Consider the following 48,905-nt stretch of genomic DNA (forward strand, 5'->3'; position numbering starts at 1 on the left):
TGAGGGACCCATGTCGAGCTATCCGGATCCCGCCCTCTACGTCTACCAGGTCGAGCGTCGCTTCAGCGAAGGGGCCGGCACGCTGGAGATCCTGAAGAGCGCGTCGCTGGCGGTTTGGCCGGGCCAGTCGGTCGCGCTCATCGCGCCCTCCGGCACGGGCAAGTCGACCCTGCTGCAGATCGCGGGCCTGCTCGAGAAGCCCGACGGCGGCGACGTCTATGTCGGCTCGCGGGGAACCGTGGCGCTGCCCGACAGCGAACGCACGGCGATCCGGCGGCTCGACATCGGCTTCGTCTACCAGTCGCACCACCTGCTGCCGGAGTTCTCGGCCATCGAGAACGTCATGCTGCCCCAGCTCCTGCGGGGCCTGGGCAAAAAGGACGCGGCGGAACGGGCCTCGGGCCTGCTCGGCTATCTGGGGCTCGGCGAGCGCCTCAAGCATCGCCCGGCCGAGCTCTCCGGGGGCGAGCAGCAGCGCGTGGCCATCGCCCGCGCGGTGGCCAACGCCCCGCGGATCCTGCTGGCCGACGAGCCCACGGGCAACCTCGATCCGCACACCTCGTCGCACGTGTTCGATACGCTGATCGCCCTGGTGCGCCAGACGGGCCTCGCGGCCATCGTGGCGACCCACAATCTCGACCTGGCCGCGCGCATGGACCGCCGCGTCACGCTGCGCGACGGCCAGGTTGTCGAGCTCGGCTGAGGCGCGTCCCGGCCGGAATTAACCCTCCCGTGCGGTGGCGCACAAAAGAACAAAAGCGGGCATTGTAAAGAGAACAAAACTCGAACATGATCGGGGCATAGAGGAAACACGGAGGGTTCCATGCTGCGACTGATCATCGAGGACATCGCCGAACTCACTTCCCTCGCCATGTTCGTCGGCGCCATCCTGTTCTGGGCCAAGGGTTTCGCCGCCTAGGGTGAATGCCGGGGTTCCAGGAATCCTCAATGTTTCCGCTTCACGGCTGGGCCGAACGGCGGAGACGTTTTTTCTGGGCAAACTTCGCGGTTCGTTTCCGTATCCCCATCTCCCTCTCAGCTGTCATGCCCGGGCTTGGCCCGGGCATCCACGACTTTGCCGGGGCCATCCGCAGTCGTGGATGGCCGGGCCAAGCCCGGCCAGGACGCGGAGAGGGGTGAGCACGTTGAACGAAAACAATGATTGCTGAGCTCCGAGCGGGAGCGCAGCGACCCTTGAGAATGCTGCTCTCCGTCGTGGATGAGCGCCTACACCTCTGGACCGTGCGCCCGCCCATCGCGACAATGCGCTCCCCACCCGGAGATCGCCCGTGAGTCGCATCCTGCGAGACGTCGGATTCGTGCACCTGCACGTGCATTCGTCCTTTTCCCTGCTCGAGGGCGCGCTCCGGGTCGACGAGCTGAAGAAGCTGGCGCTGAAGGACCAGATGCCGGCGCTGGCGCTGACCGACACGAACAACCTGTTCGGTGCGCTCGAATTTTCCGAGAAGCTGTCGGGCGCCGGCATCCAGCCGATCGTCGGCATCGAGCTCGCGGTCGAGACCGGCGACGAGCCGCCGCGGCGCAGCGGGCTGCCGCTGGCGCGGCCCGGCCTCGTGCTCCTGGCCGCCACGGCCCAGGGCTACGCCAACCTCATGCGGCTCGGCTCGCGCGCCTATCTCGGGCCCGCGCCCGGCGAACCGCCGCACGTGATGCTGCAAGAGATCCTCGACTCCAACGGTGGCCTGATCGCGCTCACCGGCGGACCCGACGGTCCCATCGACAGGGCCTTCGCCGGCGGGCGCCCCGATCTCGCCACCGCCAGGCTCGAGGCGCTCATGGGGGCCTTCGGCGATCGGCTCTATGTCGAGATCCAGCGCCACGGCATCGACCAGGAGCGCTCCGTCGAGCCCGAGCTCCTCGATCTCGCCTACCGCAAGTCGGTTCCCATCGTCGGCACCAACGAGCCGTTCTTCGGCAAGTCCGACGACTACGAGGCCCACGACGCGCTGCTCGCCATCGCGGAGGGCCGGCTCGTCTCGGATCCCGAGCGGCGGCGCCTGACGGCGGAGCACGACTTCAAGACGCGCGCCGAGATGGTGAAGCGTTTTGCGGATCTGCCGGAGGCCGCGGTCAACACGGTCGAGATCGCCATGCGCTGCAGCTACCGGCCGCGCACCGGCAAGCCGATCCTGCCGCGCTTCACGACCGGCGACACCGACGACGTGGCCGAAGTCATCAGGGAGGAGGCGGCCGAGCTCCGCCGGCAGGCGCACGAGGGTCTGAGGGCCCGCATCGCGGCGCACGGCATCGCCCCCGGCATGAGCGAGGAGGAGTACGTCGCCCGGCTCGACTTCGAGCTGAACGTCATCGAGAAGATGAAGTACCCCGGCTACTTCCTGATCGTGGCTGACTTCATCAAGTGGGCGAAGTCGCAGGACATTCCCGTGGGGCCGGGCCGCGGATCGGGCGCCGGATCGCTCGTCGCCTACGCCACCACCATCACTGACCTCGATCCGCTGCGCTTCGGCCTGCTGTTCGAGCGCTTCCTCAATCCCGAACGCGTGTCGATGCCGGACTTCGACGTCGACTTCTGCCAGGAGCGGCGCGACGAGGTCATCCGCTACGTCCAGCGCCGCTACGGCCAGGACCGCGTCGCGCAGATCATCACCTTCGGCACGCTGCTGGCGCGCGGCGTCATGCGCGACGTGGGCCGTGTCCTGTCGATGTCCTACGGGCAGGTCGACAAGCTCACCAAGCTGGTGCCGCAGAACCCGGCCAATCCGGTCACGCTGGCGCAGGCCATCGAGGGCGAGCCTCGCCTCCAGACGGCGGCCAAGGAAGAGCCGGTCGTCGGGCGCATGCTGGAGATCGCGCAGAAGCTGGAGGGCCTCTATCGCCACGCCTCGACGCACGCCGCCGGTATCGTCATCGGCGACCGTCCGCTCGACGAGGTGGTGCCGCTCTACCGCGACCCGAAGTCGGACATGCCGGTCACCCAGTTCAACATGAAGTGGGTGGAACCGGCCGGGCTGGTGAAGTTCGACTTCCTCGGACTGAAGACGCTGACGGTGCTCAAGACCGCGGTCGACCTGCTCAAGCAGCGCGGCATCGTCGTGGACCTGTCCGCGATCCCGCTCGACGACAGGAAGACCTACGAGATGCTGGGGCGCGGCGAGACGGTCGCGGTGTTCCAGGTGGAATCGGTGGGCATGCGCAAGGCGCTGGTCGAGATGCGCGCCGACCGCTTCGAGGACATCATCGCGCTGGTCGCGCTCTACCGGCCGGGCCCGATGGCCAACATCCCGGTCTACTGCGCCCGCAAGCACGGCGAGGAGCAGCCGGACTTCCTGCACCCCAAGCTGGAGTCGGTGCTGAAGGAGACGCAGGGCGTCATCATCTACCAGGAACAGGTGATGCAGATCGCGCAGATCCTGTCCGGCTACTCGCTCGGCGAGGCGGACATGCTGCGCCGCGCCATGGGCAAGAAGATCAAGGCGGAGATGGATGCCCAGCGCGCCCGCTTCGTCAACGGCGCCGTGGAGCGCGGCCTCGAACAGGCCCAGGCCGACACGATCTTCGACCTGCTCGCCAAATTCGCCGACTACGGCTTCAACAAGTCGCACGCCGCCGCCTACGCGCTCGTGGCCTACCAGACGGCCTATCTCAAGGCGAACTACCCGGTCGAGTTCCTGGCGGCGTCGATGACGCTCGACATGTCCAACACGGACAAGCTCTCGGAATTCCGCCGCGAGGCGCAGCGCATCGGCATCAAGGTCGAGCCGCCGTCGGTCAACCGCTCCGGCGTGAAGTTCGAGGTGCATCCCGACGGGGACGGCACCTACGCCATTCGCTACGCGCTCGCGGCGGTGAAGGGCGTCGGCGAGCAGGCCGTGGACAGCATCGTCGCCGCGCGGCGCGCCGGGCCGTTCCGCGACCTGGCGGATTTCGCGAGGCGGCTCAACCCGCGCGCGGTCAACAAGCGGACGCTGGAAAGCCTGATCGCAGCCGGCGCGCTCGATTGCATCGAGCCGGACCGGGCCCGGGCCTCGGCCGCCCTCGATTCGGTCCTGGCCGCCGCCAACCGCGCCCACGACGAGGCCGCGGCGGGGCAGGGCGACATCTTCGGCAGCGCCGGGCAGCCCGAGCCGCTGCCGGTGCCCGCCTACCAGCCTTGGGCGGCATCGGAGCGCCTGCAGCGCGAGTACGACGCCATCGGCTTCTTCCTCACCGGGCATCCGCTCGACGAGTACGAGCCGGTGCTGGCCCGGCTGCGCGTGCAGCGCTGGTCGGATTTCGCCCGCTCCGTGAAGGCTGGCGCCTCGATGGGTCGGGTCGCGGCCACCGTGCTCGACAAGCAGGAACGCCGGACCAAGTCCGGCTCGAAGATGGGCATCCTGGCGCTGTCGGACCAGACCGGCCATTTCGAGGCGATCCTGTTCCAGGAGGGCCTCAACCAGTACCGCGACCTTCTCGAACCCGGCCGGGCCGTCATCCTCACGGTCCAGGCCTCGGCCGAGGGCGAGGAGATCCGCGCCCGCATCACCATCGCCGAACCGCTCGACCGCGCCGCCGCGCGGCTGCCGTCGTCGCTGCGAATCTTCTTGAGGGACGAGAAGCCCTTGCCCTCGATTTCGGAGAGATTGCAGGAGCGCGGCGACGGCGAGATCGCGCTCGTGGTCATGGTCGACGGCGGCCAGCGCGAGGTCGAGATCAAGCTCCCCGGCCGCTTCAAGGCCACCCCCCAGATCGCGGGCGCCATCAAGGCCGTGCCGGGCGTGGTGGCGGTGGAGTACGCGTGAGGGCGCTTGCAGGGTGTGCGGGGTTTATCCGCATGCTCCCTGGTCCTCATCCTGAGCCACGGCCCGCAGGGCCGTGAGTCGAAGGACGCACCATGGCTCCGCTGAGATCTTCTGCGTCCTTCGACTCGGCCGCGATGCGGCCGGCTCAGGATGAGGGACATGGGAGCGGGTTGAACCAGGGGCTCCGAGGATCAGCGGTTCAGGCTGAGACGCGCCCCCCGCGGAAACGTTCGGGAAACCAATCCCTTAAACCACGCCTTATGCCGCTGCGTGCTAGCGCGAGGGGATGCTGTTCACGTTCACCTTCCTGGTCCATGCCGGGCTGAACTTCGCACTCGGCCTGGCCGCGGCCGCCGTTCTCGGGCCGGCCGAGTTCGGACGCTACGCCATCGGGGCCGCGGTGGCGGTGCTCGTGAACGCGGTGTGCTTCTACTGGCTGTGCTCTTCGGCCGCGCGCTACTACACCGAGGCCGTGCGCAGCGAGCGTCCGCAGGTCCGCGAGACGCTCGACCGGGTGCTCGCCATCATCGCCACGGCGATCGTGGTGGCAGCGCTGGTCGTGACGGTGGCCTGGCCGGCGGGCGGCTTTCCGGGCGGGCTGATCGCGCTGGGCATGGTCGCCGGCCTCGCCCAGGGCATCTTCGACTATGTCTGCACGCTGGCGCGCGCCCGCTTCCTCGACAGGTTGTTCGTCCGGCTGGTGCTGATCAAGACCTTCGCCGGCTTCATCCTGATGCTGGCGGCCGCGCTGTGGACGGGCGACGCGCAGACCGTGCTCGCCGCCATGGTGCTCTCCATCGTCGTGGGCATGTGGTCCGGCGCGCGCACCCTGTCGGATCAGAGCCTGCTCGGCACGCGCATCGATCCCGCCCTGCTGCGCGAGTTCATGGGCTACAGCGCGCCCCTGATCCTGTCTCTCGTCGTCTACCAGCTCATGCCGTTCGTGAACCGCGGCCTGATCGCGTCGGTCTATGGCTACGCCGAGTCGGGACAGTTCTCGCTGGCCTACGACACACTGAGCCGCATCGTCTTCGCGCTGGGCGCCTCGCTCGAGTTCATCCTGTTCCAGATCGCGGTCCGGGCCGACGAGCAGGAGGGGCGCGCCGCGGCGGAAGCGCAACTCGGGCGCAACGTCGTCCTCGTCTGCTGCCTGCTGCTGCCGGCCGCCGTCGGCTTCTGGCTACTGATGCCCGCCATCGCCCATGCCATCGTGCCGTCGGCGTTCCAGGAGGGGTTCCTCTCCTATGCGGGCTGGCTGCTGCCCGCCGTGGTCGCGCAGGCCGCGATCACCAGTGCGCTGAACGGCGTCTTCCAGATCCAGAAGCGCACGGCTCCCGCGGCGGCGGCGGCCGTGGCGGCGATCGCCGTCGATCTCCTCCTGTGCCTCGTGCTGCCTCCGGTCTTCGGGGCCCGGGGCTATGCCTATGCGCAGGTGGGCGGCATCGGCGCCGCCTTCGCCACGACGCTGGCCTTCGCCTTCCCCGTCCTGCGACGGGAGATCAGGCTGCGCGACCTCGCCATCGTCGTGCTCGGCCTGCTCGCCATGACGGCGGCGCTGCTGGGCTGGTCCGACGACGTCGGGCCCTGGGTGGCGCTCGCCCTCGGGATTCCTCTCGGCGCGGCCTGCTACGGCGCCGTCATCGTCGCCGGCGACGTCGCCGGCATCCGGGCCTTCGCGCTCGCGCGGCTCAAGCGGAGCGCCTCCTGATGTCCATGCACGTCGTCATCGTCGTCGACCACGCCCACATCAACGGCGGCCAGGCCAAGGTGGCGCTCGACAGCGCCGTCGGGCTCGCCCGCCGGGGCCACCGCGTCACCGTGTTCTCCGCGGTCGGCCCCATCGACCCGAGCCTGGCCGAGGCCGGCGTGGCAGTGGAGTGCCTGTTCCAGCAGGACGCGCAGACGGCGACCTCGCAGTGGCGCTACGCCGGCCAGGCCATGTGGAACCCGGAAGCGGCGGCCAGGCTGAAGCAGTTGCTCGACGGCTGCGATCCGCGCCGGACGGTCGCCCACGTGCACGGCTGGGCGAAGGCCCTGTCGCCCTCCATCGGGCCCGTGCTGCTGGAATCGCCCGTGCCGGCCGTGGCGACGCTGCACGAGTTCTTCATGGTGTGCCCCAACGGCGGGTTCTTCGACTTTCCCGCCAACACCGCCTGCACGCGGGCGCCGCTGTCGGCGGCCTGCATCACCCACAACTGCGACTCACGGTCCTTCGTGCACAAGGCCTACCGGGTCGCCCGCCAGAGCGTGGTCAACGGCTTCAGCGGGCTGCATCGGGCGTTCGGGCACGTCATCACCATCAGCGAGCTGCAGTACACGGTGGCGAGCCCCTGGCTGCCGCAGGGGATCCGCTGGCATCGGGTGCCCAATCCCGTGAGCATCGACGATCCCGGCCCGCCGGACGCGTCGCGGCGCGGCGACCATCTCCTGTTCGTCGGCCGGCTGTCGCCTGAGAAGGGCGCGGCGATCGGGCTCGAGGCCGCGCGCCGGGCCGGGCAGAAGGTCGTGGTGGTGGGCGACGGTCCCGACGGCGAGGCGCTGCAGGCGGCCCATCCCGAGGCGACGTTCCTGGGCTGGCAGAAGCCCGACGCGGTGCGCAGCGCCATGGCGCAGGCCCGCGCGCTGCTGTTCCCCTCGGTCTGGTACGAGGGCCAGCCGCTCACCGTGCTCGAGGCGCAGGCGCTGGGCACCCCCGTGCTCGTCAGCGACATCTGCGCGGGGCGCGAGGCGGTCATCGACGGGGACACCGGACTGCACGTGCGGTCGGCGGACGTCTCGGCCTGGACGCAGGCGATCGCCACCATCGCCGAGCCCGGCGTGGCGCAGCGCATGAGCCGCGCGGCCCATGCCCGCTACTGGCGGGATCCGCTCACTCTGGAGCGGCATCTCGATGGTCTGGAGAAGGTCTACGGCCTGGCGTTGGCCGACGCGCTGGCCAAGGCGGCCTGAGCGGCCCTGGTCGCGGCCTGGTGGCGCAGCCAGCGTTCGGACACGGCCGCGAGGCCCCAGGTGAGGCCGAACATCAGCCACCAGTGGCGCCAGTGGTCCGTGTCGATCTGGAAGCCCTGGACGATCTGGGGGAAGAAACTCGCCCAGACCGGCAGCGTCACCGCCTGCCACGGCGTTCGCATGAAGACGAGCCGCCAGCCCACGAACACCGTGGCCGCGATCAGCGCGACGTAGGAAAGGCCTCCCAGCCAGCCATAGGATGCGAAGCCGTTGACGTAGACGTTGTGCGGATCGGCGCCCATCACGCGGCTGAACTGCAGCGGCCCGAAGCCGTTCGGGCTCTCCAGCAGCAGCGGGATCGAACGCTTCTGCAGGCCGAAACGCCCCGTCTCGCCCGAGTCGTAGGACTGGCTGAGGGAGGCGCGGGTCGTGAGCATCTGCGACACCTTGTCGAAGGTGAGCGCGATGGCGAGGACCCCGATCACGGCGCCGATGCCGATGGCCGTGATGGTCACGATCCGGACCCGCAGCGTGTGGCGTCGGGCGATGATGAAGTTGAGCCCGATGAGGATGATCGCCGAACCGACGAAGTCGGCCCAGGCGCCACGCGAGAACGACAGCAGCAGCCCGACGATGATGAACGACAGCACCAGCAGGTTAACGATCGGGCGCCGCGCGTTGCCGATGAGAACGCGGTGCAGGAGGAAGATCGCCGGCATGACGAGGAAGGGCCCGAGCACGTTCGGGTCCTTGAAGGTGCCGGTGGCGCGCGAGCCCTCGTAGCGGGTGAACATCGGGCCGAGACCGGCGATGTCGAAGAAGCCGATGATCGCCGCCACGGTGGCGAAGACGGCGGCGATGACGTAGCCGCGCTCCAGCGCCTCGACCCGCCCGACCGTGTCCTCCATCATGATCATGACGAAGAAGATCGCCGTGATGCTCAGATAGAACGAGATCGCGACGAACATCACCGGCTTGTATTCGTCGAAATAGGGCATCAGCGAGATCAGCCCGCCCATGTTGTAGGCGAGCAGGATGAACAGGATCAGCGAGATCTCACGGATGACCCGGAGGCCGGTGGCGAGCATCACAAGCGCCGAGATCACGAACATGATCTCGTAGGGCGAGGGCTCGATGAAGGCGAGGAAGCTCGACGCCGTCAGCGCCCAGAGCGTGAAGCGCTGGACCTTGTAGGCCGGCATCCGCAAACGCGAGGCGCCGGCACCCGTAACCGGGCCCGGCGCGGTGTCGAGGATGGCTGGCCCGGCCGCGCTCAATAGGCGTTTTCCGTCTTGGTCAGGGCGAAGGGCGTGACCGCCAGGATGTAGAGGTCGAAGAACACCGACCAGTTCTCGATGTAGTAGAGGTCGTGCTCGACGCGCCGCTGGATCTTCTCCAGCGTGTCGGTCTCGCCGCGCCAGCCGTTGACCTGGGCCCACCCGGTGATGCCCGGCTTGACCTTGTGGCGGGCGAAGTAGCCGTCCACCGCGTCGTCGTAGCGCTTGTTGGCGGCGCTGGCGTTGACGGCGTGGGGGCGCGGGCCCACCAGCGAGAGGTTGCCCTTGAACACCACGTTGATGAGCTGCGGCAGCTCGTCGAGAGACGTTTTGCGGATGATGCGGCCGACGCGGGTCACGCGCGGATCGTTCTTGGTCGCGAGCTTGGCGGCCGTGTGATCCGTCATGTCGGTGTACATCGACCGGAACTTGTAGACCTCGATGAGCTCGTTGTTGAAGCCGTAGCGCTTCTGCTTGAAGAACACCGGGCCCTTGGAGTCGAGCTTCACCGCCAGCGCGGTCAGCAGCATGACCGGCGAGGCCAGCAGCAGGATGAAGGCCCCGACGATGCGGTCGAACGCGGCCTTGAGCACCACGTCCCAGTCGGCGATCGGCCGGTCGGTGACCGGCAGCACCGGGACGGAGCCGATGTAGGAGTAGGAGCGCGGGCGCAGCCGCAGCTTGCTCTGATGCGCCGCCAGCCGGATGTCGACCGGAAGCACCCACAGCTTGCGCAGCATCTGGAGGATGCGGTCTTCCGCCGTGATCGGCAGGGTGAACACCACGAGGTCGACATGGGTCCGGCGGACGAACTCCACCAGGTCGTCCGTTGTGCCGAGCTTAGGGTAGCCGCCCACCATGTCGGGGGATCGGGTGTCGTCGCGGTCGTCGAACACGCCGCAGACCCGGACTTCCGAATCCGGTTCGGCGTCGAGCGCCCGCAGGAAGGCCTCGGCGGACGGGCCGCCGCCCACCACCGCGGTGCGGCGGTCGAGCCGTCCGGCGCGCACCATGCGGCGGATGACGATGGCCACCACCGCGCGGGAGGCGAACAGGAACAGGCCGACGGACAGGTACCAGGCCGCCAGCCAGCGCGGCGACACGTAGTTGTCCACGCGCGCCAGGAACGCGACGACGAGGGCCACCAGGAAGATGAATGACCAGGCGCCGGCCAGCCTGAACCATTGCCGCACCGGTGAGCGCAGCGCCGCCAGGTCGTAGGTGCCGAGCGCCTGGAACGCGACGATGGTCGCCACCGACATGGCGCTCAGCGCGATGGCATAGTTCAAGCCCGGCAGGATCCCGTCCTGCAGCTGCATGGTCCGGGCGATCAGGCCCGCGAGCACGATAACGAGCGCCTCCGCCATGGCCGTGAGGCCGGAAACGACCGCCAGCGACACGGATGGACGGTAGGGCCGGCTCGCCACTTCCTCCGCGAGCGGGGTCAGGCGATGGGGGGATCCCCCCGTCGCCTGGGGCTCGAGGCGCATGACGTCGGCAGCGCTGATCTTGGCCATCTCACATCCGGTGATGTTGAAGACGCTGTTTAGACACGCGCAAGTTTTAAGACCCTGCCGTAACGGAACACTTAAGCCGCGAACTTCCTGGCCAGGGCCGCCCGGTAGGCCGCCTCGATGCCGCTCACCATGGTGTCGACTGACAGATGGGTCCTCACGTGCTCCCGGACGCCCAGCCTGCGGCGTTCGACCACGTCGGGCGGGTCGGACAGGACCGCGGCCATGGCGCTGGCGAGGGCCGCGGGATCGCCCGGCGGAATCAGCCTGTCGCGGGCCGGCAGGAGCGCCTCGGAGACGCCGCCGACGTCGGTCGCGAGGATGTCCATCCCGGCCGCCGCGGCCTCGATCAGCACGTAGGGGAGGGATTCGAACAGCGACGGCAGCAGGAAGGTCCGTCCGAGCGCCAGCGCCTCGCGGGCCCTCATGGCCTGCTTGAGGGTGACCTGCTTCAACCCGTGCTGGTCCAGCCGGGCGCGCACCAGGTGTTCTTCCGGCCCGCCGCCGACCAGGACGACGCTCGTCTCGCGCCCGTTGCGCTCGCGCAGGAGAGCCAGCGCGTCGGCCAGGACGATCAGGCCCTTGGCTTCCCTGAACTCCCCCAGGAAGATGAAGTCGGCCGCGTCCGGGACGGGGACGACGCACTCGAATTCCTCGGGATGGGCGCCGTTGCGCACCACCGAGACGAGGCAGCTCGGCTTGCCGATCAGTTCGTCGAACCGGTTGCTCGCGAACTGGCTCTCGAAGGTGAAGACGTCCGTGCCGCGGGCCAGGAATCGCTCCGTGGCCATGATCAGCGCGTGACCGGGCTTTCCGGGGCCGAAATTGAGCGAGCCGCCATGGGGCGTGTAGGCGCGGATCGCCTTGCCGCCGAGGCCGAGCGCCGGCCGGGCCCGGGCCAGCAGGCCGCCCTTGGCGCCATGCCCGTGCACCACGTCCGGCTTCACCTTCGCCAGGTAGCTCTGGAAACGCAGGAGCGCCAGGACGTCGCTCGGCCCGGGCGCCCGCGCCATCGGGATCCGGGTGACGCCGAACGCGAGCTTGGGGGCAAGCGCCGCAAGCAGGTCGTCGGCGCGGGGGCCGCCGCCCACGTCGCAGACCACGCCGACTTCGTGCCCGCGCGCGGCGAGCTCCGCCGAAAGATCCTGGACGTGACGGAACAGGCCGCCGATCGGGGCACGGAAGACCTGGACGATCCGAAGGCTGCGGTCCGCGGGGCTGCTCATGGCGACCTCAGAACCAGCGCTCGCGCACCAGGACCGTGTCCCCCGGGCGGACTGGATACGTGATCGGCACGGTGGCGGACACGAGCTGGCCGCGAATCTGGCGGGTGAGCGTGACAACGTCGCGCTCCGCCCGCGCGCTGAAGCCGCCCGCGATGGCGACCGCTGTCTGGGCCGTCATGCCGTTGACGTAGGGGAACTGGCCCGAGGTGGTGACTTCGCCCAGCACGTAGAACGGCCTGTACTGCTCGACTTCAACCGATACGCGAGGCTCCCGCAGGAAACCGTTGCGCAGGCGCGCCTCGATGGCCCGCTCGAGCTGGGCCGTCGTGAGGCCGAGCGCGGTCACGAGGCCGATGAGCGGCATCGAGATCCGGCCGGCGCCATCCACCGCGTAGCTGTTCGACAGCCCGTCCTGGCCGAAGACGATGACACGGAGCCGGTCGCCCGCCGCCAGGGTGTAGGGGGCGTCGACACTGTCCGAAAAGCCCGGAGGCAGGCGAACGGGGGTCGCGCAACCGGCGAGGGCCGTCGCTCCGAGACCGATGAGGAAGAAACGACGATGCATTCCGACTCGCAGACGGCAATTTCCAGAGATCCGCAGCCTGCAGCTTCATGGTTAACAAACGTTGACTTCCGGTTGTCGCGTTCGGTGAACGCTTAACCATATCGAAACCTGGCGGGGAGAGTGTGCAGGGGTGCGTATCCAGTGCTGGCGAGGGTGAGTCATGGCGCAGACGGGACCGGTTCTTCCCGCCCCCGGAGGTGAGGGAACGGGCGATCTCGATCTCAATCAGCTGGGCGTCGCGCTGTCGCGTGCGCGCTACTGGATCCTGGTTCCGACCGTGCTGGCGCTGGTTGTCGCGGCGGTCGTGGTGAACCTGATCACGCCCCGCTACACGGCCGAGGCGCGCCTCATCCTGCAGAGCGGGGACAGCTATTTCACGCGGCCCAACGGCTCGACGGACCCGGGAATCGGACCCTTCGACGAGCGTGAGATGGCGAGCCAGGTGCAGCTCGCCTCGTCGCGCGAGATCATCCGGGCCGGCATCGACCGGCTCAAGCTGCGCGGCAATCCCGAGTTCGACAAGTACGCGGCTCCCGGCCTCGTGCGCTCCGTGATGATGGCGATCGGACTGTCGAAGACGCCGACCGAGGTCGAGCGCGACGACTACCTGGTCGAGGCGGTGCGCGAGCGCATGCTGGCCTTCTCCGTGGGTCTCTCCCGCGTGCTGACCATCGAGTTCAGCTCCAACGATCCGCAGCTCGCGGCGCTCGGCGCCAACACCTTCGCCGACCTCTTCCTGGAGAGCCAGGCCGAGGCCAAGAAGCAGTCGGCCCGCGCGGCCGGCGCCTGGCTCATCAACACCATCGATCCGCTGCGCGAACGCGTGGCCGCCGCCGAGGCCAAGGTCGAGGACTTCCGGGCGCGCAAGGGCCTCCTGGCCTCCGGCACCAGCGGGACGCTGCCGCAGCAGCAGCTCTCGGAGATGAACACCCAACTCTCGGCGGCCCGCTCGGCGCAGGCGGACGCCCAGGCGCGCGCCAAGATGATCCGCGATGCGCTCGCCGCCGGCCGGCCGCTCGAGATCTCCGACGTCGCCAACAACGAGCTGGTGCGCAAGCTGACGGCGGACCGCTCCGCGCTGCGGGCCCAGATCTCCCTGGAAGCCCGCACGCTGCTGCCCGGCCATCCCCGGATGAAGGAGCTCGCCGCCCAGCTCGCCACCGTCGATTCGGAGATCCGGGCCACGGCCGAGAAGGCCGTCCGGACCTTCGAGAACGACGCCCGCGTGCAGGGCGCCCGCGTCGACCAGATCGGCGCCGCGCTCGACCAGCTCAAGGGCCAGAGCGCCCAGGCGAACGAGAACGAGGTGGAGCTTCGCGCGCTCGAGCGCGAGGCCCGCAGCCAGCGCGACCAGCTCGAAGCCATGATGACCCGCTACCGCGAAGCCATGGCGCGCGACGCCAAGGACGCGGCGCCCGCCGATGCCAGGATCGTGTCGCGCGCCTATCCGCCGGCGACGCCGTCCTTCCCCAAGCGGTTGCCGATCGTCCTCGTGGCGACCATCGCGACGCTGCTCGTCGGCGCCGCCGTGGTGGTGACGCGGGAACTCCTGTCGGGCCGTGCGTATGTCGGCGGCGCCCGCGCCGCGGCCGTGCCGCTGAACGCGCCGGTCGTTCCGCTGGGTGCGGCCGTCGATGCGCCGCTTGCGGCCCGCGATCCTGAATCCGAGCCGGAGGAGGCCTCCGCCGAGGCGGATGCGCCGGCGGATCCGCCGGCGCTGGCCGGCAAGCCGGCGGTCCAGGACCTGTCGCTGGTCGACGCCCTGCGCATCCTCGCGGAGGCCGCCGACAGCGCCGGATCGCTCGGGGTCTTCGGCATGGTGGCCTCGGACGTGTCGCGCACCGGGCTCGACAGCGCCTTCGCCCTCGGCCGGACCCTGGCGCGCCGGCGGCGCACCGTCCTCGTCGACCTGATCTCGCCCTGCGACGAGACGCGCCCCGGTCTGGGCGACGTCGTGCTCGGCCAGGCGAACTTCCTGCAGGTCCTCAACCGCGACTCGGGCTCCAGGCTGCACGTCGTCGCGCCCGGCGCCGCGTTGGGTGACAGCCCGGACGCGTGGGAGCAGCCGCTGCGCCGCAGCCTCGAGGCGCTGCGGACCGCCTACGGCTGCGTGCTCGTCGCGGCGCCGTCGCCGGCCTATTCGAGGCTGTCGCAGGATCTCGCGCGCCTTGCTGACGCGGTGGTGCTCGTCATCGACCAGGATGCGGCGGCGGACACCGTGCGTGCCGCTCTCCTGCCGGGTTCGCCGGAGCTGATCGTGGTGCGGTCCGGGGCGGCCGAGGACGCCGTGGCCGCGGCGGTCTGAGGCTCAGCGCAGCGCGCCGAGCCACCCGGCGATCCGCCGGGCCGGCCCGGCGATGCGCTCGTCGCGCTTGATCGTCTCTTTCATCCAGTCCGCCGCCGACAGCATGAGAAGCGCGCAGGTGCCCAGCGGCGACACGGCGATGGCGGTGTCGAACATCGGCTCGTCGCGTTCGCAGAACCGCGCCTTGAGCGGCCCGTGGCCGACGCCGAGGTCGAACACCGACAGCCCGCGCGAGGCCGCGTCACGGATGACCTCGGCGAACAGGAGGTCGCCGGGACTGCAGCGCGCGATCTCGGGATCCAGTTCGTGGGCGTTGATGCAGCCGCTGAGGCGGCCGCCGAGCTCGGTGCCGCCGAACATGGCGACGGGACGGTCGCCGCACCACGCGCCGTGGAGCCTGAGGGCGCCCGTCTCGGGCCGCGTGGCCTCGATCAGGAAGGCCTGCACGGCCGGATCGGCGAAGGCATCGGGAACGCCCAGTTCGGCGAGCCGCGTCGACTTCTCCCGGAAGAACAGGTCCATCAAGGACTTCACGTCCTCGGCCGTCTCGGCGCGCCGCATGGAGAGCGGCCCGAAGGCGGCCAGGTGCCGCATCTTCTTGCCCATGGTCTTGCGCGAGCCCTTGCCCAACACCTTGGCCAGGGTCTCGTCCGGATCGGCGGTGAGATCCAGCCGCCCGGCATAGGCGAGGCTCGGCCGGCTCTGCGGCAGGTCCACCAGCGGATGGCGTCCGGCGGGCGTCTCGACGATCTGGTTCGCCAGCAGGATCGCATCGATGCGCGCGGCCGAGGCGGCTGCCGCCAGCAGGCGGCCCCACGGAAGGCCGCCGGCCTCCGGCGCCATCAGGATGCCGCGGAAATTCGCGTGCCGGCCGCCCGGTCCGCGGCCGACCTTGGCCAGTCCCACTTCCGCGATCTCGAGGGGGAGGATGCCGGCCGGAGCCTCGGGCGAGCCGAACAGGCAGACGAGGGGCGCGCGGCCGGCGTCGGCCGTGCAGGTCGAGAACCAGGCCTTGGCCCACGACGCCGTCTGGTAGCCGGTGCCGATGCCGGTCGCCTCCAGGAGGCGCCAGGCCGGGCCGATCGCCTCGGGATTGGTGTGAATGGAGACCGCCATGCGGCTGTCGGAGACCGGAGCGGGCACGGCCATGCGGGTATCTCAGTCCATGCAAGTGACGCCCGGAGGCGCCGTTCAACGGGGTTTAACGTCCGATCTCTTAAAATCCTGCCCTATGGCGGAAAGGCCGCCGGATCGGGTCCCGTGTCGCTCAAGCATCACGTCTTTTCCGCCGTCCTGACGGCCCTTTGGGCCACCGGCGCCCACAAGGCGCTCGCGCCCGCCGCGCAGGGCAGGGGGGTCATCCTCATGCTCCACCGCGTGCGCCCGGCGGAGGCGGCGGCGTTCGCGCCCAACGCCCTCCTGGAGGTCACTCCGGGGTTCCTGGAGGAGGCCATCCTCGCCGTGCGGGCGGCCGGCCTCGACATCGTCACGCTCGACGAGGCGCTGGCCCGGCTGTCCGACGAAGCGGCGCCGCCCTTCGCCGTGTTCACCTTCGACGACGGCTATCGCGACACCCTCGACGTGGCCCTTCCGGTCATGCGCCGGCACGCGGCGCCGCTCACGGTCTATGCCACGCCCGGCTTTGCCGATCGCACCGCATCGCTGTGGTGGGTGGAACTGGAGCGCGCGCTCCAGGCGCTGACCCGGATCGAGATCGACCTTCCCGCCGGCCCTGTGCGGCTGGACTGCGCTTCGCCAGCGGCGAAGAAAAAGGCCTTCGACACGATCTACTGGAGCCTGCGTCCGGGCCCGGAGGAGGGGCTGCGGACGGCCGTCTCCACCCTGGCGCGCGCCGCCGGGACCGACAGCGCCGCGGTGGCCGACGAACTGTGCCTCGACTGGCCGGGGCTCGCCGCCCTGGCGTCCGACCCGCTCGTGACCATCGGGGCGCACACGATGAGCCATCCCATGCTCGCCAAGCATCCGGCCGCGGTGGCGGAGGCGGAAATGGCGTTCTCGCGGGAGATGCTCGCGCGCCACCTGGGGCTGACGCCGCGCCACTTCGCCTATCCGGTGGGCGACCCCGGCTCGGCGGGCGTCCGCGAGTTCGAGGCCGCGCGCCGCCTGGGCTTCGCATCCGCCGTCACGACGCGGCCGGGGATGGTGTTCTCCGACCATGCCGCGCATCTGACGGCCTTGCCCAGGCTGTCGCTGAACGGCTTGTTCCAGCGCCGCCGCGACCTCGACGTCCTTCTCTCCGGCGTGCCGTTCCTGCTGTGGAACCGCGGGCGCCGGCTGAAAGTCGCCTAAACCTCCGGATCGGGCCGTTCCATCCAGCGGATCAAGGGCATCAGCGGCAGGATCCAGCTCAGGCCGGCGACGAGGTAGAACACGGCCTGGACCGCCTTCGACATGTCCTGGAGCCGTCCCTGCGCCAGCGCCATCACGACCAGCGCATAGGCGCACACGAAGACCAGCATGGCGAAGGCGCCGATGAGCTTGCGGGTGCGTCTGGTCATGGGGCTCCGGGCGGTTGCGGCATTGCGGCCATTGTGGTGCCGCGCGGCCGGGACTATGTGTCCGGCGCGCCGATACGGCAAGCACCCGCCGCCGCGGCGCGCGGACGCGTTGCAGCAGGACCGAGCCGAGCCATGACGATCGCCTTCGCCACCGAAACCGCTCCCACCCGCGCCGGGCTCGATGGCCGTGGCATGGCCCTTCTGCGCGGATGGCTTTGGCTCACGATCGTGCTGGTTTTCGCCATGGTGGTCATCGGCGGCGCCACGCGTCTCACCGGGTCCGGCCTGTCCATCACCGAGTGGAAGCCCGTGACCGGTGCCATCCCGCCGCTCACGGACGGGCAATGGGCGGCGGAATTCGAGAAGTACCGCCAGATCCCGCAGTACCAGCTCCTGAACAAGGGCATGTCGCTCGCCGAGTTCAAGGAGATCTTCTGGTGGGAGTGGTCCCACCGGCAGCTGGGACGCCTCATCGGCCTGGTGTTCGGCCTGGGGCTCGTCGGCTTCGCGCTGGCCGGGGTGCTGCGCGGGCGGCTGCTGCTCGGCGTGGTGGGTCTGGCCGCGCTCGGCGGCCTTCAGGGGGCCATCGGCTGGATCATGGTCGCCTCCGGCCTGCAGCCGGGCATGACGGCCGTGGCGCCGGTCAAGCTCATGGCGCACCTGACGACCGCGAGCCTCATCTTCACCGGGCTCGTGGCGATGGTGGTCGCGGTCACGCCGGCCCGTCGGCCCGAAGCGTCCGCGGCGGGCCTGCGCCGCCTGGCGGGCTGGCTCGTGGCCGCCGTGCTTCTCCAGATCGCCCTGGGCGCGCTCGTCGCCGGCTCCAAGGCGGGGCTCATCTACAACACCTGGCCCCTCATCGACGGCAGCGTCGTCCCGCCCCTGTCGAGCCTGTTCTTCGGAACGCCGTGGTTCGAGAACCTGGTCGACAACCACCTCACGGTCCAGTTCAACCACCGCATGGTGGCCTACGGGCTGCTGATCCTGGCCGTCGTTCAGCTCTGGCGCACGCGCTCCCGGGTGCCGGGATCCCCGGCGGCGAAACGGGCCGGCGTGATTGCGGGGCTGGTGGTCGCGCAGGCCGTCGTGGGCATCGCCACGCTGCTGATGCAGGTGCCGCTCTGGCTCGGCCTGCTGCACCAGGCCATGGCCATGGTCGTGCTCGCCATGGCGACCGTCCACTGGCGGCGTCTGGCGACCCGCTGAGGTCTTCGTCTCGATTTTGCTTCCGGGCCGCGGGGCGCACGGCTATTCGTGAGCCGGGCTAAGCCTTGGCCTTGCACGGACGATCCATGACGACCGCTGTCCTCCTGCGTAGCTTCGACATCATGATCATGGCCACCGCGCTGCTGGCCTCATGGCTGTGGCTGCAGGCGAGCCGGCAGCGCCTGCGCAGGCTGTCGCGCCACGAGGACCTCGATGCGGCCGACATGAACCGCATCGTGGTGGCCATCAACCGCACGCAGATCCTGAACGCGCGCGCCGCCTTGGCCTCGGCCCTGGCGGCCGCGTTGACGGGCGTCCGGTTCGCCCTGGACGCGCTGTCCAACTGAGCGCGTGTGGATAGATTTTTCGCGCGGCACCGCACTTCATCGTCGCATCGCGCGATCCCTCAGCCGTCCTGCCCGGGCCTGGCCGGGCACCCACGACTTTGCCGGGGCCATCCCGAAGTCGTGGATGGCCGGGCCAAGCCCGGCCAGGACGTGGAGAGGTGCAGGCAGGATGTGCTGGCCCGGGCTTGCCCGGGTCCAGGACGGCGTCGGGGGGCCTGACCGGCGATCAGGCGCCGGCGGACAGGGCCTCGTCGAGGTCGGCGATGATGTCGGCCGTGTCCTCGAGGCCGATGGACAGGCGCACCACTTCCGGGCCGGCTCCCGCCTGCGTCTGCTGCTCGGGGGTGAGCTGGCGGTGCGTGGTGGAGGCGGGGTGGATGACCAGCGAGCGCGTGTCGCCGATGTTCGCCAGGTGGGAGAACAGCTTCAGGTTCGACACGAGCCGGACGCCCGCCTCGTAGCCGCCCTTCAGGCCGAAGGTGAACACGGCGCCCGCGCCCTTGGGCGAATAGCGCTTGGCGAGCGCGTGGTACTTGTCGCCGGGCAGGCCGGGATAGCTCACCCATGACACCGCCGGATGCTTGGCCAGGTGCTCGGCCACCGTCTGGGCGTTGTCCGAATGGCGCTGCATGCGCAGCGGCAGGGTCTCGATGCCGGTGAGCAGCATGAAGGCGTTGAACGGCGACAGCGCCGGGCCGAGGTCGCGCAGGCCGAGCACGCGGCAGGCGATGGCGAAGCCGAAGTTGCCGAAGGTCTCGCCCAGCACCATGCCGCCGTATTCGGGGCGCGGCTGGGACAGCATCGGGTAGCGGCCGGACTTCATCCAGTCGAACTTGCCGCCGTCGACGATCAGGCCGCCGATGGAGTTGCCGTGGCCGCCGAGGAACTTCGTGGCCGAGTGCACCACGATGTCGGCACCGTGCTCGAACGGACGGATCAGGTAGGGGCTGGCCATCGTGTTGTCGACGATGAGCGGCACGCCCGCCTCATGGGCGATGTCGGCGATGGCCTGGATGTCGGTGATGACGCCGCCCGGGTTGGCGATCGATTCGATGAAGATCGCCTTGGTCTTGTCGCTGATGGCGGCCTTGAAGGTCGCCAGATCGTCCGGATCGGCCCACTTCACCCGCCAGTCGAAGTTCTTGTAGCTGTGATTGAACTGGTTGATGGAGCCGCCGTAGAGCTTCTTCGACGCGATGAACTCGTCGCCGGGCTGCAGCAGGGTGTGGAACACCAGGAACTCGGCCGCGTGGCCGGAGGCCACGGCGAGCGCCGCCGTCCCGCCTTCCAGCGCCGCGACCCGCTCCTCCAGCACCGCGCAGGTGGGGTTGCCCAGGCGCGAATAGATGTTGCCGAAGGCCTGCAGTCCGAACAGCGACGCGGCGTGGTCCACGTCGTCGAACACGAACGACGTCGTCTGGTAGATGGGCGTCGCGCGGGCGCCAGTGGCCGGATCGGGCTGCGCGCCGGCGTGGATGGCGAGGGTGGAGAAGCCGGGGGCTGAGGGCGCTGTCATCGGATGATCCTCGGGCACGAAGCTCGCCGGTCGTCCGGCTGAGCGGATTGTTTGTTCTTTATGTCGAACGCTGCTGTCGTCGTCAACACAGCATCCCAGACAGCCACGGGGTTCGTCTACTGCGTCCCGTGTCACGCGCCGTCTGACCGCAACCTCAAGTAACGCTTGTTCAACCTTGCATCAAATCCAAACTTGATGACTCACGCAGCGTCGTGAGACAAAGGCGTGTTTCAAGATCTGGTTTTCAACGATGAATTCCGTCGGTTATTATTTCGCCAAATGCATCATGCCGGTCTGTCCCGAGACCATGAGCAGGATCGACTATTTCCTGTTCATCATCCTGTACACGGCACTCTGGTGCCTTTTGGTCGCGGCGCTTGGCGTCGCGGACGCGCCAGAGCGGATTGCAAACCAGATTCTCCTCAATCAAGGCTGGCTCTATGTGCTGGCGTTGAAGTGGATGTGGCTGTGCGCCACCCTCAATCGCGCGGCCGACACGGGTGTGACGCGCTGGACTTTTGCCAAGTACTACTTTCTTGGCCCCATCCTGGCGGCCCTTCTGTGCGTCTTCGTGCCGGTCCTTCTGGGGCTTCTGCTCCTCGTGGCCTCCGTGGCCCTGCCGACCCTCTTCCTCTTCTTCTGGCCCGGTCGTCCCTACTAGGGCGCCCGGTCCCGTCAACGAGCATGGAGGGACGGCCGCAGCCTACCGCCGGGTGCCGAAGGGATTGGTGCCCGGCGCGACGCCGAGCGTCCGCTTCTGCACGCCCTTTTCGCTCATCACCGGCTTCTTGGACGACAGCACCCGCGAGTTGATGCCCTGCCAGCCGATCTCGCCGGAGAGCCGGCCGTATTCGATCTTGGGGCAGCGGTTCATGATCACGGTCACGCCGCGCGCCTCGGCGCGGGCCGCCGCCGCGTCGTTGCGGACCGACAGCTGCATCCAGATCACCTTCGGCAGCGGATCGAGCGCCAGGGCCTCGTCTACGATCGGCCCGGCGGCTTCCGAGTTGCGGAAGATCTCGACCATGTCGAGCGGCTGCGGCACGTCGGCGAGCTTCGCATAGACCGGGCGGCCCAGGATCTCCTGGCCGGCGAGGCCCGGATTGACCGGATAGACCGTGTAGCCGCGCTCGGACAGGTACTTGACCACGATCCAGCTCGGACGCGCGGGATTGGCCGATGCGCCCACCAGCGCGATCGTGCGGGTGCCCTGCAGGATCGAGCGGATCAGGGTGTCGGGGTAGCTGTCGTGGTGGCTGGGGTCGGTCATGGCGTGTCCTCGGGCGGCGGACGCTAGTGCGTTGTGCGCTGCATCGCAATGGCGCGCCGGCAGGGGCCCGGCGAGTTGCGGGTGCGAAGGGCAGGGTGCTATAGGCGCGCAGGGCCAAATGCGGCCATTCGCGAGGGTTTCATGTCCGTCGACCAGGCGACCGTCCGGCGCATCGCGCATCTCGCGCGCATCGCCGTCACCGAGGAAGAGGTGCCCCATCTGCAGGGCGAGCTCAACGCCATGCTGGCGTTCGTGGAGCAACTCGCCGAAGTGAACGTCGAGGGCGTCGAGCCGATGACCTCGGTGACGCCCATGGTCATGAAGAAGCGCCAGGACGAGGTCACCGACGGCGGCTATGCCGACGTGGTCACCGGCAACGCGCCGATGACCGAGGACCACTTCTTCCTGGTGCCCAAGGTGGTCGAGTAGCGCGTCCTCCCGGCGCGCCTCCCGCCCCACGACACGACCTTACGAGATGACCCGGCCGCCGCTGAGCGCGGCCCGACCCGGAGACGGTCATGACCGACGCCACCGCCCTGACCCTGGCCGAAGCCCGCGACGCGCTGCGGGCGAAGCAGGTCTCCGCGACCGAGATCACCCAGGCCTTCCTGGCTGCGATGGAGAAGGCGCGCGGCCTCAATGCCTATGTGCTCGAGACGCCCGAGCAGGCGCTGGCGATGGCCAAGGCCTCGGATGAGCGGCTGGCCCGCGGCGAGGCTCGCCCTCTGGAAGGCCTCGCGCTGGGCATCAAGGATCTCTACGCCACCAAGGGCGTGCGCACGACGGCCGGTTCGAACATCCTCGGCAACTTCGTGCCGGCCTACGAGTCCACGGTGACGTCGAACCTGTGGCGCGACGGCGCGGTGATGCTGGGCAAGCTCAACAATGACGAGTTCGCCATGGGCTCGTCGAACGAGACGTCCGCCTTCGGCAACGTGGTGTCGCCCTGGCGCCGCCAGGGCTCGAACACGCCGCTGGTGCCCGGCGGCTCTTCGGGCGGCTCGGCCGCGGCCGTTGCCGCCCGGCTCTGCCTGGGGGCGACGGCGACCGACACCGGCGGTTCCATCCGGCAGCCGGCGGCATTCACCGGCACCGTCGGCATCAAGCCGACCTATGGCCGCTGCTCGCGCTGGGGCATCGTCGCCTTCGCCTCGTCGCTCGACCAGGCCGGCCCGATCGCCCGCACCGTGCGCGACAACGCCATCCTGCTGCGCTCGATGGCGGGTCCGGACGCCAAGGACACGACCTGCGTCGACCTGCCCGTGCCCGACTACGAAGCGGCCGTCGGCCGCTCGATCAAGGGCATGCGCATCGGCATCCCGAAGGAATACCGGGTCGACGGCATGCCCGCCGAGATCGAGGCGCTCTGGGAAAAGGGCGCCAAGTGGCTGCGCGACGCCGGCGCCGAGATCGTCGAGGTGTCGCTGCCGCACACCAAGTACGCGCTGCCGGCCTACTACATCGTGGCGCCCGCCGAGGCCTCGTCGAACCTCGCCCGCTATGACGGCGTGCGCTACGGCCTGCGCGTGCCCGGCAAGGACATCGTCGACCTCTACGAGAAGACCCGTGCCCAAGGCTTCGGCAAGGAGGTCCGCCGGCGCATCATGATCGGCACCTACGTGCTGTCGGCCGGCTACTACGATGCCTACTACGTCCGCGCCCAGAAGATCCGGACGCTGATCAAGAAGGACTTCGAGGACGTCTACGCCGCGGGCGTGGACGCCATCCTGACGCCGGCGACGCCGTCGGCCGCCTTCGGCATCGGCGAGAAGGGTGGGGCGGACCCGGTCGAGATGTACCTCAACGACGTCTTCACGGTGACGGTGAACATGGCCGGCCTGCCGGGCATCGCCGTGCCGGCCGGCTTCTCCAGCGAGGGGCTGCCCTTGGGCCTCCAGCTCATCGGGCGGGCCTTCGACGAGGAGACGCTGTTCTCGGTCGCCGAGGTCATCGAGCAGGCGGCCGGCCGGGTCGACCTGCCGCAGGCCTGGTGGGCCTGAGCGCTCCGGCGACGCGAGGACCCTTCCCATGCCGCCGCATTTCTGGGCCGACCTCGCGCCGTTCCGCTGGCTGATCCTGTTCGCCTTCATCGACCCGGTGGTCGTGGCCATTGGCCTGTGGATGGGCTGGAATGCCAACCAGGCGGCCAAGCTCATCCTCGCCGGCTTCGCCGCGGGCCTCGCCGGCACGGCGATGAGCTTCCTCTCGCACACGCTGGGGTTCAGCTGGTTCGAAGGCGGCTACATGTTCGGCGGCGCCCACGCGCTCTTCCGCTTCATCGCGGGGCTGCTGTGGGCCGTGGTGGGGTATTCGGCACGGAAAATGCGGGGCTCAGGCGTCTGACCCGAACGAGACCCGGTCGTAGACTTCGGCGAGTGACATCGACAGGCCGAACGGCGCAAGCCGAACCATCCCCGACATCCCTGAAACTGTCTCCGGTTCGCTAGGCCAGTTCCAGCCGTCATCCCTCGACCACGACAATACCCTCGGCGCTTCTTCCGATGCGACCAGGTACTGCACGAGGTTCGGCAGGGTGGCGTACTCCGCCCTTTTCGGACCGAGATCGAGCTGCAGGATTTCCGGTGAAGCAATTTCGTAGATGAAAAGGGCCCGCTCGGCGCTGAAAGAGGACTCGTCGTCCGCAAAGGGCATGACGGTCCCGTCCGCAAACCGGACGGTCCGTTCGCCGGTCTCGATGGCCAACTGGCACGAACACAGGTCGTAGCGGTTCCGGTCGAGCGACGTGATCAGCCAACGCATGACGTTCATGGATATGCGGCTGTGGAAGGCCGTCTCGAGAGGCAGGAGCCGTGGGCGTCCTTCTACGAGTTCGTAGCGCCGCTCCTGCGTGCAGACCCAGGAATGGAAGGCGGCAAGGTCCATCAGATCGGCGTCGCCTTCTTCCATCGCGGTCCCCGACGGCATGTCGCGCTGCAACAGTGTGCGACGGCTCTGCTGGATGCCACGGCGTTACAGTTGCACCCGGTCGATGCGCCTGGTCGTTCCCGGTTGCATCGCTCCGCCCCTTGACCCGGGCCGCTCTCCGACCCAAAAGCGGAGGCGAGAACGCCACCCGCAGGCAGGACGATACGCCCATGAACGCACCCGTGAACGCCAAGAAGCTCATCAAGGGCGCGACCGGTGACTGGGAGGTCGTCATCGGCATGGAGATCCATGCCCAGGTGACCTCCAAGGCCAAGCTGTTTTCCGGCGCCTCCACCACGTTCGGCAGCGAGCCCAATGCCAACGTGTCGCTGGTCGATGCGGCCATGCCCGGCATGCTGCCCGTCATTAACGAGGAATGCGTGCGCCAGGCGATCCGCACCGGCCTCGGCCTGAAGGCCGAGATCAACCTGCGCTCGGTGTTCGACCGGAAGAACTATTTCTACCCGGACCTGCCGCAGGGCTATCAGATCAGCCAGTACAAGAGCCCGATCGTGGGCGAGGGCGAGGTGCTGGTCGACCTGCCGGAAACCGGCGGCCAGATCACGGTCGGCATCGAGCGCCTGCACCTCGAGCAGGACGCCGGCAAGTCGCTGCACGACCAGCACCCGACCATGAGCTTCGTCGACCTCAACCGGTCGGGCGTGGCGCTCATGGAGATCGTATCGAAGCCCGACCTGCGCTCGTCGGAGGAGGCGCGCGCCTACGTGACGAAGCTGCGCCAGATCCTGCGCTATCTCGGCACCTGCGACGGCAACATGGAAGAAGGGTCGTTGCGCGCCGACGTGAACGTTTCGGTGCGCAAGCCCGGCGATCCGCTCGGCACCCGCTGCGAGATCAAGAACGTCAACTCGATCCGGTTCATCGGCCAGGCCATCGAGTACGAGGCGCGCCGCCAGATCGGCATCATCGAGGATGGTGGCACGATCGTGCAGGAGACCCGGCTCTTCGACCCCGGCAAGGGCGAGACGCGCTCCATGCGCTCGAAGGAAGAGGCGCACGACTACCGCTACTTCCCCGATCCTGACCTGCTGCCGCTCGAGTTCGACCAGGCCTATGTGGACGCGCTCGCCGCCCACCTGCCCGAATTGCCGGACGCCAAGAAGGCGCGCTTCATCGCCGAGTACGGCGTGACGCCCTACGACGCGGCGGTGCTCGTGATGGAGCGCGAACAGGCCGACTACTTCGAGGCGGTGGCCAAGGGCCGCGACGGCAAGGCTGCCGCCAACTGGGTGATCAACGAACTGTTCGGCCGGTTGAACAAGGAGGGCAAGGACGTCACGACCTCGCCCATGTCCGCCGCCCAGCTCGGCCAGATCGTCGATCTCATCGGCGAGGGCACCATCTCGGGCAAGATCGGCAAGGATCTGTTCGAGATCGTCTGGACCGAGGGTGGGGAGCCGCGCGAACTCGTCGAGAGCCGCGGGATGAAGCAGGTGACCGACACCGGCGCCATCGAGGCGGCGGTCGACGCGGTGATCGCGGCCAATCCCGACAAGGTGGAGCAGGCCAAGGCCAAGCCCACCATGATCGGCTGGTTCGTCGGCCAGGTGATGAAGCAGTCGGGCGGCAAGGCCAACCCGCAGGCGGTCAACGATATCCTGAAGGCCAAGCTCGGGATCTGACAACCCGCAGATTCATCTCGGGGTTGTGGTTGGAGTTCTGGCCGTCCGCTAGCATGCGGGATGCGCTGGTTCTGGCGAATCCTGGGTGGCCTGGTCCTCGGTTTCCTTCTCGCGACAGCGGCGACGTGGCGCGGCGGCGATGATCGCCTATACCCGGCACGTCCCGGCCAGGCAGCCATCGCCATCGAAGTCGTCAGCAACGGCTTCCACTCCGGCCTGGCGCTCCCGCGGTCAGCGCTGGCCGAGGCGGCCACGCGCCTGCGGCTTGGTGCCGTCCTGTCCGTGGCGGGCCAGTTTGCGGGCTCTCCGGTCCTCGAAATCGGGTGGGGCGAGGCGCGCTTCTACCGCAGCACGCCGACCCTCGGATCGATCGACGTCGGGCTTGCCCTCAGCGCACTGTTCAGGCCGGGCAACGAGTCGGTCGTGCATGTGGTGGGGCTGCCGGACAGGGCGGTGCGGGTCCTGGCCGTCCAGATCGTGCCGATCACGCTGTCCCAGGCCGGTTTCGACGCGTTGGTCTCCCGCCTGGACCTGGCGCTCGCAAAAGGCGATGCGGGTGCCGCCATTCCGCTGGGCACGGGATTGGCGCGCAACAGCATGTTCTATCAAGGGGTCGAGACCTTCAGCATCTTCCGCGTCTGCAATCACTGGACGTCGGCGCTTCTCGGCGCCGCCGGCGTTCCCACGGTCGGAGCCTGGGCGACGCTTCCCGACGGCTTGCTCATGGACCTCAAGTGGAATGCCGGCCTGCCGGTCCTGAACCCGAACGGCGCCTAGGCTGCGGACCCCGTGGCAGGTGGTTGATTGTCCGGCTCGCCATCGCCACTCTGGCGCCCCACCCGGAGGAGAGCACGATGCAGGGCGTTGTCATCCGCGAAGCTGCACCGGCTGACATTCCCGCCGTGCGACGGGTTCTCGTCGACACGTGGCACGCCACCTACGACCACCTGTTCGGACCGGAGCGGGTCACGGCCATCACGGATGACTGGCATGCCGAGGACCGCCTGCGGCAGGCGATCGGACGGCCGGGGCATCGCTTCCTGGTCGCCGAGACCGAGGGGCTCATCCTGGCGACGGCCTCCTCCACCCTCGGGGCGAATGGCCGGCTCAGGCTCGACCGGCTGTATGTCGATCCCCGGGTCCAAGGCGTGGGCCTGGGGACCGGGCTGCTCGCGGCCGCGGTCTCGAACTGGCCGGACCTGCGTCTCATCGATCTCGAGGTCGAACCCCGCAATGGCCCGGCGATCGCCTTCTACCGCCGGCACGGCTTCGTACCCGAGGGCGCGCCGAAATCGGGCTGCGTCCAAGAACACCTCATCATGCACCGTCACCTGCCGCCGCCGGGCTTTTCCATCCGGCCTGCGGAACCGGGCGAGGCCGAGCCGGTGCTGGCGGTCATCCGGGCGGCCATCACCGGGACGAACGCCGCAGACTATCCGCCTGAAGCCATCGACTTCATGCTGGCCGAACTGTCCCCGGCGGCGATCTCGGCGCATCTGGTCCAATGGGACGTCTGGGTCGTGACGGACCGCGAGGGCACGATCTGCGGGACCGGGGCCTTCGATGGCGCCCGGGTCCGCCAGCTCTTCGTGACCCCCGCCATGCAGGGGCGAAGGCTCGGTTGCGTCCTGATGGACGCGATCGAGCGGGCGGCGCTGGACGCCGGCCTGGAGCGGCTGGCGGTCCGGTCCTCCGTCACGGCCGAGCCCTTCTACGAGGCGCGGGGCTTCACGGTGCTCGAGCGCTTTGCCTGGGGACCGGCGACGATGGTCGCCATGGAGCGGCGCCTGCCTGCCGTGTGAGACGCTCAGGGTCTGGCCCGCTCGGCCGCTGCCATGGAGCGGTCGTGGACGCGCGACAGCAGCAGCAGCGCCGTCACCGCGCCGAGAAGGGCGAAGCCCATGTCGGACTGCGTGTCCCAGGGGTCGCCCTGCGTGCCCAGGAAGGCATCGGCTCCTTCGCCGGAGGCCAGCGCCACCTGCCATTCGATGATCTCGTAGAGGCCGCTGAAGGCGAGGGGGGCGGCGACGCACAGGATCGGCAGCAGGCGGCTGCGCGGCGCCGAGGCGAAGGGCGACCACCGCTTGAGGATCTCGCGCGTCAGGATCGCCGGCTCGAAGCCCTGCAGGGCGTGTCCGACCTTGTCGTAGTTGTTGCGCTGCCAGCCGAACCAGTCGCGGGCCCAGTCGCCGAGCGGAACCTTGGCGTAGGTATAGTGGCCCCCCACCACCAGCACGATGGCGTGCAGCAGGAGCAGGATGCACAGGAGGTTGGACAGCCGGTATCGCGGCCATAGTGCCACCGCCAGCGGCAGGCCCACGATCACCGGCAGGGATTCGAGCAGCCAGGTGAACCGGTCCTGCGTGCCGACGTAGGACAGGGGCAAGGCGGCGGCCGCCAGGATCGCGCAGGCCAGAGGGACACGGGAGGCGGTCCGATCGATCATGCGCCCCCGCTCCCCGGCGTCACAGCTGCTGGAGCCAGGTGACGCCCACCGCGCCGGCCCCCAGCGTCCAGCCCGACCAGATGAAGGCCGACGACCAGTTGGCCAGCTGGAACTGGTGGCGGGGCATCTCGCAGGCGCCGGCCACCAGCGGCACGATGGCGCGCAGCGGGCCCAGGAAACGCCCGATGAAGATGCCGGCGATGCCCCATTTCTCGAAGAAGGCGTGGCCGCGCGGCAGGAGCTGCGGGTGGCGGTTGAGGGGCCACATCCGGGCGATCTGGTCGTGGTAGTGGTAGCCCAGCCAGTAGGACACCCAGTCGCCGAGCCCTGCGCCGACGCCCGCGGCGACCCACAGGGGCCAGAACGAGATGCCGCTTGCCCCGACCAGCGCGCCGATGCCCCACATGATCACGGTGGCCGGGATGAGGAGCGAGATGAAGGCGAGCGATTCGCCGAAGGCCAACAGGAAGACGATCGGGATGGCCCAGGCCTCATGACCGCGAACGAAGGCGGTGACGATGTCGGCGAGTTCTGACACGCTCGGCAAGCACGGCTCCCCTTGTGCCGCGCGCACGCCGGTGCCGGGCCTCACGGCAGCACAGATAATCGCTCGCCCGACAATTGCGAGCCCATGGCTTGCGGTTGCCGGCGCTCTGTCGTCATGTGGGACCAGCGGAGGGCCTTGCCTTGGACGCCTCGACCCTTTCCTTGCGCGCGGCCCGGGTCGAGGACCTGGCCGCCGTCGTCGCGCTCCACGCCGCCGACGCGATCGGCGGGCATGGCGATGCCTGGTCGGACGAGACCCGTGCGGGCTACCACGCGGCCTTCGCGCGGATGCAGGCGACGCCGGGCCACACCCTCTACGTCGCCGAAGCCGGCGGCCAGATCGTGGGCACCTTCGTGCTGTCCATCCTGCCCGGCATCACCGAGCGGGGGCTGACGCTGGCGGTGGTGCGGTCCGTCCAGGTGGCGGCGGCATCCCGGTCGCAGGGGATCGGCGCGCGCATGATGGAACTCGCCGAGGATTTCGCACGCGAGGCCGGCGCGGGCCGGATCGAGCTGTCGTCGAACCTGAAGCGGGAGGATGCTCACCGCTTCTACGAGCGCATCGGCTACGTGCGCTCGCATGCGGGCTTCAAGAAGAAGCTCGCGCCGTGAACCCCACGCGCCGCGAGGCGCGCGGGGGCAGGGGTGAGAAGGGTCAGCCCTTCTTCAGGCACTCGCTCGAGAAGTCGCGATAGCTCTGGCCCTTGGTCTTGCCGGCCTTCTTCATCGCGTTCCATTCGCTCGCGCAGGACTTCATCTTGGCCTGCTGTGCCTTCTGCGCATCACTGGGCGGCTTCTTGCCGTCGGCGGCCGGCGCCGTGGCCGCCGGAGCCGCGGCGGTGGCGGGCGCAGCCGTCGGGGCGGCCTTGGCGGCGGGCGCGGGAGCCGTCGTCGCAGCGGCCGGAGCCGGCTTCTTCAGCGGGTTGGTCGTGCTGGTCTGGGCCGCTGCGGGCAGCGCCAGGGCGACCAGCAGGGCGGCGCCCGTCAACAGGATGCGTGCGGTCATCGTCATGTCCTCTCGAGCGTTCGGGCGGTTTCCTTCCGCCCGATACAACTATGACGAGCACATTCCACGCTGGGATTGCGACAATCGCAAGTTAGTATTGCGTCACCTTCTGTCCGAATGTTGTCTTTTGGTGCAGTGCGAAAAGCAAAGTGGCCGCCCGGCACCACGGCTTCTCGGCCGTCAGCTTGTGGGCGGCGGCGGTCTTGCCCGGCCCGCCGCTGAATTGAGCGCGGCACAACCAGTCGGCGGAAGGCGCGGCTGCGTATCCGGAGTGGCCCGGACATTACAGTGAACGCATTGTAACCCTTCACGATTGAGAAGGATTTCGATTACTTTCGATTCAGCGTCTTCCTTAGCATCGAATTCAAGAAAATTGGATCGAATTGCTTTCCAGAAAGGCGGTGTCCTGTCCGTGGGGGACTGGTGAGACACTGCCATCGGGAGAGCGACAATGGCGCGTTTGGACGGATTGAGCATGGAGCGGGCGGACCTCGGAGCGGGCCCCGCCGACGGCATGGCCTATTACGAGCTCGGCGTGATGTACGCCGCGGGCCGCGACGTGGCGGTTGACCGCGTGACGGCGCACAAGTGGCTGAACATCGCCGCGATGCGCGGATGCCGCGAGGCGGTTTCGCTGCGGTCCGAGCTGGCGGTCGAGATGACCTCCGCCGAGATCGCCGCGGCCCAGCGCGAAGCCCGCCTCTGGCTCAGCAGGAATTGATCGGGCATCACCCGATCGTGGCCGCCGGCGCAGCAGGCTCCAACGCTCCTCATCCTCGGAGCGTGTGAACCTTTGCCCGAGAACCATCAGTCCAGTTCAAACCGACCTCTCAGCCGTCCTCCCCGGGCTTGGCCCGGGGACCCACGACTTTGCCTGCGCCATTCTCAAGTCGTGGGTGGCCGGGCCAAGCCCGGCCATGACGCGGAGAGGGCGAGGCAAGCTGGACTGGCCAACTGGTTACGATCTCTCAGCAGCGGCCGAAGACGCGCATGCTTCGTGGGCCGCACAGGTTGAACATCGTGAGGGCTCGACGCAGGCAGACAAGACACCCGCGTTACGCCGCCGCCTCGTTCTCCGCTTGCACGGCCGCCAGCAGGGCCTGCACGTAGGGCGCGAAGCTCCGCCAGACTTCGATGCGGAACGCCTCGGCGCCCTGGCGCCACAGCACGATCTCGGCCTTCTCGAAGATCGTGCGGGTGGCCATGCCCACCGGGAACGCTTCGACCGAGAGGTCGAGCGGCACGGCGGCATTCAGCGTCAGCGCCGCGCCCGGTCCCTCGACGAGCAGCGCCATCTGGCGGTGCGACACGTCGACCAGGCTGTGGGGCAGGGCGGCAAGCGCCGCCTCCATCTGGGCCTGGAGAGCCGCGGTCGGGATGTCGCCGGCCGCATCGGCGGCGATCAGCAGCCATTCGTCGGGACCGAGTTTCAGGGCGGCGCGCGGGTCGCTGGCTTCCGCGCGGTTGAGGCGCGAGGGCAGGGCGACACCGAAGGACGCGCCGGCCGCGACCTCCGCCGTTCCGCGTAGCACGAAGCGTGCGGCGGGATCGGCCTTGCGCACGGTGCAGCCGCCGAGCATGCCGGCGGCGGGGAGGGCTGCGTCAGACATCGAGGCGGCTCCCGGCCTTGTCGAAGAAGATGGGCTCTGTGACCGTCACCGCGATGGCGCCGGACGGCATGGGCACGTAGAGCGTCTCGCCGATGCGCGCCCGCCCGCCCGAGACGAGGGCCATGGCGATGGAGCGTCCGAGCGTCGGGCTCGCATAGGCCGAGGTGACGTGGCCCAGCGCCGGCCGGCCCTGCACGGGCGCGGCCTCGGCGGTGATCTGCGCGCCTTCCTCCAACACCACGCCCGCGTCGCTCGTCATCAGGCCGACGAGCTGCTTGCGGTCGGGCTTGGCCATGTCGGGCCGCGCCAGCGAGCGCTTGCCGACGAAGTCGGGCTTGGCCTTGCCGATGGCCCAGTCGAGGCCGAGGTCGTTCGGCGTCACCGTGCCGTCGGTCTCCTGGCCGACGATGATGTAGCCCTTTTCGGCGCGCAGCACGTGCATGGTCTCGGTGCCGTAGGGCACCATGCCGTGCGCCTCGCCGGCCTTCCACACCGCCTCCCACACGGCCGGGCCATGCTCGGCCGGCACGTTGATCTCGAAGCCGAGCTCACCGGTGAAGCTGACCCGGAAGAGACGCGTGGGCACGCCGCAGATCGTCCCGAGGCGCACGCTCATGTGCGGCATGGCGGCGGGCGAGAGGTCGATGCCTTCGACGAGCGGCGCGATCACCTCGCGCGCCTTCGGTCCCTGGACGGCGATGACCGCCCACTGCTCGGTGGTGGAGGTGAGCCAGACCTTGAGCTCGGGGAACTCGGTCTGCAGATAATCCTCCATGTGGGCGAGCACGCGCGGCGCGCCGCCCGTGGTCGTCGTGACGTGGAAACGGTCGGGCGCCAGGCGGCCGATGACGCCGTCGTCCATCACGAAGCCGGCTTCGTTGAGCATCAGGCCGTAGCGGCAGCGCCCGGGCTCGAGCTTGGTCCAGGGGTTGGTGTAGAGCCGGTTCATGAACTCGGCCGCGTCCGGCCCGACGACCTCGATCTTACCGAGCGTCGAGGCGTCGAACAGGCCGACGGAGGCCCGCACCGCCTTGCACTCGCGCTCGACGGCGGCATGCATGGTCTCGCCCGGCTTAGGGAAGTACCAGGCGCGCTTCCACATGCCGACGTCCTCGAACGCCGCGCCGCGGGCCTGCGCCCAGGCGTGCGAGGGCGTGCGGCGGATCGGATCGAAGAGGTCGCCGCGGGAGTGGCCGGCGAAGGTGCCGAAGGTCACGGGCGTATAGGGCGGACGGAAGGTGGTGAGACCGACCTCGGGGATCGCCTTGCCCATCGTCTCGGCGGCAATGGCGAGGCCGTTCATGTTCGACGTCTTGCCCTGGTCCGTCGCCATGCCGGTCGTGGTGTAGCGCTTCACGTGCTCGATGGAGCGGAAGCCCTCGCGCACGGCGAGCTTGATGTCCTTGGCGGTGACGTCGTTCTGGAAGTCGACGAAGGCCTTCACCTTGCGCACGTCGCGGTGGTGCGGCACGGCGCCCTGGTAGCCGCCGCGCGGCAGGATCTCGCCGGCGACGCCGGGCACAGCCGTCTCGGTGGCCCCCTTGCCGCAGGCCTTCGCCGCCGCCGTTCCGGCCGCCACGCCCTGGGCGAGCGCGTCGGCGAGGCCGAAGCTGCCGCCGCAGGCGCCGACGCTGTGCTCGTTGGAGGCCCTGTCGCCCGGCACGTAGATCTGGCGCTCGGCGTCGAAGCGGACTTTTCCGCGCATCTGCGAATAGAGATGCACCGACGGCGTCCAGCCGCCCGCCATCAACACCAGGTCGCAGCTCAACTGGCCGGCCGGGTTGACGAGGCCGTTCGAGGCGATGGTGCCGACCTCCACGCCCGTGGCGCGCAGCCGCCCCTTCACGCCCGTGACGACCGCGCCCGTGCGCACCGGCAGGTTCGCCGCGCGCGCGGCGTCGATCCCGGGGCCGTTCGCCTCCGAGCGCATGTCGACGATGGCGGCGATCTCGACACCGCCGCGGGCGAGGTCGACCGCGGCACCGTAGCCGCTGTCGCAGGCCGTGAAGATCACGGCGCGCGCGCCGGGCTTCGCGCCGAAGCGGTTCAGGTAGGTGCGGGCGGCCGAGGCCAGCATCACGCCCGGCCGGTCGTTCTCCGGGAACACGAGGGGACGTTCGATGGCGCCCGTCGCCAGCACGACCTCGCGGGTGCGCACCTTCCACAGCCGCTCGCGGGCGGCCTTGGGGTCGGGCACCGGCATGTGGTCGGTGAGCCGCTGGGCGAGGCCGAAGAAGTTCTGGGCATAGGCGCCGAAGCACTGCGTGCGGGTGAGCACCGTGACGTTGGCAAGGCCCGCCAGTTCGGCCGCGGCCTTGGCGGCCCACTCGGCGGCCGGCAGGCCGTCGATGGTGGCCGAAGCGTCCGAGAGGAGGCTGCCGCCGAGGTCGGGCTGCTCGTCGGCGAGGATCACCCTGGCGCCAGCCCGGCCGGCGGCCAGCGCGGCCGACAGGCCAGCGGCGCCGGCGCCCACGACGAGCACGTCGCAGAAGGCGTAGCGGTGGCTGTAGTGGTCGGGATCGGGCTGCTCCGGCGCCTTTCCGAGGCCGGCGGCGCGGCGGATGATCGGCTCGTACAGGTCCTTCCACGCCGAGGGCGGGTTCATGAAGGTCTTGTAGTAGAAGCCGGACGCGAAGACGCCCGCCGGCACGAGATCGTTGACTTCGCCCACGTCCATGGCGAGCGAGGGCCAGCGGTTCTGGCTCTCGGCCACGAGCCCGTCGTAGAGCTCGACCTGGGTGGCGCGCAGGTTCGGCGTGTAGCGCCCGCCGCGGCCGACGCCGACCAGGGCGTTCGGCTCTTCCGCTCCGGCGGCGATGGGGCCGCGCGGGCGGTGGTACTTGAACGAGCGGCCCATCAGGTGGACGCCGTTGGCGATCAGCGCCGAGGCCAGCGTGTCGCCGGGGTGGCCAGTGTAGGACTGGCCGTCGAAGGTGAAGCGGAGGGTGCGCGCGCGGTCGATGCGGCCGCCCTGCGCGGTGCGGAAGGACGTCACGGCTTCACCTCCGGGCGGGGCTCGCCGGCCTTGTAGGTCACCACGAAACGGTCCGTGACCGTGTGGCGGATCGCGTTGAAGAAGCGCCCGCAGCCGGACGTGTGGCGCCAGCGCTCGGCGTGCAGGCCCTTCGGGTTGGTGCGCATGTAGAGGAACTCGGCCCAGCTCTCGTCGCTTTCGGCCATCGGGTTCACCGGGCGCGCGACGTGGGCCTCGCCACCGTAGCGGAACTCGAGCTCCGGGCGGTCCATCTCGCAATAGGGGCAGCGGATCAGCAGCATGGGGCGATCTCCTGGAGCATGCTGCGAAAAGGTGGAAACCGGCTTTTCGCAAAGAGCATGCGACCAACATGAAAACAGAGCACGTCGCGGTCCCCTGGGACCGCGACGTGCTCTAGTGCGCGACGGCGGCTGCGGCCGCCTCGTCGATGAGCCGGCCGGTGCGGAACCGGTCCAGCGTGAAGCCGGCATTGATCGGGTGGGGCTCGCCGGTGGCGACCGTGTGGGCGAAGACGTGGCCCGACCCCGGCGTCGCCTTGAAGCCGCCGGTGCCCCAGCCGCAGTTGACGAAGAGGCCGGGCACCGGCGTCTTGCCGATGATCGGCGAGCGGTCCGGCGTCACGTCGACGATGCCGCCCCAGTTGCGCAGCATGCGCATGCGCCGCACCACCGGGAACAGCTCGCAGATGGCGTCGAGCGTATGCGAGGCGATGTGCAGGCCGCCGGTCTGCGAATAGGACGTGTAGGCGTCCGTTCCGGCGCCGATGACCAGTTCGCCCTTGTCGGATTGCGACATGTAGGCGTGGATGGTGTTCGACATCACCACGCAGGGCATGATCGGCTTGATCGGCTCGGAGACGAGGGCCTGCAGCGGGTAGCTCTCGAGCGGCATGCGCACGCCGGCCATGCCCATCACTACGCTGGTGTGGCCGGCCGCGACCACGCCGATCTTCTTGGTGCGGATGGTGCCGCGCGAGGTCTCCAGCGCCTCCACCGCGCCGTCGGCGCCGCGCCGGATGGCGGTGACCTCGCAGTTCTGGATGATGTCGACGCCGAGCGCGCTCGCCGCGCGGGCATAGCCCCAGGCCACCGCGTCATGGCGGGCGACGCCGCCACGGCGCTGCAGGGCGGCGCCGATGATGGGGTAGCGGATCCTCGGGTCGGTGTTGAGGATCGGGCAGAAGGCCTTGGCCTGCTCCGTCGTCAGCCACTCGTTGTCGATGCCCTGCAGCCGGTTGGCGTGCACGTGGCGCTTGAACACCTGCACGTCGTGGATGTTGTGGGCCAGCATCATGACGCCGCGGGGCGAGTACATGACGTTGTAGTCGAAATCCTGGGAGAGCCCCTCCCACAGCTTCATCGCGTGCTCGTAGAGCCCCTGGCTCTCTTCCCACAGGTAGTTCGAGCGGATGATGGTGGTGTTGCGCCCCGTGTTGCCGCCGCCGAGCCAGCCGCGCTCGACCACGGCGATGTTCCGCAGGCCGTGCTCCTTGGCCATGTAGTAGGCGGTGGCGAGCCCGTGCCCGCCGGCGCCCACGATCACGGCGTCATAGGCCGCCTTCGGTTCGGGCGAGCGCCACTGCTCGGGCCAGCCCTCGTTGCCCGCGAAGGCCTGGCGCAGGAGATTGATGAAGCCGAAGCGCATGTGATGGATCCCCGTCGTGCGCCGCAGGATGCCCCGTGGGGCCGCTTCTCTCTAGAAGATTCGCGACGTGGGGATGGTATGGATGCGACGTTGGGGGAGAGGGGGGGTGAATCTTTGGTCGCGTGAATGGCAGTCCAGTTCAGGCCCACCTCTCGGACGTCATCCCCGGGCTTGGCCCGGGGACCCACGACTTTGCTTGCGCCATCCTCAAGTCGTGGGTGGCCGGGCCAAGCCCGGCCATGACGCGGAGAGGGTGGTGCAAGCTGGCCTAGCCGTAGCTTTACGTGTTCCGAGCAGGCCGCGTAGCGGCGTGTCGACCGACGCGCCATCCCTCAGCCGCCGGTGATCGTCCCCTCCGGCAGCGCCATCGCGTGGCGCGCGATCTCGCCCGGCGTGGTCCACCAGACCGCTTCCCCGCCTTCCGCCTGCAGCGTCTGCAGGGCGCGGCGCAGGGGGCGGAGGCGGTGGGGTTGGCCGACGAGGTAGGGGTGCAGCGCGATGCCCATGACGAGCGCCTGGCCATAGGACTGCTCCAGCGTCTCGCGGAAGTGCTCGACGATCATGTTGGCGAAGGCCTCGCCCTCGATCTTGCGCCCCACGATCATCGGGATGTCGTTGAGCTCCTGCGGGTAGGGCACCGACAGGATGCGGCCCTTGCGTGTCTTGAACCAGACGGGCTGGTCGTCGTGGCACCAGTCCAGGAGATAGGAGAAGCCTGCCTCCTGCAGAAGGTCCGGCGTGGCGTGGCTCTGGGAGATCCACGGGCCGAGCCAGCCGTCCGGGCGCCGGCCCTCGTGGGTGGCGATCACGCCGGCCGCTTCCTCGATCAGAGCGCGCTCGGCCGCCTCGTCGAGGATCCCCTGCCGCTCCGAGTTGGTCCGCCCGTGGCCGACCACCTCGTCGCCGCGGGCGCGGAACGAAGCCATGATCTCCGGCGCGTAGTCGTAGATGACGCTGTTGGGCAGCACGGCGCAGGGCAGGGCGAGCGCGTCCAGCATCTCCAGCATGCGCCACACCCCGACACGGTTGCCGTAGTCGCGCCAGGCGTAGTTCAGCACGTCGGGCTGCGGACCGCCCGGGGCGAGTTCCGCGCCGAGCCCTTCGCCGAAGGAGAAGTGCTCGACGTTGACGGCGATGTAGACCGCCAGCCGCCGGCCCTCGGGCCAGGCGAAGGACGGGCGGGAGACGATGGCGGAGTAGGGGTAGCGGGCATGGTCGCGCATGGGTTCGGTCTCGCAAAGCTTCGCCCGCGGCACAAGCAAGCCTCGCGCCGCAGGCGGTGTCGCAGGGCGGGGTCGCGATGTCGCTTTCGGGCCGAGGCGCGTTGAGGGCTTCGTGCATGCTGCGTCGACGTGCAGCGGGAGCGGCCATGATCAGCGTCTTCGATCTCTTCAAGGTCGGCATCGGGCCGTCGTCCTCCCACACGGTGGGGCCCATGCGCGCGGCCGCGTCCTTCGCGGCGCGGGCGGCGCGGCTTGCGCCGGCCCGCGTGACGGTGACGCTCTACGGCTCGCTCGCCTGGACCGGCCACGGCCACGCCACCGACCGCGCCGTCGTCCTTGGGATCGCCGGCGAGGCGCCCGACACGGTCGATCCCGACCGGGCCGATGCGATCCTCGCCGCCGTCGCCTCCGGCCCGGGGCCGCTGCCCCTGGGGGGCGGACGGCCTGTCCCGTTCTCGTGGCAGCAGGACATCGTCTTCGACCGGGAGACGCAGCCGCCGCGCCACCCCAACACGCTGCGCTTTGCCGCGCATGGAGCAGATGGTGCGCTGTTGGCCGAGGAGCGGTGGTGCTCGGTCGGCGGCGGCTTCGTGGTGCGCGAGGACGCCATGGATGACGGAGCCGGCGCGGGCGCGTCGGTGCCGCATCCCTTCACCGACGCCGCCGATCTCCTCGCGCGGGCCGATGGCGCGGGGCTCTCCATCGCCGAACTGGTGATGGCCAACGAATGCGCCCTGCGGCCCCGCGCCGAGGTCGAGGCTCATCTCGACCGCGTCTCGACGGTGATGCTGTCGTGCATCGAGCGCGGCCTCGCCGCCCAGGGCGAACTTCCCGGCGGCCTCAAGGTGCGCCGGCGCGCGCCCGCCATCCACGCCCGCCTGGAGGCGGCGCGGCATGCCAACCTGCGGCCCGCCCACGAGATCATGGACCATGTCAGCGTCTTCGCCATGGCCGTGAACGAGGAGAACGCCGCCGGCGGGCGTGTCGTGACGGCGCCGACCAACGGGGCGGCCGGCGTGGTGCCGGCGGTGCTGCGCTACTACCGCGACTTTTGCCACGGCGCGACGAAGGAGGGCGTGGACACCTTCCTCCTCACCGCCACCGCCATCGGCGCGCTCTTCAAGATGAACGCCTCGATCTCCGGCGCCGAGGTCGGCTGCCAGGGCGAGGTGGGCGTCGCCTGCTCCATGGCCGCGGCCGGCCTCGCCGCCGCGCTCGGCGGCACCAACGCGCAGATCGAGAATGCCGCCGAGATCGGCATGGAGCATCACCTGGGCATGACCTGCGACCCCGTCGGCGGCCTCGTGCAGATCCCCTGCATCGAGCGCAACGCCTTCGGCGCCGTGAAGGCCATCAACGCCGCCTCCCTCGCCCTGCACGGCGACGGCACCCACCGCGTCAGCCTCGACCAGGTCATCGCCACCATGCGCCAGACCGGCGCCGACATGCACAGCAAGTACAAGGAAACGTCCCAGGGCGGCCTGGCGGTGAACTTCGTGGAGTGCTGAGGGCCCAATCGTTTCCCTCCATCTCTCCGCGTCCTGGCCGGGCTTGGCCCGGCCATCCACGACTTTGCTGGGGGCGTCCTCAAGTCGTGGGTGCCCGGGCCAAGCCCGGGCATGACGTGCGGAGGGTTGGGAGCACTCAGGACAGGGACTGCAAGAGCTTGCCCTGCTCGCCAATCTGCCCAACCATTGATCCATGAGCTTCTCCGACCTTCCGCCCCAGACCTCCATCAATCCCAACGCCGACGCCTATGCGGAGCGGTGTCTCGCGCTCTCGCGCGCGGTCGCGGAGAACGCGCGCGCCGTTCTCGACGTCCCCTACGGGCCGGACTACTGGCAGAAGCTCGACATCTACCGGCCTGACCGACCCGCGCAGGAGCCGCTCCCGGTTCTGCTGTTCTTCCATGGCGGCAACTTCACCCACGGCTACAAGGAGTGGTGCGGGTTCATGGCTCCGGCCGTGACGGCGTTTCCGGCCATCTTCGTGTCGGGCTCTTACCGGCTGGCGCCCGCAACATCGTACCGCGACATCCTGGGTGACGGGTTCGCCGCGCTCGCCTGGCTGCGGGAGAACATCGCCGCGCATGGCGGTGATCCCGGGCGCATCTTCATCGGCGGGCACTCGGCCGGCGCGCAGATGGTGGTGGAGATGGCGCTGCGCCACGAACGGCGCCGGCAGGCCGGGCTACCCGACGATGCGATCCGGGGCGTTCTGCCGATCAGCGGAAACTTCCGACGCCGCCTGGCGGACCTCGAGGCCGACGAGCGCCTCAGGCTGCCGCCCCACGTCCCCGACAGCCCGCTCGAGATCGCCGGCAAAGCCTTCGCGCCGTTCTTCGTGACCTGGGGCGGACGGGAGAAGGAGCACGTGCTGGAGGCTGGCACGGCCTTCGTTTCCGCACTGGAAGCGGCCGGACAGGCGGTCGAGCATCACGTGTTCGAGGAGGACGACCACTTCTCCATCCACCTCAACACCGCGGATCCGCGCAACGCGTGGACGGTGAAGCTGCGGGACTGGATGGTGGGAACGCGCTAGACAATCAGACTAGACCAGCATCTCTCCGCCGTCCTGGCCGGGCTTGGCCCGGCCATCCACGACTTCGCTGGGAACGTGCAGGATTGCCCCGGCAAAGTCGTGGATGCCCGGGCCGAGCCCGGGCATGACGCGCGGAGGGAGCTGAGCCGAAAACTCGGCCTACTCGAACTTCGCGCCCTCGAGCTGGATGAAGCCGTCGCCCGTCGTGAACACGCCCTTCAGCCGTGCCGTCGCGGCGTAAAGCGGGCGCTGGTGGTAAAGGTAGATCACCGGGCGGTCCTTCACCGCGATCTCCGCGATCGTCTTGAAGATCGCGATGCGCTTGGCCGGGTCGGTCTCGGCGCGCGAGGCGTTGAGCGCCGCGTCCATCTCGGCGCTCTTGTAGCGGCTGACATTGCGGCCGGCCGTGGAGAACAGCACCTGGTAGGCCAGCGTGTCGGGCTCGTTGGCGAACTGCGGGCCGATGGGGCCCCAGGACTCGAAGTCGCCGGCGTCCGTCATCTTCAGTGTCGTGGCGAACTCCACCACCTGCAGCTTCGTGGCGAAGCCACCCTCGTTGCTCATGGCCTGGATCATCTCGGCGACGCGCACGGCGAGCGGCCGGTTCGGGACCAGGATCGTGAACGGGGTCGGCGAGGGGACGCCGGCCTGGGCCAGCAGCTCCTTGGCGCGCTTGGTGTCGCGGGCCGGGATCGGGAACTTCTCATTGTAGAAGGGCGAGCCTGGCTCGGCGAACTGGTTGGCCGGCAGGTACTTGCCCGCGAAGGCGACGTCGACGATGGCCTTGCGGTCGAGGGTGAGCTCGAAGGCCTCGCGCACCCGCGGATCCTGCATGGGGCCGGGCTTGGTGAGGTTGATCACCAGCGTCTGGTTGTTGGGCGTGCTCACCGGCATCAGCTGCAGCCGATTGTCCTTCTCCACTACCTGCGCGGCTGAGGGATCGAGCTTCTCGATGATGTCGACGTCGCGCGACTGCAGGTTGGCGAGGCGCACCGTGTCGTCGGGGATGACGCGGAAGATGACCCGGTCGAAGTGGTACTTGCTGGCGAGCCGGTAGTTCGGGTCCTTCTCCAGGACGATGCGGTCCTGGGCCACGCGCTCGACGAACTTGTAGGGGCCGACGCAGATCGGCTTGGTGCCGATCTTGTCGCCCAGGCTCTTTACGGCAGTGGGCGAATACATGATGCCGACGCGCTCGGCGAGCATGGCGAGGAGCTGGACGCTCGGCTCCTTCACCGTGATGCGCAGCTCGGTGGGGCTCACCGCCTCGATCTTGGTGATCGAGCTGATGTTGTCCGCCCGCTGCGAGCCGGGCTGGTTCAGCGCCCGGTCGACGTTGAAGCGCGCGGCCTCGGCGTCGAACGGCGTGCCGTCCTGGAACTTGGCGCCCTCGACGAGCTTCAGCGTGAGGACCTTGGCATCGGCCGACCACGTCCACGCGGTCGCGAGGCCCGGCAGGATGGTGAGCTTCGTGTCCGTGGACATCAGCCGCTCGCACATGACGTTCAGCACGGTGATGCCGGTCTGCGCACGGTTCGTCACCGGATCGAGCGCGTCGGGGTCGTCGGCGATGGCGACCCGGAGGTCGACGGCGTGTGCGCCCGCCGAGGCGACGAGCGCGCCTGCGAGCAGGACGGATCGAAGCAGATTGCGTGTGAATGCCATGGCCGAGCCCCCGCTGTTTGTCTTTGATTGATTTGGAAAAACGTGCCCCACCCGACACGGCCCGTCAACGCATGATGCGCCCTCGCTCCCGGCATGGCACGCAGGCGTGATCATGCTCTAAGGTCGCTGTCGGACGGCTGGCTCCCACCGGGGGCCGTCGGCTGCGGGGGAGGGTGCATGACGACGCTCGACAGCATGGATCTGGAGATCCTGCGTCACAAGACGACCGCCGCGGCCGAGGAAATGGGCCTCACCCTGATCCGCGCCGCCCGCACCATCTACGTCAAGGAGGTCGCCGACTTCGCGGTGGCGATCGGCGGGCTCGACGGCAAGGCCTTCGCCTATCCTGAGGCGCTCGGCGTGTCGGCCTTCGTCGACCTCGACCTCACCACCTGCCTGAATGCCGTGGGTGAGCTGGAGGAGGGAGACGTCATCCTCTCCAACTCGCCCTACACCAATGGCGGGCTGTCGACCCATCTGCCCGACCTGCAGCTGATCAAGCCGTACTTCCACGCCGGCCGCATCGTCGCCTATGGCTGGACCATGGCCCACACGTCGGACATCGGCGGCGGCGTTCCGAGTTCGATCTCGCCCCGTTTCAGCGAGCTCTACCAGGAAGGCCTGCAGATCCCGCCGGTGAAATTGCTGGCCAGGGGCGCGATGGATCGCAGCGTGCTGGCGATCTACCTCGCCAATTGCCGGTCGCCCGAGACCAACCTCGGTGACATCAAGGCGATGCTGGCGGCGCTGGACGCAGGCGGCAAGCGCATCGCCGACATCATCGCCGCCCATGGGGTCGAGAGGCTCGTCGCCTACCAGACGCGCATCGCCGAATACGCGGCCGAGAAGGCGGCCGCGATCTTCGCGCGCATCCCGAAGGGCACCCACGAGTTCTGGGACTATCTCGACCACGACTTCGTCTCGAACGTGCCCGTGCGCTTCCGCTGCGCGCTCACGGTCGACGACACGGGGCTGCATCTCGACTTCGCCGGCACCGACCCGCAGCTGCTCTCGGCCTTCAACCTGCCGACCGCGGGCCTGCGCAGTCCCTATCTGACGCTGCGCCTGCTGCACATGATCACATCCATGGATCCGTCGGCGCCGCTCAACCACGGCCTCCTGACCGGCGTCAGCACGACCGCGCCGAAGGGCAGCATCGTCAATCCGGAGTACCCGGCAGCCTGCGGCGTGCGCCATGCCACGGCCATGCGGCTCATCGACCTCCTATCGGGCGTGCTGCACACGGCCGACCCCGGGCTCGTGCCTGCGGCGGGCGGTGGGACCGTGCTGCCGGTGGTCCTCGCCGACCTCGACCCCGTGACGGGGGCGCGCCGCTCGATGGTCATCCAGTCCATCGTTTGCGGTGGCGGCGGACGCCAGGGCTCGGACGGCGTGGACGGGCGCGAATCCGGCCTCTCCAACATCCGCAACTCGCCCATCGAGCGCACGGAAGACGAGGCGGCGGTGCTGGTGGAGCATTACGGCCTGCGCCCCGATTCCGGAGGGCCTGGGCGATGGCGGGGCGGGACGGGGCTCGTCTACACGATCCGCATGCTCAAGGAGGACTGCGCCGTGCTGGCGCGCGGCCTCGAGCGCTTCGTGTTCACGCCTTGGGGCTCGGCCGGCGGCCGCTCGGCGCCGCCCTGCCGCGTCGTCCTCAACATCGGCACGCCGCAGGAGCGCGACATCAACCGCGTCGACATGCTGGAGCTGCGTAAGGGCGAGACCATCACCTTCATGACGCCAGGCGGCGGCGGGTTCGGCGACCCCTTCGACCGGTCGGAGGACGAGGTCGTGCACGACGTGCTGCGCGGCCTCGTGACGGTGGAGGGCGCGCGGCGCGACTATGGCGTGGTGACCACGCAGGACGGAGAGGTGGACGGCGAGGCCACGGCGCGCCTGCGCGCCGCGCGGCCTGCCCGCAGCATGTCCGGCTTCGATCTCGGCCCGGTGCGCAACGCCTGGGAAAGCGTCTTCGACGACGCCTCGGTGCGCCGCATCAACGCGGCGCTCGAGGCGCTGCCCGCCACCTCCCGCAGCCGGCGCAAGAAGGCCGTCTATGAGCAGGTCATCCCGAGCCTTTCCGACGACAAGCCCGACCTCGCGGCCGTGCTGGCGGATCCTGCCGGCCCGCGCGCTCGCCTCGACGCCGTCCTGAACGACCTCGAACACGGAGCCCCGACGCGATGAGCGCGCCTGGCCACTCGCCGTCCTGGCGCATCGGCATCGACGTCGGTGGGACGTTCAACGATTTCGTCGCCGTGCAGAACGGCACCGGCAAGCGCTTCAGCTACAAGGAGCCCAGCGTTCCCGCCGACCCCTCGCTGGCGGTGGAGCGCGGCATCGCCGGGCTTCTCGCCGAGGCGTCGCTGGCGCCGGGCGACATCGAGCTCGTGATGCACGGCACCACGCTCGCCCTGAACACGATCCTGCAGCTGCGCGGGGCGCGGCTCGCCATGGTGGTGTCGCGGGGCAATGGCGACGTGCTGGAGATCGCCCGCTCGCGCATGCCCTCCGCCTTCGACTTCACGGCCCGGCGCGAGCGCCCGCTGATCCCGCGACACCTCGTGTTCGAGCTGGGCGCCCGCACGCGTGCGGACGGCGCCGTCCACGCGCGCCCCGAGGCGGACGAACTCGCCGTGCTCGCCGAACGCATCCGCGCCGCCAAGGTCGACGCGGTCGCGGTGATGCTCGTGAACTCCTACCGGCATCCGGCGCTGGAGCGCGAGGTCACGCAGGCGCTGCGCACGCTGTTGCCGGACACGCGGTTCACCGAGAGCGCGGCGATCTGGCCGGAGATCCGCGAATACGAGCGCGGCCTGCTCGCGGCGCTCAATGCCTATGTGCAGCCGCTGATGGAATCCTACTACGAGCGGCTCGAGACCCGCATGCGGGGCCTCGGCCTGCACGCGCCCATCTTCGTCACCACCAACAACGGCGGCACGGTGAGCCTGGCGAGCGCCCGCGAGCGGCCCATCGACACGGTCCTGTCGGGTCCCGCCGCGGGCGTGGTGGCGGCGCTGCGCGTCGCGCCGCCCGCCCTGCGGGACCGGTTGCTGACGCTCGACATGGGCGGCACCTCGACCGACATGGCCGTCGTGATCGGCGGCGAGCCCGAATACACCAACCTCGCGCAGATCGGCGCCTTCCCGATCATCCTGCCCGTGGTGGCGGTGACCGCGATCGGCGCGGGCGGCGGCTCGCAGGTGTGGCTCGACGCCCAGGGCGTGCTGAAGATCGGCCCGGAGAGCGTCGGCTCCGATCCCGGCCCGATCTGCTACGGCCGTGGCGGCACCCACGTCGCCATCACCGACTGCTACCTTGCCGCCGGCATCATCGATCCGGATGCCTTCCTCGGCGGGCGCATGAAGCTCGCCCGGGCGCCGGCCGTGGACGCGCTCGCGGCGCTGGGGCAACGGCTGGGACTCGCCGGCGACGACGTCGCCCAGCAGGCCGCCGCCGCAGCGCTGCGCGTCGCCACGGCGAAGATGGCCGTGGAGCTGTCGAAACTGCTGGCGCGCCGCGGCCTCGACCAACGCGACTTCACGCTGGTGTGCTTCGGCGGGGCAGGGGCCACCCACGCCACCATGCTCGCCGAGGAGGCGGGGCTCAACACAGTGCTGATCCCGCTCGCGCCTGGCACCTTCTGCGCGCTGGGCGCCAGCGCCGCCGACATCCGCCGCGACTTCGCCCGCTCGATCCGGGCCATGCTGACGCCGCGGGGGGAGGGGTTCGAGGCGGTGGCCGACGCCATCGCCGACATGAAGCGCGACGCGCTCGCCTGGATCGCCGAGGAGGCCGGGGCCGGCGCGAAGCTCGCCTTCCGGCTGGTCGCCGACATGCGCTTCGGCGACCAGGCCTACGAACTCGAGATCGCCGTTCCCGAGGCCAGCCGAGAGGCCATCGACGGCGCCGGCCTGCTGGCGCTTTACCACGCCGAGCACGAGCGGCTTTACGGCTTCGCCGACCGCGACGGCCACGTCCGCGTGACCACCGTGCGCCTGTCGATCGCCGCGCTCAACGAGCACGTCGTCCCCGAGCCGCCCCTGCCGCCGCGCCCGGTGCCCGTCCCGGGCCGGCGCGCCGTCCACCACGACGGCCACTGGCTCGACGCCGCCCTCTACCGCCGGGCCGATCTCCCCGCCGGGTTCGTCGTGACCGGCCCCGCGGTGATCGAGCAGTTCGACACCACCATCTGGGTTCGGCCGGGGTGGCGCGGCGTGGTGGAGCAGGACGGAAATCTCGTGCTGCGCCGCACGGGATGATGCATGCAGCGAGACGGCGCCGTCCTGGTGGTGGCGGCATTTGCTCATTGTGGGTGCCTCGCCGCGCGAGAGCGTGAACACGCGGCTGATCTTCTCACTTCCAATACTGGGAAGCGCGGGGCCGGATCTATCTCAATATGCGTTGTCGTGAATGCTGCGGTTTGGCGCCGCTATACGATCGTGTTTCCGGATTTTTAACTCTGGGCAAAGGGTCTGCCGACCCAATCCCAGGGCCGATCATTGAATCCCTGTCGTTCATGACCCGTTTGGGAGACAGGACATGCAGAACAGCTTCAAGTATTCGCTGGCCGTCATTCTCGCCGGTGCCGGCATAGCCCTGGCCGGTACGCCCGTGGCGGCGCAGGTCGATGTGGGCCTCGGTATCGACACCAATGCCGGTGGCACGGGCGGAGTGAATGCCGGCGCCGGCGCTTCCATCGGAGGCTCGGGAGGCATCGATGCCGGTCTCGGCGCGTCCATAGGCGGGGCAGGCGGCGTCAATGCGGGCGCCGGCGTCGCGGTCGGTGGTGACAGCGGGGTCAATGCTGCGGCGGGAGCAAGCGTCGGCGGCACCAACGGGGTCGATGCCGGCCTGGGCGCGACGATAGGCGGTGGTCGCGGGGTGGGTGCCGGAGCCGCTGTCGGCATCGGCGGTGGCAACGGCGTGACGACCGGTCTCGCGGCCAGCGTCGGCGGCGACCGCGGCGCCAGGGCCGGCCTTGGTGCGGCGCTCGGTGGCACGAGCGGGGTGGTGGTCGATGCCAGTGCGGCGACGGGCGGGCCCCAGGGGCTCGGAGCGGCACTCGGCGTGCCGGTCGGAAACGCCGCGGCCAGCGGCGCTCCCGTCCCAGGTGCACAGGGCCCCGGCCAGATCGACCCCGTCGCGCCCGTCCGTGGCACGGCCGGAGACGGCCTCAGTCCTGCTCAGGTCCGGGCCGTCGAGGACGCGCTGGCGCGCGCGGGCTTTTCCGATCGGCGCGACCGTGCCGGACTGAAGAAGAGCTGCGCGACGGTGCTGCGATCCCCGGCGGACTACGACAGCGAGATCGCGGCGGTCTGCAAGGTGATCAGCCGCCTCTGACGACGAGAGAGGCAGGCCCGGGCCACCGGCTCCGGGTCTGCCGACCCCGATTGACAGGCGACAAGCCTTGGGTGCACCGTTGCGGCAGGCGGATACGGCCTGCTGCTTGCGCCCCTCATCGGGGTACGGTGAATGTATCGAGCCACTCGAGGCTCCCTTTGCCCGAGCGAACGGGTCAGCAACGCAAGCTCCTGACGGTTGCCGTTCGTTTCAGCAAAGGACGATACCGATGCGCGACTTCCGCGAAGCCAAAGCCATGGCGCAGTCTCTGCGCAGGGCGCTGTCCGCCCGATCCGTCGACCTCACTCACAGCGAGAGCCAGGAACTCGTTGCTCGCATGCTCGGCGTGCGAGACTGGAACGTCCTCGCCGCAAGCATCAAGGCGGCCCGCTCGCCTTCGCCTCCGCGCGGCGACACTCCGCCCGTCGCGACCGGAACGGGCATTCCCGTCGTTCCCATGCGCGACCTCGTCCTGTTCCCGCACATGGTCTCGCGGATCTTCGTCGGTCGGGCCAAGACGCGCGAGGCGGTCGAACGCGCCATCGTCTCCGACCGACGCGTTCTCCTGGTCGCCCAGAGACATGCGCGCGACGATCGCCCCGCCACCGCGGACGCCCTCCATCCCGTGGGCGTCGTCGCCAACGTGATCGATCGCCAGACCCAGGCGGACGGGGCTCTCAAGGTCACGGTCTGCGGGCTCCGGCGCGCAAGCCTCGTCCGGCTCTTCGACGATGAATTCCTGTCGGCGGATGTGACGCCGATCGAAGAGGAGCATGGCCAAACCGAAAAGGCGGCGGCTCTGTCCCAGGCCGTCCTCGACGCGTACCAGATCTATGCCGACGTCGACTTCACGGCCGTTCCACCCGGATCGCGCGCCCGGTTCGGCCTGCCTTCGATCGGGAATCCGAGCCTGCTGGCCGACATGGTCGCCCCGCTGCTGGCGATCGGCATCGACCAGAAGCAGGCGCTCCTGGAAACCACCGACGTCGAGACACGGCTTGCAAGGCTCGTCGACCTGATGAGCGCCGGCCGCCCGGCTGCGAGCGAGGACGCGATGGCGCGATGACCGGAGCCGATTTGCGCCGCCGCAGAAGCTGACCCCCTCGAGACGGGGAGGAACGTGCGCGCTTGCAGGGGCTCGCAAGGTGCCGCTGCAGGCGCGACCCCGCCCGGCGAACACACACAGGGAGCCCTCCGCCCGTGCGGTCGCCGACCGCTCTAATCCCGATCCGGCTGCGTGCGCCAATGGCGACCAGCGCAACCCGGGATCCCGAAATCCGGTGCGGGCGACGCGAATCCGCACAGGGTGTTGACCGCGCCCCGGCTTGCCTCTAGGCATGTCCCGCGTGGAGACGTGGCCGAGCGGCTGAAGGCGGCGGTTTGCTAAACCGTTATAGGGTTGTAAAGCCCTATCGAGGGTTCGAATCCCTCCGTCTCCGCCATCTTCCTTAGAACCAAGGCTTCACTTTTTTGCGCGCCTTCCCGCGTGCAGAGGTGGTGAGTCCCGGACCGTTGCAGGGCGCCACTTGTCGTGCCCGTCGGCCGGCCGTCTCGCCTTCCAAGACCTCCAGCCAGGAGCCTCGTTCGCCAGCGGCGAATGTCAGCGCGCCGCACCTCGGATCTCAGGCTGGAGACCCCTTTGCACGAGCTACGATTGGGCCAGTCCTCCAACCTCGTCGTCCTGAGGGGCTTTGAATCAATTCCCCCGCTGCGGTGTTGTATCTGACATCTCCATCGCCGGACCACCTTTCCGCCGTCCTGCCCGGGCTTGGCCCGGGCATCCACGACTTTGCCGGGGCCACGTGTCAGTCGTGGGTGGCCGGGCCAAGTGTTTAGACCGGGGAGATGGTGGACACCTGTT

At 69.4% G+C, this 48,905-nt stretch carries 42 protein-coding genes and 1 tRNA gene (1 of these 43 running past the window's edge); 25 read left to right on the forward strand and 18 right to left on the reverse strand.

Translation table 11 applies throughout. From position 1 onward, the window contains the following. The 5 genes from Q0Q47_RS15875 to Q0Q47_RS15895 all read left to right on the forward strand — a co-directional run. Positions 1 to 3, forward strand: the 3' end of a protein-coding gene (locus Q0Q47_RS15875) for a lipoprotein-releasing ABC transporter permease subunit (RefSeq protein ID WP_293861803.1). The gene continues 1,290 nt to the left of window position 1, outside the view; 3 of the gene's 1,293 nt are visible here — the last part of the coding sequence; its start codon lies beyond the left edge, outside the window; the stop codon is at positions 1 to 3. Positions 4 to 10: 7 nt separating this feature from the next. Next, the gene (locus tag Q0Q47_RS15880; RefSeq protein WP_293861806.1) at positions 11 to 703 is read left to right on the forward strand and encodes an ABC transporter ATP-binding protein; all 693 of its coding nucleotides are present in this window, start codon (positions 11 to 13) and stop codon (positions 701 to 703) included. A 586-nt stretch (positions 704 to 1,289) separates the two neighbouring features. Further along, a complete protein-coding gene (dnaE, locus tag Q0Q47_RS15885) occupies positions 1,290 to 4,760 on the forward strand; it encodes a DNA polymerase III subunit alpha (RefSeq protein ID WP_293861809.1) in 3,471 nt (1,156 codons plus the stop codon). Positions 4,761 to 5,046: 286 nt separating this feature from the next. Beyond that, the gene (locus Q0Q47_RS15890) at positions 5,047 to 6,468 is read left to right on the forward strand and encodes a lipopolysaccharide biosynthesis protein (RefSeq protein WP_293861812.1); all 1,422 of its coding nucleotides are present in this window, start codon (positions 5,047 to 5,049) and stop codon (positions 6,466 to 6,468) included. Beyond that, the gene (locus Q0Q47_RS15895) at positions 6,468 to 7,709 is read left to right on the forward strand and encodes a glycosyltransferase family 4 protein (RefSeq protein WP_293861815.1); all 1,242 of its coding nucleotides are present in this window, start codon (positions 6,468 to 6,470) and stop codon (positions 7,707 to 7,709) included. Before Q0Q47_RS15890 ends, Q0Q47_RS15895 begins: the two co-directional genes overlap by 1 nt. On the opposite strand, the gene Q0Q47_RS15900 is transcribed toward Q0Q47_RS15895, so the two are convergent. The 4 genes from Q0Q47_RS15900 to Q0Q47_RS15915 form a co-directional block, all read right to left on the reverse strand. Next, positions 7,667 to 8,911, reverse strand: a complete 1,245-nt coding sequence (locus Q0Q47_RS15900; protein WP_293861818.1) for an O-antigen ligase — start codon at positions 8,909 to 8,911, stop codon at positions 7,667 to 7,669. The genes Q0Q47_RS15895 and Q0Q47_RS15900 overlap by 43 nt on opposite strands. Before the next feature lie 71 nt (positions 8,912 to 8,982). After that, complete coding sequence (locus Q0Q47_RS15905; RefSeq protein ID WP_293861821.1) at positions 8,983 to 10,503, reverse strand: undecaprenyl-phosphate glucose phosphotransferase; 1,521 nt, start codon at positions 10,501 to 10,503, stop codon at positions 8,983 to 8,985. Between the two features lie 71 nt (positions 10,504 to 10,574). After that, entirely contained in the window at positions 10,575 to 11,726 is a 1,152-nt protein-coding gene (locus tag Q0Q47_RS15910; RefSeq protein WP_293861824.1) for a glycosyltransferase family 4 protein, read from the reverse strand. A gap of 7 nt (positions 11,727 to 11,733) precedes the next feature. Continuing rightward, complete coding sequence (locus Q0Q47_RS15915) at positions 11,734 to 12,291, reverse strand: polysaccharide biosynthesis/export family protein (RefSeq protein ID WP_293861827.1); 558 nt, start codon at positions 12,289 to 12,291, stop codon at positions 11,734 to 11,736. A 160-nt stretch (positions 12,292 to 12,451) separates the two neighbouring features. Between Q0Q47_RS15915 and Q0Q47_RS15920 the strand changes: the two genes are divergently transcribed. After that, on the forward strand, positions 12,452 to 14,596 hold the full coding sequence (locus tag Q0Q47_RS15920) for an exopolysaccharide transport family protein (protein WP_293861830.1): 2,145 nt from the start codon (positions 12,452 to 12,454) through the stop codon (positions 14,594 to 14,596). Positions 14,597 to 14,599: 3 nt separating this feature from the next. Here the strand turns inward: Q0Q47_RS15920 and Q0Q47_RS15925 are convergent, their stop codons facing one another. Beyond that, positions 14,600 to 15,745: a GNAT family N-acetyltransferase gene (locus Q0Q47_RS15925; protein ID WP_293861833.1), complete on the reverse strand. Its 1,146-nt coding sequence runs from the start codon at positions 15,743 to 15,745 to the stop codon at positions 14,600 to 14,602. Positions 15,746 to 15,856: 111 nt separating this feature from the next. On the opposite strand from Q0Q47_RS15925, the gene Q0Q47_RS15930 reads away from it, so the two are divergent. After that, positions 15,857 to 16,906: a polysaccharide deacetylase family protein gene (locus Q0Q47_RS15930; RefSeq protein WP_293861836.1), complete on the forward strand. Its 1,050-nt coding sequence runs from the start codon at positions 15,857 to 15,859 to the stop codon at positions 16,904 to 16,906. On the opposite strand, the gene Q0Q47_RS15935 is transcribed toward Q0Q47_RS15930, so the two are convergent. Continuing rightward, positions 16,903 to 17,115, reverse strand: a complete 213-nt coding sequence (locus tag Q0Q47_RS15935; RefSeq protein WP_293861839.1) for a DUF2842 domain-containing protein — start codon at positions 17,113 to 17,115, stop codon at positions 16,903 to 16,905. The two genes, Q0Q47_RS15930 and Q0Q47_RS15935, sit on opposite strands and share 4 nt — an antisense overlap. A 192-nt stretch (positions 17,116 to 17,307) precedes the next feature. On the opposite strand from Q0Q47_RS15935, the gene Q0Q47_RS15940 reads away from it, so the two are divergent. Both Q0Q47_RS15940 and Q0Q47_RS15945 read left to right on the forward strand, forming a co-directional pair. Beyond that, entirely contained in the window at positions 17,308 to 18,321 is a 1,014-nt protein-coding gene (locus Q0Q47_RS15940) for a COX15/CtaA family protein (protein WP_293861924.1), read from the forward strand. An 86-nt stretch (positions 18,322 to 18,407) separates the two neighbouring features. Then, a complete protein-coding gene (locus Q0Q47_RS15945; protein WP_293861843.1) occupies positions 18,408 to 18,668 on the forward strand; it encodes a hypothetical protein in 261 nt (86 codons plus the stop codon). A 226-nt stretch (positions 18,669 to 18,894) separates the two neighbouring features. Here the strand turns inward: Q0Q47_RS15945 and Q0Q47_RS15950 are convergent, their stop codons facing one another. Continuing rightward, a complete protein-coding gene (locus tag Q0Q47_RS15950; RefSeq protein WP_293861846.1) occupies positions 18,895 to 20,184 on the reverse strand; it encodes an O-acetylhomoserine aminocarboxypropyltransferase in 1,290 nt (429 codons plus the stop codon). Positions 20,185 to 20,491: 307 nt separating this feature from the next. Between Q0Q47_RS15950 and Q0Q47_RS15955 the strand changes: the two genes are divergently transcribed. Then, a complete protein-coding gene (locus Q0Q47_RS15955) occupies positions 20,492 to 20,845 on the forward strand; it encodes a hypothetical protein (RefSeq protein WP_293861849.1) in 354 nt (117 codons plus the stop codon). A gap of 42 nt (positions 20,846 to 20,887) precedes the next feature. Here Q0Q47_RS15955 and Q0Q47_RS15960 read toward each other — a convergent pair whose 3' ends face one another. Beyond that, positions 20,888 to 21,454, reverse strand: coding sequence for a CoA-binding protein (locus Q0Q47_RS15960; RefSeq protein WP_293861852.1), 567 nt, complete (start codon positions 21,452 to 21,454; stop codon positions 20,888 to 20,890). Positions 21,455 to 21,595: 141 nt separating this feature from the next. On the opposite strand from Q0Q47_RS15960, the gene gatC reads away from it, so the two are divergent. The 3 genes from gatC (at position 21,596) to Q0Q47_RS15975 (ending at position 23,797) form a co-directional block, all read left to right on the forward strand. Continuing rightward, the gene (gatC, locus tag Q0Q47_RS15965) at positions 21,596 to 21,883 is read left to right on the forward strand and encodes an Asp-tRNA(Asn)/Glu-tRNA(Gln) amidotransferase subunit GatC (RefSeq protein ID WP_293861855.1); all 288 of its coding nucleotides are present in this window, start codon (positions 21,596 to 21,598) and stop codon (positions 21,881 to 21,883) included. Positions 21,884 to 21,972: 89 nt separating this feature from the next. Beyond that, positions 21,973 to 23,454, forward strand: coding sequence for an Asp-tRNA(Asn)/Glu-tRNA(Gln) amidotransferase subunit GatA (gatA, locus tag Q0Q47_RS15970; protein WP_293861858.1), 1,482 nt, complete (start codon positions 21,973 to 21,975; stop codon positions 23,452 to 23,454). A 28-nt stretch (positions 23,455 to 23,482) separates the two neighbouring features. Further along, positions 23,483 to 23,797: a hypothetical protein gene (locus Q0Q47_RS15975; RefSeq protein ID WP_293861861.1), complete on the forward strand. Its 315-nt coding sequence runs from the start codon at positions 23,483 to 23,485 to the stop codon at positions 23,795 to 23,797. Here Q0Q47_RS15975 and Q0Q47_RS15980 read toward each other — a convergent pair. Next, entirely contained in the window at positions 23,786 to 24,391 is a 606-nt protein-coding gene (locus Q0Q47_RS15980; protein WP_293861864.1) for a Uma2 family endonuclease, read from the reverse strand. The two genes, Q0Q47_RS15975 and Q0Q47_RS15980, sit on opposite strands and share 12 nt — an antisense overlap. Before the next feature lie 158 nt (positions 24,392 to 24,549). Between Q0Q47_RS15980 and gatB the strand changes: the two genes are divergently transcribed. The 3 genes from gatB (at position 24,550) to Q0Q47_RS15995 (ending at position 27,824) form a co-directional block, all read left to right on the forward strand. Then, on the forward strand, positions 24,550 to 26,022 hold the full coding sequence (gene gatB, locus Q0Q47_RS15985) for an Asp-tRNA(Asn)/Glu-tRNA(Gln) amidotransferase subunit GatB (protein ID WP_293861867.1): 1,473 nt from the start codon (positions 24,550 to 24,552) through the stop codon (positions 26,020 to 26,022). A 60-nt stretch (positions 26,023 to 26,082) separates the two neighbouring features. Then, positions 26,083 to 26,799 carry a DUF2459 domain-containing protein gene (locus Q0Q47_RS15990; RefSeq protein ID WP_293861870.1) on the forward strand — a complete coding sequence of 239 codons (717 nt, stop codon included), beginning with the start codon at positions 26,083 to 26,085 and terminating at the stop codon, positions 26,797 to 26,799. A 77-nt stretch (positions 26,800 to 26,876) separates the two neighbouring features. Next, a complete protein-coding gene (locus tag Q0Q47_RS15995; RefSeq protein ID WP_293861873.1) occupies positions 26,877 to 27,824 on the forward strand; it encodes a GNAT family N-acetyltransferase in 948 nt (315 codons plus the stop codon). Positions 27,825 to 27,829: 5 nt separating this feature from the next. Here Q0Q47_RS15995 and Q0Q47_RS16000 read toward each other — a convergent pair whose 3' ends face one another. After that, the gene (locus Q0Q47_RS16000; protein WP_293861876.1) at positions 27,830 to 28,468 is read right to left on the reverse strand and encodes a DUF2238 domain-containing protein; all 639 of its coding nucleotides are present in this window, start codon (positions 28,466 to 28,468) and stop codon (positions 27,830 to 27,832) included. A gap of 19 nt (positions 28,469 to 28,487) precedes the next feature. Continuing rightward, positions 28,488 to 29,006, reverse strand: coding sequence for a DedA family protein (locus Q0Q47_RS16005; protein ID WP_293861927.1), 519 nt, complete (start codon positions 29,004 to 29,006; stop codon positions 28,488 to 28,490). A 149-nt stretch (positions 29,007 to 29,155) separates the two neighbouring features. On the opposite strand from Q0Q47_RS16005, the gene Q0Q47_RS16010 reads away from it, so the two are divergent. Further along, complete coding sequence (locus Q0Q47_RS16010) at positions 29,156 to 29,626, forward strand: GNAT family N-acetyltransferase (protein ID WP_293861879.1); 471 nt, start codon at positions 29,156 to 29,158, stop codon at positions 29,624 to 29,626. A gap of 43 nt (positions 29,627 to 29,669) precedes the next feature. On the opposite strand, the gene Q0Q47_RS16015 is transcribed toward Q0Q47_RS16010, so the two are convergent. Beyond that, entirely contained in the window at positions 29,670 to 30,020 is a 351-nt protein-coding gene (locus Q0Q47_RS16015; RefSeq protein WP_293861882.1) for a PsiF family protein, read from the reverse strand. A gap of 451 nt (positions 30,021 to 30,471) precedes the next feature. Between Q0Q47_RS16015 and Q0Q47_RS16020 the strand changes: the two genes are divergently transcribed. Then, positions 30,472 to 30,741: a sel1 repeat family protein gene (locus Q0Q47_RS16020; protein ID WP_293861885.1), complete on the forward strand. Its 270-nt coding sequence runs from the start codon at positions 30,472 to 30,474 to the stop codon at positions 30,739 to 30,741. Between the two features lie 334 nt (positions 30,742 to 31,075). Here the strand turns inward: Q0Q47_RS16020 and Q0Q47_RS16025 are convergent, their stop codons facing one another. From Q0Q47_RS16025 to Q0Q47_RS16045, 5 genes are all read right to left on the reverse strand, one after another. Continuing rightward, positions 31,076 to 31,630: a sarcosine oxidase subunit gamma gene (locus tag Q0Q47_RS16025; protein WP_293861888.1), complete on the reverse strand. Its 555-nt coding sequence runs from the start codon at positions 31,628 to 31,630 to the stop codon at positions 31,076 to 31,078. Continuing rightward, positions 31,623 to 34,625: a sarcosine oxidase subunit alpha family protein gene (locus tag Q0Q47_RS16030; RefSeq protein ID WP_293861891.1), complete on the reverse strand. Its 3,003-nt coding sequence runs from the start codon at positions 34,623 to 34,625 to the stop codon at positions 31,623 to 31,625. Before Q0Q47_RS16030 ends, Q0Q47_RS16025 begins: the two co-directional genes overlap by 8 nt. Beyond that, positions 34,622 to 34,906 carry a sarcosine oxidase subunit delta gene (locus tag Q0Q47_RS16035; RefSeq protein ID WP_293861894.1) on the reverse strand — a complete coding sequence of 95 codons (285 nt, stop codon included), beginning with the start codon at positions 34,904 to 34,906 and terminating at the stop codon, positions 34,622 to 34,624. The genes Q0Q47_RS16030 and Q0Q47_RS16035 overlap by 4 nt, the downstream gene beginning before the upstream one ends. A 112-nt stretch (positions 34,907 to 35,018) precedes the next feature. Continuing rightward, the gene (locus Q0Q47_RS16040; protein ID WP_293861897.1) at positions 35,019 to 36,269 is read right to left on the reverse strand and encodes a sarcosine oxidase subunit beta family protein; all 1,251 of its coding nucleotides are present in this window, start codon (positions 36,267 to 36,269) and stop codon (positions 35,019 to 35,021) included. 332 nt (positions 36,270 to 36,601) lie between these two features. Continuing rightward, on the reverse strand, positions 36,602 to 37,492 hold the full coding sequence (locus tag Q0Q47_RS16045; protein WP_293861900.1) for a polysaccharide deacetylase family protein: 891 nt from the start codon (positions 37,490 to 37,492) through the stop codon (positions 36,602 to 36,604). Between the two features lie 146 nt (positions 37,493 to 37,638). On the opposite strand from Q0Q47_RS16045, the gene Q0Q47_RS16050 reads away from it, so the two are divergent. Beyond that, the gene (locus Q0Q47_RS16050; RefSeq protein WP_293861903.1) at positions 37,639 to 39,000 is read left to right on the forward strand and encodes an L-serine ammonia-lyase; all 1,362 of its coding nucleotides are present in this window, start codon (positions 37,639 to 37,641) and stop codon (positions 38,998 to 39,000) included. 193 nt (positions 39,001 to 39,193) lie between these two features. Next, the gene (locus Q0Q47_RS16055) at positions 39,194 to 40,033 is read left to right on the forward strand and encodes an alpha/beta hydrolase (RefSeq protein ID WP_293861906.1); all 840 of its coding nucleotides are present in this window, start codon (positions 39,194 to 39,196) and stop codon (positions 40,031 to 40,033) included. Positions 40,034 to 40,192: 159 nt separating this feature from the next. Here the strand turns inward: Q0Q47_RS16055 and Q0Q47_RS16060 are convergent, their stop codons facing one another. Continuing rightward, a complete protein-coding gene (locus Q0Q47_RS16060; protein ID WP_293861909.1) occupies positions 40,193 to 41,698 on the reverse strand; it encodes an ABC transporter substrate-binding protein in 1,506 nt (501 codons plus the stop codon). A 177-nt stretch (positions 41,699 to 41,875) separates the two neighbouring features. Between Q0Q47_RS16060 and Q0Q47_RS16065 the strand changes: the two genes are divergently transcribed. The 5 genes from Q0Q47_RS16065 to Q0Q47_RS16085 all read left to right on the forward strand — a co-directional run bounded on the left by Q0Q47_RS16065 (position 41,876) and on the right by Q0Q47_RS16085 (position 48,486). Further along, complete coding sequence (locus Q0Q47_RS16065) at positions 41,876 to 43,888, forward strand: hydantoinase B/oxoprolinase family protein (protein ID WP_293861912.1); 2,013 nt, start codon at positions 41,876 to 41,878, stop codon at positions 43,886 to 43,888. Then, the gene (locus tag Q0Q47_RS16070; RefSeq protein WP_293861915.1) at positions 43,885 to 45,963 is read left to right on the forward strand and encodes a hydantoinase/oxoprolinase family protein; all 2,079 of its coding nucleotides are present in this window, start codon (positions 43,885 to 43,887) and stop codon (positions 45,961 to 45,963) included. The genes Q0Q47_RS16065 and Q0Q47_RS16070 overlap by 4 nt, the downstream gene beginning before the upstream one ends. 280 nt (positions 45,964 to 46,243) lie before the next feature. Further along, positions 46,244 to 47,044 carry a hypothetical protein gene (locus tag Q0Q47_RS16075; RefSeq protein WP_293861918.1) on the forward strand — a complete coding sequence of 267 codons (801 nt, stop codon included), beginning with the start codon at positions 46,244 to 46,246 and terminating at the stop codon, positions 47,042 to 47,044. A gap of 229 nt (positions 47,045 to 47,273) precedes the next feature. Next, a complete protein-coding gene (locus Q0Q47_RS16080; RefSeq protein WP_293861921.1) occupies positions 47,274 to 48,110 on the forward strand; it encodes an LON peptidase substrate-binding domain-containing protein in 837 nt (278 codons plus the stop codon). Positions 48,111 to 48,392: 282 nt separating this feature from the next. After that, positions 48,393 to 48,486, forward strand: a tRNA-Ser gene (locus Q0Q47_RS16085). Positions 48,487 to 48,905 lie beyond the last annotated feature (419 nt).

The organism is uncultured Alsobacter sp. (assembly GCF_945952055.1).
Lineage (GTDB): Bacteria > Pseudomonadota > Alphaproteobacteria > Rhizobiales > Beijerinckiaceae > Alsobacter.

What these genes read in the sequence shown, in the direction of transcription:
- Q0Q47_RS15880 (WP_293861806.1), top strand. Translation starts at nt 11, where the DNA reads ATGTCGAGCTATCCGGATCCCGCCCTCTACGTCTACCAGGTCGAGCGT.
- Q0Q47_RS16065 (WP_293861912.1), top strand. Translation starts at nt 41,876, where the DNA reads ATGACGACGCTCGACAGCATGGATCTGGAGATCCTGCGTCACAAGACG.
- Q0Q47_RS15955 (WP_293861849.1), top strand. Translation starts at nt 20,492, where the DNA reads ATGAGCAGGATCGACTATTTCCTGTTCATCATCCTGTACACGGCACTC.
- Q0Q47_RS16025 (WP_293861888.1), bottom strand. Translation starts at nt 31,630, where the DNA reads ATGTCTGACGCAGCCCTCCCCGCCGCCGGCATGCTCGGCGGCTGCACC.
- gatB (WP_293861867.1), top strand. Translation starts at nt 24,550, where the DNA reads ATGAACGCACCCGTGAACGCCAAGAAGCTCATCAAGGGCGCGACCGGT.
- Q0Q47_RS16040 (WP_293861897.1), bottom strand. Translation starts at nt 36,269, where the DNA reads ATGCGCTTCGGCTTCATCAATCTCCTGCGCCAGGCCTTCGCGGGCAAC.
- Q0Q47_RS15990 (WP_293861870.1), top strand. Translation starts at nt 26,083, where the DNA reads ATGCGCTGGTTCTGGCGAATCCTGGGTGGCCTGGTCCTCGGTTTCCTT.
- Q0Q47_RS16055 (WP_293861906.1), top strand. Translation starts at nt 39,194, where the DNA reads ATGAGCTTCTCCGACCTTCCGCCCCAGACCTCCATCAATCCCAACGCC.
- Q0Q47_RS15905 (WP_293861821.1), bottom strand. Translation starts at nt 10,503, where the DNA reads ATGGCCAAGATCAGCGCTGCCGACGTCATGCGCCTCGAGCCCCAGGCG.
- Q0Q47_RS16070 (WP_293861915.1), top strand. Translation starts at nt 43,885, where the DNA reads ATGAGCGCGCCTGGCCACTCGCCGTCCTGGCGCATCGGCATCGACGTC.
- Q0Q47_RS15915 (WP_293861827.1), bottom strand. Translation starts at nt 12,291, where the DNA reads ATGCATCGTCGTTTCTTCCTCATCGGTCTCGGAGCGACGGCCCTCGCC.
- Q0Q47_RS16045 (WP_293861900.1), bottom strand. Translation starts at nt 37,492, where the DNA reads ATGCGCGACCATGCCCGCTACCCCTACTCCGCCATCGTCTCCCGCCCG.
- Q0Q47_RS15975 (WP_293861861.1), top strand. Translation starts at nt 23,483, where the DNA reads ATGCCGCCGCATTTCTGGGCCGACCTCGCGCCGTTCCGCTGGCTGATC.
- gatC (WP_293861855.1), top strand. Translation starts at nt 21,596, where the DNA reads ATGTCCGTCGACCAGGCGACCGTCCGGCGCATCGCGCATCTCGCGCGC.
- Q0Q47_RS15935 (WP_293861839.1), bottom strand. Translation starts at nt 17,115, where the DNA reads ATGACCAGACGCACCCGCAAGCTCATCGGCGCCTTCGCCATGCTGGTC.
- Q0Q47_RS16080 (WP_293861921.1), top strand. Translation starts at nt 47,274, where the DNA reads ATGCGCGACTTCCGCGAAGCCAAAGCCATGGCGCAGTCTCTGCGCAGG.
- Q0Q47_RS15960 (WP_293861852.1), bottom strand. Translation starts at nt 21,454, where the DNA reads ATGACCGACCCCAGCCACCACGACAGCTACCCCGACACCCTGATCCGC.
- Q0Q47_RS15910 (WP_293861824.1), bottom strand. Translation starts at nt 11,726, where the DNA reads ATGAGCAGCCCCGCGGACCGCAGCCTTCGGATCGTCCAGGTCTTCCGT.
- Q0Q47_RS16000 (WP_293861876.1), bottom strand. Translation starts at nt 28,468, where the DNA reads ATGATCGATCGGACCGCCTCCCGTGTCCCTCTGGCCTGCGCGATCCTG.
- Q0Q47_RS15940 (WP_293861924.1), top strand. Translation starts at nt 17,308, where the DNA reads ATGGCCCTTCTGCGCGGATGGCTTTGGCTCACGATCGTGCTGGTTTTC.
- Q0Q47_RS15895 (WP_293861815.1), top strand. Translation starts at nt 6,468, where the DNA reads ATGTCCATGCACGTCGTCATCGTCGTCGACCACGCCCACATCAACGGC.
- Q0Q47_RS15925 (WP_293861833.1), bottom strand. Translation starts at nt 15,745, where the DNA reads ATGGCCGTGCCCGCTCCGGTCTCCGACAGCCGCATGGCGGTCTCCATT.
- Q0Q47_RS15890 (WP_293861812.1), top strand. Translation starts at nt 5,047, where the DNA reads ATGCTGTTCACGTTCACCTTCCTGGTCCATGCCGGGCTGAACTTCGCA.
- Q0Q47_RS15995 (WP_293861873.1), top strand. Translation starts at nt 26,877, where the DNA reads ATGCAGGGCGTTGTCATCCGCGAAGCTGCACCGGCTGACATTCCCGCC.
- Q0Q47_RS15950 (WP_293861846.1), bottom strand. Translation starts at nt 20,184, where the DNA reads ATGACAGCGCCCTCAGCCCCCGGCTTCTCCACCCTCGCCATCCACGCC.
- Q0Q47_RS15900 (WP_293861818.1), bottom strand. Translation starts at nt 8,911, where the DNA reads ATGCCGGCCTACAAGGTCCAGCGCTTCACGCTCTGGGCGCTGACGGCG.
- Q0Q47_RS15945 (WP_293861843.1), top strand. Translation starts at nt 18,408, where the DNA reads ATGACGACCGCTGTCCTCCTGCGTAGCTTCGACATCATGATCATGGCC.
- Q0Q47_RS16035 (WP_293861894.1), bottom strand. Translation starts at nt 34,906, where the DNA reads ATGCTGCTGATCCGCTGCCCCTATTGCGAGATGGACCGCCCGGAGCTC.
- Q0Q47_RS16075 (WP_293861918.1), top strand. Translation starts at nt 46,244, where the DNA reads ATGCAGAACAGCTTCAAGTATTCGCTGGCCGTCATTCTCGCCGGTGCC.
- Q0Q47_RS16060 (WP_293861909.1), bottom strand. Translation starts at nt 41,698, where the DNA reads ATGGCATTCACACGCAATCTGCTTCGATCCGTCCTGCTCGCAGGCGCG.
- Q0Q47_RS16015 (WP_293861882.1), bottom strand. Translation starts at nt 30,020, where the DNA reads ATGACCGCACGCATCCTGTTGACGGGCGCCGCCCTGCTGGTCGCCCTG.
- Q0Q47_RS15920 (WP_293861830.1), top strand. Translation starts at nt 12,452, where the DNA reads ATGGCGCAGACGGGACCGGTTCTTCCCGCCCCCGGAGGTGAGGGAACG.
- Q0Q47_RS16020 (WP_293861885.1), top strand. Translation starts at nt 30,472, where the DNA reads ATGGCGCGTTTGGACGGATTGAGCATGGAGCGGGCGGACCTCGGAGCG.
- gatA (WP_293861858.1), top strand. Translation starts at nt 21,973, where the DNA reads ATGACCGACGCCACCGCCCTGACCCTGGCCGAAGCCCGCGACGCGCTG.
- Q0Q47_RS16050 (WP_293861903.1), top strand. Translation starts at nt 37,639, where the DNA reads ATGATCAGCGTCTTCGATCTCTTCAAGGTCGGCATCGGGCCGTCGTCC.